Below are 57,671 nucleotides of genomic sequence, written 5' to 3'. Positions count from 1 at the left end.
AGCGCAACATTGAGTTCCTCAAAGAATAAAAATCACAACTAATAATTGCCAAAAACACACCATTTGATAATTTGGATGGAAAAAATGCTATATTGATGGTACTTTTTTTAAGGAATTGATATTTGTTCAAAACCAGATAGCGAAACTAACCGAAAGCCGATCATGATCAAGATAACAAAACCCAAACTGAGTTTTTGGCAGATTTTCAATATGAATGTTGGGTTCCTTGGGATTCAATATAGCTTTGGGCTCCAGCAGAGTGCCGTGAACTCTATTTTTCTTTGGCTTGGTGCAAAAGAAGAGATGCTGCCCATACTGAACATAGCAGGCCCTGTAACCGGATTGGTGGTCCAGCCAATCGTTGGGGCGATTTCGGACAAAACGTGGTCATTTAAATGGGGTCGTAGAAAACCTTTCTTTTTGATAGGGGCGATCATGGCAAGCATTTGTCTCTTTGCCTTTCCCCAAAGCCCTTCGCTTTGGTTTGCTGCGGGATTATTTTGGATTCTGGATGTGGGCAACAATATGGCCATGGAACCCTATCGTGCCTTTGTTGGGGATAAACTTCCAGATGAGCAGTTGAGTTTGGGCTATCAGATGCAAAGTCTCTTCGTAGGAGCTGGAATTTTGTTGGCGACTGGGGCGATTGTCTTTTTTCAGAAATTTTTTGGTGCTGAAGAGCCAGAAGTGATAGGCGTAATTCCCAAATGGGTGTTTTATCCTTTTCTCATAGGTTCCATTTTATCCATAGCGACCATTCTGTGGTCGGTATTGAAAACTCCCGAGATTCCTCCGAGCGAGGAAGAAATAAAAAACATTAATGAATTTAACAAAGGCAAACCCTCTGCATTTGTCCAGATAGTCGGGGTGGTGTTCATCCTTTTCTCCCTTCCCTTGTTATTGGGCTTTTTGATAGGGAAACAATACCCAGCCTTGTTCGAAGATATTAATCTATGGGTGGTCATCGTACTATTGATCTGTGCCGTTTGGTTCTCTTACCTCTTTCGTTTGATTAGAAAGAACACGGACAATGCTTCCATCAAAAAGTTTGCAGATGTTTTGTCTCCTTTTCTGGAGGTGGGCAATGCTGTAAAGGACATGCCTAAATTCATGTGGAGAATAGCTGCTGTCTATCTTTTCCAGTGGTATGCCTTGTTTGTGTATTGGCAATTCATCACACCGCTGCTGCGAGTGACCATGGAAATGGATACTTCCGAAGCGACTGCCCAAGCGGCAACAATGAGTTTGACTTACAATATCGTGACCACGGTTGTTGCACTTCTTTTGGTGCCATTGACAGTGCGCTTTGGTGGTAAAAAAGTTTATGCATTAAGTTTGGTTGGTACGGCCATTGCCTTGTTTGCCATTCCACAGATTTCAGACCCTGTCCATGTGTTGTATCCCATGGTGTTGTTCGGTATAGGCTGGGCGGCCATGATGGGTATTCCGTACAGTATGGTCTCCAAAATAGTGCCCCAACAACGGCGCGGGGTATATATGGGGATTTTGAATATGATGATCGTGATCCCCATGTTCATACAGACCATTTCCTTTGGTCCGATCTTCAAAAACCTCTTGGGGGCCAATTCCGTGAACGCCATCCTATTTGCCGGGGCTTGTTTTGTTGTGGCTGCGATTTTGGCCATGCGGCTCAACCTGCCCAAAAGCAAGAAGGATACTGAACTGGATGTGGAAATCCCGGAGATTTAGAAAGAGTATTAAAACCTTTATTGCGGTTTAAGGTTTGATTTTATATCAAAATTGGTGTTTATGGTATTACCTAAAAACCATGGAATGCCCTACCTTTACCCATTCATTAGCTACCATATGAGTAAGGAAAAGCAAAGAAGGGAAGCGTTACTTTATCACGCAAAACCGCAACCGGGAAAGATAAAGATAGTACCGACCAAACCGTATTCTACACAAAGAGATTTGGCATTGGCCTACTCCCCCGGAGTGGCGGAACCTTGTTTGGAAATCGCAAAGAACAAGGACGATGTCTATAAATACACCGCCAAGGGAAATATTGTTGCCGTCATATCCAATGGAACAGCCGTTCTTGGATTGGGCAATATTGGCCCTGAGGCCTCAAAGCCCGTAATGGAAGGAAAAAGCCTTCTGTTCAAGATATTTGCCGATATCGACGGCATTGATGTGGAACTGGATACCACCGATGTGGACAAGTTCATAGAGACCGTAAAGATTATTGCACCCACTTTTGGGGGCATCAACTTGGAAGATATCAAGGCTCCCGAAGCCTTCGAGATTGAAAGACGCTTGAAGGAAGAGCTGGACATTCCGGTCATGCACGATGACCAGCACGGTACGGCCATCATCTCGGCAGCTGCCTTGATCAATGCCTTGGAGCTTGCCAATAAAAAAATAGAGGAGGTAAAGATCGTGGTCAGTGGCGCGGGCGCTGCGGCCGTTTCCTGTACCCGTCTGTACAAAGCCTTTGGTGCAAGTGCGGAGAACATCGTGATGTTGGACAGCAAAGGAGTCATCCGAAGCGATAGGGAAAATCTTTCCTCGGAAAAGGCGGAGTTTGCCACAGATCGGAAAATTGATACCCTTGAAGAGGCAATGGTGGATTCCGATGTGTTCATTGGACTTTCCATAGCCAATATCGTCTCGCCAAAGATGCTCAAGTCCATGGCGAAGGACCCCATTGTTTTTGCAATGGCCAATCCAGACCCTGAAATTGAATATAACCTTGCCTGCAAGACCCGAAAGGACATCATTATGGCAACAGGTCGTTCCGACCATCCCAACCAGGTGAACAATGTGCTGGGATTCCCCTTTATTTTTAGGGGAGCGTTGGATGTTCGGGCCACCAAGATCAATGAAGAAATGAAAATGGCCGCCGTTAGGGCCTTAGCCGATCTGACACGGGAATCCGTGCCGGAGCAGGTCAATATTGCTTACGATACCACACGATTGGCATTTGGAAGGGATTACATCATCCCAAAACCTTTTGATCCCCGATTGATCACCAAGATTCCTCCTGCAGTGGCAAGGGCCGCCATGGAAAGTGGTGTGGCCAAGCACCCTATCCAGGATTGGGACGGATATGAGGAAGAACTTTACCAAAGGTCGGGCAACGACAACAAAGTGGTCCGCTTGATGCACAATAGGGCCAAGCAAAACCCCAAGCGCATCGTTTTTGCCGAAGCGGAGTTGCTGGATGTGTTGAAAGCGGCACAGATCGTACATGATGAAGGCATTGCGACCCCTATACTTCTAGGACATAGGGAAACCATTGAAAACCTTAAGAAAGAACTCGATTTTGATGCCAAGGTGCCGATCATTGACCCAAGGGCTGATGAGAACAAGGAATTGAGGACCAAATATGCGTTGAAGCTCTGGGAATCCAGAAAACGCAAAGGGGAAACCAAATACAGTGCCCGGGTGAACATGGGCAAACGCAACTATTTTGGCGCGATGATGCTCCAAGAAGGCGATGCCGATGGGATGATTTCTGGATATTCAAGATCTTACCCAAGAGTGCTCCGTCCGGTATTCGAGGTGCTGGGTAGGGCCAAGGGCGTGAAGAACGCCTCCACGGTCAACATCATGATCACGGAACGGGGGCCTCTATTCTTGGCGGACACGTCCATCAATATCAATCCTAGTGCGGAAGATCTGGCCGAAATTGCACGAATGACCGCCAACGTGGCAAAAACCTTTGGTTTCAACCCTGTGATGGCCATGCTTTCCTATGCAAACTTTGGGTCGTCCAGCCACCCACATGCGCAAAAAGTGAAGGAGGCGGTGCGGATTTTGCACGAAACAGACCCCGAACTGGTTGTGGATGGGGAGATCCAGACCGACTTTGCCCTGAGCCAAGAACTGTGCAACAATAATTTCCCATTTTCAAAAATATCGGGCAAAAAGGTGAACACACTAATTTTCCCAAATTTGGAATCGGCCAACATTACCTATAAATTGCTCAAGGGCCTGAACGAAGCGGATTCCATTGGCCCCATTATGCTGGGACTGCCAAGGGCGGCCCACATCCTGCAATTGGGTGCCAGTGTGGATGAAATGGTGAACATGGCCGCCGTTGCGGTCATTGATGCCCAAGAACGTGAAAAAAGGAAAAAGGCTAGAATGGAATCGGAATAAGGTTCCAAATCGATAGCCGAAGAATCCAGAAAGACTATGATCGACCATTTAAGAGGAAGACTGGTAGAGAAGAATCCCACCTATGTGGTAGTGGAATGCCATGGCGTGGGCTATTTTTTGAACATTTCACTGCACACTTTTTCGTTGTTGAAAGACGAAGAGAACATCCATATATATACCCATTTATTGGTCAAGGAAGATTCCCATACCCTTTTTGGTTTTGTGGAAAGATCGGAGCGTGAGATTTTCCGCTTGTTGATCTCGGTCTCAGGGGTTGGTTCCAGCACGGCAAGGACCATGTTGTCCTCCCTTTCCCCGGCCGATGTGAGGGATGCCATTGCCAGTGGTGACGTAGCTTCCATACAGGCTATCAAGGGGATTGGGGCGAAAACGGCCCAGCGCGTGATCCTTGACCTCAAGGACAAGATTTTGAAAGTCTTGGATATGGGTGAAGTTTCAACAGAATCAAACAATACAAATAAAGAAGAAGCGTTATCAGCATTAGAGGTTCTTGGTTTCGCCAGAAGGCAATCTGAAAAGGTGGTCGAGAAGGTGCTTTCCCAAGACGCTTCGCTAAGCGTTGAGAACATTATTAAACAGGCGCTGAAAAATTTGTAACTAGTTTGAAAAAAGGGGCAAAACCAATACTTAAACCAACAAGCTTTAAGTACTTCTTCTTTGTGGTTTGTTTCCTGTCCTTGACCACAATTTTCGGACAGGATACCAACGAACAGGCTCAGGATTCCTTGCAGATGGGAGTCGAGCTTGGCCGCCTCATTTTGGAAAATCCGGACAGCATCATTGCCAAATATACTTACGATCCCAAGACCGATCGGTACATCTACACCGAAAGTGTCGGGGAATTCAATATCAACTATCCTATCATCCTTACCCCAGAGCAATATTATGATCTGGTGCGAAAGGAACAGATGAGGTCCTACTTCAAACAAAAAATAGACGCCTTTACAGGAAGGAAAGAAGGCAGTGAGGAAGCCCGAAAAAACCTCTTGCCCAATTTTTATGTGAACAGCAATTTCTTTGAGTCCATCTTTGGGGGAAATACCATTGAAGTGGTCCCGCAAGGTTCCGTGGCGATGGATCTAGGGGTGCTGTGGCAGAAAAATGACAATCCGGCCCTTTCACCCAGAAACCGCACCAACCTTTCATTCGACTTTGACCAGCGCATCAGTCTGAGCTTGTTGGGAAAAGTAGGGGAGCGACTCCAAGTGACCGCCAATTACGATACCGAGGCCACGTTTGATTTCCAGAACCTCGTCAAACTGGACTATACGCCTACCGAAGATGACATTCTTCGTAAAATTGAAATAGGTAACGTCAACATGCCCTTGAACAGCTCCCTTATCACAGGGGCGCAGAGCCTGTTCGGGGTGAAGACCCAATTGCAGTTTGGAAAGACCACGGTGACCGCCGTTTTTTCCGAACAACGATCACAGAACAACACCGTCGTGGCCCAAGGCGGGGGAACAGTGAATGAGTTCTCCCTGACCGCTTTGGACTATGATGAGGACCGACACTTTTTCCTGGCCCATTATTTTAGGGACAATTACGACCGTGCCCTTCAGAACTATCCGTTCATACAAAGCCAAGTGCAGATTACCCGTTTGGAGGTCTGGGTGACCAACCGGAACCAACAGACGCAAAATGTGAGGAACGTGGTGGCCATCCAAGATTTGGGAGAATCCGAATTGGGGAGAAATGGACGCGAAAAAACCAGGATAGGGATTGCCAATGGAGCCCCGGCTGGTTTCTTCAATACCATGGGGATGGATGTCTTGCCACAGAACGGGGCCAACGATTATGACCCAAGGCTCATTGGAAATGGTGGCGCATTGACCCAGTCCATTCGTGATATTGCCACGGTGGAAGCGGGATTCAACGTTCCTGGCTATCAGGTGAACCAAGGTTTTGACTATGCGATTTTGGAGAATGCCCGAAAACTGGAACAAGGTAGGGACTATCAGTTCAACACCCAATTGGGATATATCTCTTTGAGCCAGAGTTTGAGCAACGACGAAGTACTAGGGGTCGCTTTCCAATATACCATAAACGGACAGGTATTCCAGGTTGGGGAATTTGCCAACGGAGGGGTCGATGCCACAACGGTATCCGGAGGGGTCAATCCCATTATCGAGAACAATACCTTGATCTTGAAATTGCTCAAGAGCAACATCACCAATGTGGAAGATCCCATTTGGGACCTGATGATGAAAAACATTTACTCCACGGGGGCCTATCAGTTGAGTGAGGAGGATTTCAAACTGAACATCCTGTACTCCGATCCAACCCCGAGGAACTACATCACTCCAGTGGACCCGAACGCAGGTTGGCCTGCTGGACTGGAGGACCAAATATTACTGAGGGTATTCAACTTGGACCGATTGAACGTCTATAACGATGTACAGCCCGGAGGCGATGGTTTTTTTGATTATTATGAAGGAATAACTGTGGATTCCCAGTCCGGTCGGATCATTTTTACCAAGGTAGAGCCTTTTGGGGAATTCCTGTTCAACCAATTGGGCGGGGGGGTCTATGATGTCAATAACGATCAGGGATACAATGCCAACCAAAGGCGTTATGTGTTCAGGAACATGTATGCCAAGACCAAGGCCGCTTCGCTTCAGGATGCGGAAAAGAACCGTTTCCAACTGAAGGGAAGGTACAAGTCCCAAGGGAACAATGGTATTCCGATCGGTGCTTTCAACGTGCCTAGGGGTTCTGTGCGTGTCACTGCCGGGGGGCGTCAGCTTCAGGAAGGCATAGACTACACCGTGAACTATCAGGCAGGAACCGTACAGATCTTGGACCCCAGTTTGGCGGCATCCGATACCCCTATCAATATTTCGGTGGAGAACAATGCCGTTTTTGGCCAACAGACCCGAAGGTTTGCAGGGGTGAATGTGGAACACAAGTTCAATGAAAACTTTGTTTTGGGAGGTACCATGCTCAATTTGAACGAGCGACCCCTTACCCAAAAATCCAACTACGGGGTGGAGCCCGTCAACAATACCATTTTTGGATTGAACGGAAACTTCAGTACGGAGTTGCCATTTTTGACCCGATTGGCGAACAAGTTGCCGAATATCGATACCGATGTGCCTTCCAATATGTCCTTGCGTGGAGAAGTGGCCTTTTTAAAGCCCAATTCGCCCAAAAATGCCGATTTCAGGGGGGAGACCACCACCTATCTCGATGATTTTGAGGGCGCGCAGGCCTTGATAGATATCCGTTCTTCCTTGGGATGGACCTTGGCAAGCCCACCGGTTGAATTTTTACAGGACCGTACCGGAATAGATGTGGGGCATGAGCGGGCCAAAATGGCTTGGTACACCATCGACCCTATTTTCTACACCAATCAAAGACCATCCGGAATGTCCGATAATGATATTTCCCTGAACTCGACCCGAAGGGTGTTCATTGACGAGGTGTTTACCGAGACGGACATTGCACAAGGGCAGACACAGGTACAGAGCACGTTGGACATCGTGTACTATCCCAATCAAAAAGGACCCTACAATGCCAACCCAAGTTTTGAGACCGAGACCGCGGCCAGCAAATGGGCGGGTATCATGCGTCCGCTGAGCAGTACCAACTTTGAACAGTCCAATGTGGAGTTTGTGCAGTTTTGGGTGCTCGATCCTTATGTGGATGGCGAGACGACCAACACCAACGCTGGGGAATTGGTGCTCAATCTGGGGAACATTTCGGAAGATATATTAAGGGACGGTCGCAAGCAGTATGAGAATGGATTGCCGGCAAGTACCAACAATGAGATCCCTCGCGAAACCCCTTGGGGACAAGTGCCCTCCACGCAGTCCTTGGTGTATGCCTTTGATGCGGATGAGACGAACAGGACCCTTCAGGATGTGGGGCTGGATGGTCTGAACGATGCTGCCGAAGCCGCCATTTATAATGGCCCTGCCGAGGATCCCGCTTTGGACAACTACCAATATTATTTGAACCGTGAAGGTGGCGTGTTGGAACGTTACCTGGATTTTAACAATACACAGGGCAACTCGCCCGTGGCCGTGACCAACACCAATAGGGGGTCCACTACCTTGCCTGATGTGGAGGACATTGACAGGGACCTTACCATGAACACGGTGAACAGTTATTACGAATACAGGATTCCGATAGGCCCCAATGTCACTATTGATGATAAATATGTGACGGATATTAGGGAGGGAATGACGCCTACGCTTCCCAATGGCACCCAATTGAACAGAAGATGGATCCAGTATAAGATTCCATTGAGTGATTTTACCGATGCCGTGGGAGGTATCGCCGATTTTAGGTCCATCAGTTTTATGCGGATGTATCTTACCGGTTTTTCGGATGATGTGGTATTGCGATTTGCGACCTTGGATTTGGTGCGTGGCGATTGGAGGACCTACACCAATTCCTTGCAGCCCGATGTGGACAACGATCCTACGGATGACGCCACAGTGACCGACGTGAACACGGTGAACATTGAAGAAAATTATGGAAGGCAACCCATTCCTTACGTATTGCCTCCTGGAGTGATCAGGGAACAATTGAACAACAACAACACCATCATTCGTCAGAACGAACAATCGTTGTCGTTCGTGGTGGAAAACCTGGAGTCAGAGGATTCACGGGGGGTGTTCAAGAACGTGAACATCGATGTGCGCCAATACCAACGCATCAAGATGTTCATGCACGCCGAAAAAATAATGAACGGGGACTATTCTGATAGCGATACGCCCTTGGTCGGGTTCCTTCGGATAGGGACCGATTTCTCGGAAAACTTCTATCAAATAGAACTTCCGCTCCAATTTACCCCATTTGGTTCCACATCTGCAGATGAGATTTGGCCTTCGGTGAACGAACTGGACATTGCACTGAGCGATCTGAATAAAGTGAAGTCCAGGGGAATTGCCGAACAGACCTTGAACGATGTCAATTATTATGAGATTGTGGACGGTGAGGCCGTTCCTGTGGAAGAATTCGCACCCAGGGCACTGGGTGTGGTGCGTATCGGGATACGGGGTAACCCCTCATTGGGAAGCATCCGGGGAATGATGGTCGGTATCAAGAACATCGATGACGTTCCCGCACGGGGCGAAGTCTGGTTCAACGAACTTCGGTTGGCCGGGCTTGACAATAATGGAGGTTGGGCCGCCATAGTGGCCATGGATGCCAACATGGCCGATTTTGCCAATGTTTCTGCTACGGGGAGCAAGAGTACTTCTGGATTTGGTTCCATTGATCAAATGCCGAACGAGCGTTCCAGGGAAGATGCCATTTCCTATGATGTGGTCACCAATGTGAATGTGGGACAACTGCTTCCCAAAAAATGGAACATACAGTTGCCATTCAATTATGGGATTTCGGAAACCTTGATCACACCTGAGTTCGATCCCGTGTACGACGATTTGAAACTGGACGACCGCATTGCTGCAGCGACTACGGCTGAAGAAGCGGAGACCATCAAAAAGCAAGCGGAGGACTATACCAAACGGACCAGCATAAACCTCATTGGGGTTAGAAAAAACAGAGGGGAAGAAGCTGAGGAAAATTTCTTCGATATCGAGAACTTTACCTTTAATTATTCCTACAACGAGACCAGTCACAGGGATTTTGAAGTGGCCGATCTTCAAGATCAGAATGTGACCACCGGATTTGTGTACAACCATAACTTTAAGCCGGCTCCAGTTGCGCCTTTTGCCAAGAAAGACTCCCTTTTCATGAGCAAGTACTGGCAGTGGTTGAAGGATTTGAACTTAAATGTGCTGCCCACCAGTCTATCCGTGAACGCCAACTACAACAGGGCATTCAACCAACAGCGGTTCAGGGATGTGTTGGAGCCTGGGGTGGAGGCGTTGGAACTTCCGCTTTTGCAGCAGCGAAACTATATGTTCAACTGGCAGTATGCCCTCAATTATAGCATCACCAAATCCCTTCGGTTGAACCTGACGGCTTCCAATAACAATATTGTCCGCAATTATTTCAATGTGGATGAAGATCCTGATTCGGGCATTGACCAAACACTCGGCCTTTGGGATGGTTTCTTTGATATTGGAGAGCCCAATAGGCATGCCCAGCAAATGCAATTGAACTACGAGCTGCCCTTCAGTAAGTTTCCGTTCCTGAATTTCATCAACGCACAATATACCTACACCAGCAATTTTGATTGGCAACGTGGTGGGGATGCTTTGATTGAAGTGGCAGGGGAGAACATCAACATTGTACAGAACGCCAGCACCCACAACCTGACGGCCAATTTGAGTATGCAGCGATTCTATGACTTTTTGGGGTTGAAGAAAAAAGGCGGCAAGGTACTGGCGAACCAACCTCCCGTACGAAGGGACAAAGCGGGCAATCCTGTGAGTGGCACCGATGAAAATGCACCGAAAAAGACAAGTAAAGGATTCAATACTTTGGTGGACATCGTGACGATGGTCAAGCGTGTCAATGTGAACTATAGTGAGAACAGGGGAACAGTGCTTCCAGGCTATACCCAGTCCGTTGGGTTCATAGGTACCACGCGCCCAACCTTTGGATTTGTGTTCGGAAGCCAGTCCGATGTGCGCTACGAAGCAGCCCGAAACGGGTGGCTGACCACCTATCCGGAGTACAACTCACAATATATAAGGAGTGCCAACAAACAGTTGAACCTTACCGCTACCGCGCAACCGACGCAGGACCTGACCATCGATTTGACGGCGGACAGGCAGTTTACGAGCAATTCACAGGAAAATTACAGTCCTGAGCGATGGATCAATTTTGAAGATGGCTTGGTCAACGAAATGGGGAATTTCAGCATCTCCACAGTGATGATCGGGACCATTTTCAACAAGAGCGACCAGTTCGATTCGGAGACTTTTGAACAGTTCAAACAGAACAGGATCACCATCGCCAACAGATTGGTGGCCGACCGTGGTGGAAATCCAGGTACACTTGATGAGGATGGGTTTCCTGAACTTTACGGAAAGACCCAGCAGGAGGTATTGCTCCCTGCTTTCTTTGCAGCATACACAGGGCAGGACGTGAACCGGGTGAACCTGGATGCTTTTAGGGAAATCCCGATCCCGAACTGGAACATCAAGTACACCGGTTTGATGAAAAACCGTTGGTTCAAGAAGAAATTCAAACGGTTCTCTTTGAGCCATGGTTACCGTGCGGCCTATAGCATCAACCAGTTCCAGACGAATCTGGAAAAGCGGAACACCACAACCAATCCAGAGACCAACGATGTGCTACCAGAGACCTTGATCAACAACGTGGTGCTTACCGATCAGTTCAATCCGTTGATGCGCATGGATTTTGAAATGCAGAATTCCTTCAGCTTTTTGGCGGAGATCAGAACGGATAGGACACTTTCCCTGAGCTTTGATAACAACCTGCTCACGGAGATCAATGGAAAGGAATACACCCTTGGATTGGGCTATCGGTTCAAGGATGTAAAATTTGTCACTAACATTGGTGGGGAAAAGACCCGTTTGAAAGGCGATCTTAACCTCAAGGCCGACCTTTCGTTGCGGGACAACATTACCATTATCCGCAACTTGGACATCGACAACAACCAGATCACTTCCGGGCAAAAGCTGATGTCCGTCAAGTTCACGGCAGATTATGCCTTGAGCAAGAGTTTGAACGCCCTTTTCTTCTACGACCATTCCTTCTCGGAATTTGCGGTTTCCACGGCATTTCCGCAGACCACCATCAATGCGGGCTTTACCCTTCGTTACAATTTTGGTAACTAAGGAAAGGGTTGGGAATTTCTTGAATTTTGTTCGCCGGTTTGTTTGAAAAGCCGTTCGCAATCCGTTACATTTGCCCATCGACAAATTCAAACACTGCTATAATGAACATACCGTCAGAATTGAAGTACACCAAGGACCATGAATGGGTCAAGATAGATGGGGACATTGCCACTGTGGGCATTACCGATTTTGCCCAGGGCGAATTGGGGGATATTGTATATGTGGAAGTGGAAACCTTGGATGAAACATTGGACAAGGAAGAAGTTTTCGGTACCGTTGAGGCCGTAAAGACCGTTTCCGACCTTTTCTTGCCCTTGAGCGGTGAGATTATCGAGTTCAATGAAATTTTGGAGGACGAGCCCGAAAAAGTGAACACCGATCCTTATGGCGAAGGCTGGATGATCAAGATCAAGATCAGCGATCCTTCCGAGGTTGATGATCTGATGAGCGACGAAGACTACAAGGCATTGATAGGTGCTTAGGCATTACAGATACACCGTATTGTTCATAAGCTGGGTATTGTTCATCACAATGCTCAGCTTATTTTCTTTCTCGGATATGGATTTGGATGAAGGCAATCTGAAGATTCCGTATGCGGACAAGATGGTGCATTTTACCTTTTATTTGGTCTTTTCCATCCTTGGTTGTCTACTGGTCCGGGAGCGCACCAAAGGGCTTTGGTCCTTGGGGAAGACAATATGGGTGATCGTGGTCTTGGCCATATCCTATGGCATAGTTATTGAGGTTTTACAGTATACGCTCACAACGGACCGCATGGCCGAATTTGGTGACGTTATCGCGAATAGCCTAGGGGCATTTGCAGGAATCGGACTTGTTCGGTGGCTTTTTTCCAAGGAAAAGCCGTTAAAATGGAAATTTTAATTGTTTATTTAACCAATTAATAATTAAATTAGCAAACACTAAATTTAGAAAGATGGAACCAAAAAAGAATCCAAAAGCTGACGTAGGAAGAAACAGCTCGCTCTATTTTGTGATAGGGTTGGCCGCTGTCTTGGCGTTGGTTTATGGAGCCATGGAGTGGAAGAAATACGACAAGGCTAACGACTATGACATTTCGATGAACGTTGAAGATCAGTTGGACGAAGAAGTGCCAATGACCGAACAGATCAAGACGCCACCGCCACCACCGCCGCCAGCGGCTCCGGAGGTCATCGAAGTTGTGGAAGATGAGGAAGAGGTTGAAGAAACCGTGATCGAGTCCACAGAGACCAGTCAGGAAGAAGAAGTTATAGAGATTGAAGAAGTTGAGGTAGAAGAGGTAGAAGAAGATATCAGTGTTCCATTTGCCGTTATCGAGGACGTGCCTGTTTTTCCAGGTTGTGAAAATGCAGCCAACAAAAAGGACTGTTTCCAAGAAAAAATGCAGGACCACATCCGTAAAAACTTCCGTTATCCTGAAATCGCCCAAGAAATGGGAGTTCAAGGTAGGGTGAGCGTAATCTTCGTGATCCAAAAAGATGGAAGCATCGGGGACATCAGAATGCGTGGACCGGATAAGAACTTGGAGGCGGAAGCCATGAGGATCATCCAAAGGTTGCCTAAAATGACCCCCGGAAAACAAAGAGGAAGAGCGGTAAAGGTGCCGTTCAGTATTCCGATTACATTTAAGTTACAATAATAAGTATACGATTCCTGTCGAGGCAGGAATGGAAAAAGCCCTGATGGAAATGTCAGGGCTTTTTTTATGCAATCCTGTTTTAGTTTCTGGCCAACTATCATAAAACCTTCCCTTTGGTTGGAAAAGATGCATGTCGGCGTTATCTTTGCCAGCCAATTGAGTTCGTGGATGAAATCTGCAGTAGGATCCGTAAAAAGTACATCATTTTCCTTGGTCTTTTCCGATTTTAAGGAAATCACCAAGGCCAAACTGGCCATCAGTGTTGTCTTTTCGTCCATTGCAGGTTATTTTTTGGGCGCTTATGAGGTAAGCGTTACCTCCCTATTGTTGTTGACTTTTGGCGGATATTGCATGGTCGGTGCCTCCAATGCCTACAACCAAATCATTGAAAAGGACCTTGATGCTTTGATGAAACGGACCAAGAACCGTCCTATTCCATCAGGTCGCATGTCGCCCAAAACAGCACTTGTCATTGCGATTACGTTGACGCTGTTGGGTGTTTTGGCGCTTTTTGCACTCAGCCCTAAAACTGCCATGTTCGGGGCCATTTCCATCTTTTTGTATACCAGTGTCTACACCCCTTTAAAGACCAAGACACCCCTTTCAGTATTTGTCGGCGCATTTCCAGGGGCCATTCCATTTATGCTGGGATGGGTAGCGGCCACGGACGATTTTGGAATTGAGCCGGGAACACTCTTTATGATCCAATTTTTTTGGCAGTTTCCCCATTTTTGGGCGTTGGGCTGGATGTTGGACGAAGATTATAAGCAAGCAGGCTTCAAAATGCTGCCCACCGGAAACAGGGATACCGGAACGGCCATGCAGATCATATTGTACACCATTTGGATGATCGTGATCTCCATTGTCCCTGTATTTGGATTCACGGGGCGGTTGCAATTGTCGGTGACGGCAGCAGTGATCGTGTTTTTGGCCGGTCTGGTCATGTTGCTTTTTGCCTTCAAGCTTTATGAGAAGAGGGACAATGCATCGGCACGAAAGCTCATGTTGGCCAGTGTCACCTACATATCGTTGATTCAGGTGGTGTATGTAATGGATAAATTTATCAGTTAAGAAATGGATTTGACCCAAGGAACGGCAGAAGAAAAGAACAGAAGGGCAAAAAAAATGATGCTCTGGTTCGGTATTGTAAGTTTGATCATGGGCTTTGCCGGATGGACCAGTGCCTACATTGTGAGCAGCAAGCGGGAAGATTGGATCAGTGATCTGGAACTGCCCCAAGCTTTTTTCATCAGTACGGCCATCATTATTTTGAGCAGCATTACCTATTTCGTGGCCAAAAAGTCAGTGGGAAGAAACGACCAAAAGTTGGGCACCATCTTTTTGTTGGTCACTTTGGTCCTTGGTATTTCGTTCATTGTGCTCCAGTTCAAGGGCTTTTCCCAGATGCTGGAAAACGGATATTATTTTACGGGTCCTACAAGCAATATAAAGATGTCCTATGTGTTTCTCATAGCGGCAGTGCACATAGTCCACCTTGTGGCAGGGCTTATTTCCCTTTTGGTGGTTTTGGTGCAGCAACTCAGGGCAAAGTACATGCCCGGGGACATGTTGGGAATGGAGCTCGGTGCCACATTTTGGCATTTTTTGGATTTCCTTTGGGTGTATTTGATCCTCTTCATGTATTTCGTGAAATAAATCTTGGACAAAGCAGTTTTCGTTCAAGTTTATCTTTTCAAATATGTCAAAAGGTGTAAATTTGTGAAAGTTTTAATAAAACGACCTTTTATATGGATGCAACGGTGACTACCGGTACAGAAGAAAGCGTTTGGGGAGGTGGAAACAAACCACTCGGCGCTAGCTATGGAAAAATGATGATGTGGTTTTTCATTGTCTCTGATGCCTTGACCTTCTCGGGCTTTTTGGTATCATATGGCTTTTCAAGGTTCAAGTTCATAGACGTTTGGCCGATTGCCGATGAGGTGTTCACCCACGTGCCCTTTTTCCATGGAAATTACCCCATGTACTACGTTGCCTTTATGACCTTCATCCTGATCATGTCTTCCGTGACCATGGTACTTGCTGTGGATGCAGGACACAAGATGAAGCAGAGCAAGGTCGTGATCTATATGTTCCTGACCATCATCGGTGGTGCCATATTCGTAGGGTCACAGGCATGGGAATGGGCCACTTTTATCAAAGGGGATTACGGAGCAGTAGAGACCAAGGGAGGAAGGATCCTTCAATTTGTGGATGCAGAGACCGGTGAGAGGGCCGCTTTGGCCGATTTTGCCAAGACTTTGCCCGAAGAGCGCGTGAAGCACGTGAGCAGCGAAGGAATCTGGTTCCAAGGGGAAGGCTACAAAACCTCCTATTCGTTGAACGAAGTGGTGGAAGGTTTCAAGGCCACCCCAAATATCCTTATCCGTACAGAGTACGTGAACGAAGAAGGGGAAAAGACAGTATTGGACCGAAAAGGATCTTTGGAAAAGATCATGGAGGCCACACAAGTGGTGGAAGGAGCAAACTTGGTCCACAACGAATACGGACACCGACTTTTTGCTGATTTCTTTTTCTTCATTACAGGGTTCCACGGGTTCCACGTATTCTCTGGAGTGGTGATCAACATTATCATCTTCTTCAATGTCATCTTGGGTACCTATGAGCGCAGGGGACATTATGAAATGGTGGAAAAAGTAGGTCTGTACTGGCACTTTGTGGATTTGGTATGGGTATTCGTATTCACATTCTTTTACTTGGTATAAAAAATTGACGATATAAATGGCACACGATCATAAACTTGAGATTTTCAGAGGACTTGTAAAATTCAAATCGAACACCCAGAAGATTTGGGGAGTATTGGTTTTTCTAACCATCATCACCGCAATCGAGGTGGCCTTTGGTATCATTAAACCCAGGGCACTTACCCATAGCCATTTTTTGGGGATGAAGCTTCTGAACTGGATCTTCATTGTCCTTACCTTGGTGAAGGCCTATTATATTGCATGGGATTTCATGCACTTGCGCGATGAGAAAAGCTCCTTGCGCAGGGCCATTGTCTGGACCCCTATTTTCTTGATATGCTACTTGATATTCATACTGCTCTTCGAAGCGGATTATGTGTACAATGTCTACAAGGATGGATTCATAACCTGGGATTTCTAAGAAAGTATTAACAGCTATAAAAGACGGTTTTCCAACCGTCTTTTTTTATTTTTGCAAAGTTGAAAAGGCTATGAAAAAAACATTTGTCTTAGTGGTGCTGTTTGTGTTTCCATTGGTGGCCTATCTGTTCTTTGCATCAGGGGTCAACAACTTTGGAAAACTGCCCGTGCTGACGGAAAACATCCCTGATGTGCCCGCAACGGGGCAAGAGGTCAGCTTGGACGGCAAGATCACCATTTTAGGGTTTATGGGGGCCAAAGTGGACGAAATGAAAGGAAATGCCTTCAACCTGAACCAAAAGATCTATAAAAGGTTTGGGGAGTTCACCGATTTTCAAGTGGTGATGATGGTTCCCAAAGGGAATGAAGCAGAGGCCAATGCGCTCAAAGAAGAGCTGGGAGAGTTATCCAACGTGGACAAATGGCACTTTGTCTTTGGAGAAGAGGAACAGATAAAGTCCTTTTTTGGGCAACTGAAAACAAACACCAATCTCGATGCGAACCTTTCCACACCCTATGTGTTCATCATTGACAAGGACCGCAACCTTAGGGGGAGGGAAGATGATGAGGACGAGGGCCTGAAATATGGTTTTGATACCTCTTCCGTGGCTGAATTGAACAACAAAATGGAAGATGATGTCAAGATCATCTTGGCAGAATATAGACTCGCTTTAAAAAAGAACAATGCCGACAGGAGCAAATAACAAGAAAAAGTACACCTACGTTTGGGTCTCGGCGATCATTCTCGTTTTCGGCACATTTGCCGTTTATGAAATCACCAAAAGGGTAAAGGGAGGCACTATTGTGGAAAACGACCGCATGAGTGTTGCAACACGCCAACAAAAGGTAGGATTTGTCGTGAACGATGGGAAAAAACGCAAAGTCCCCGAATTCTCCTTTCTGGATCAGGACAGTGTGCTGGTCACCAATAAGGATTATCTGGGAAAAGTCTATGTGGTGGAGTTTTTCTTTACTACCTGCCCCACCATTTGCCCCATCATGACCACAAATCTGGTGGAGTTGCAAAAAACCTTCAGGGAAGATGCAGATTTTGGAGTGGCATCCTTTACCATCAACCCAAGGTACGATACCCCATCGGTGCTTAAAAAGTATGCCGAAAAGTATGGCATAGTGGACAAGGATTGGCATTTGCTCACCGGGGATCAGGAAAAGATATATACATTGGCACAAGAAGGGTTCTATATAATGGCCAATGAAGTAGAGGACGCACCGGGCGGTTTTGAGCATTCGGGAATGTTCGCTTTGGTGGACAAAAATGGGTATATTCGTTCACGTGAGGATGAGTTTGGCAACCCCTTGATCTACTATAGGGGCACCATTACTGAAAAAGAAGGGGTGAATGCTGAGGGAGAGCCCCAGCAGATCACCATGCTAAAAGAGGACATTAAAAAATTATTGGCGGAATGACGGAGGAAGTTTCTATTCGGGAAAAAAGGTTCAACAGATGGATCACCATTACATCCATAGCCATTCCCTTAGTGGTGGCATTGTTGTTTGGATACAAAATACCCAATGCGAAACCGTTGGGTTTCCTTCCGCCCATTTATGCGACCATAAACGGGCTGACGGCCATTATGTTGGTCATTGCAGTGATTGCCATTAAAAATGGAAGGCGTTCGCTCCATCAAAAATTGATGACGACCTGTATTGTCTTTTCGGCACTGTTCTTGGTCATGTACGTGGCCTATCACATGACCTCCGATACCACCATGTATGGGGGTGAAGGAGCCATAAAGTACATATACTACTTTATTTTGATGACCCATATTGTGCTTTCCATTGCTGTGATTCCCTTGGTGCTCATCACATATTCAAAAGTTTATCTGGACGATTTTGAGAGCCATAGACTTTGGGCCAAATATACATTTCCCATATGGTTGTATGTGGCCGTTACCGGTGTCATCGTCTATGTTATGATTTCTCCCTATTATTCCTATTGATTTCCGGTATGAAGGCAAAATATCTCCTCTTACTGTTGTTCCTTTTGGCGTTTACGTCCTTGGCGGATGCCCAGTGTGCCATGTGCCGCGCTGTGGTTGAGAGCGAGGCCGATGGAAAGACCGCGGAAGGGATCAACAACGGGATTGTTTATCTTATGGCCTTTCCCTATCTGTTGGTGGCCGGCCTGTTCTATTTTATCTATAGAAAGATGAGGGGCTGATCCCCCTACCTGCATTTTTTTTGTCACAACTGTAACATTTGGTGTTTTTGATCATCTTATAAGAGTACAACTGTACTTCATCAATCAAAAACACTGACCTATGTTTGACTTGGAAAGGTGGCAAGAGATATTTGACACCATACGAAAGAACAAACTGCGCACCTTTTTAACGGGGCTTTCCGTGGCCTCTGGAATTTTCATTCTGGTCATTCTTCTGGGTTTTGGACAAGGTATGCGCAATGGTATCGAACAGGAGTTCAAGCAGGACGCATCCACAAGTGTCTGGGTATGGCCCGGGGTCACCTCCAAGGAATACAAGGGACTCAATCCGGGAAGGCGCATTCAGTTTGTCAATGAGAATTTTGACAAGGCCAGTGCCATGTTCAACAATACCATAGAACGTGGCTCTTCCCGAATCTTTGTGCGCGGGGTGACTGTGAATTATGGCAAAGAGGCCCTGATCTATGGGGTGCAGGGCATTGCCTCGGTTTTTCAGTTCATAGAGAACGCTTCCATGATGGAAGGCCGTTTCATCAATTATCAAGATGAAATCTCTGCCGGCAAGGTGGCCGTCATTGGCAACAAGATCAAAAAGGACGTCTTCAATAAAGTGGATACGCCCATTGGCGAGTTTGTGGAGATATCCGGTATTCCTTTTAAAGTCATAGGGGTCTACAAAGAAATGGAAGACCGCGAAGAGGAGCGGATCTACATTCCCATCACCACGGCCCAAAAGGCCTTCAATGGCGGCAATAGGATCAACAATATGTCCTTTACGCTACCACCGGTGGAAAACTTTGACGAAGCGGTGGCCCAGGCTATAAATTTCAAGGACGACATGCGGAAATACCTACAGCAGACCCATACCGTTGCCCCGGACGATACAGGGGCGATGGAGGTGTGGAGCGCCATGGAGGAGGCCAAGCGCTACTATGGGCTCACTAACAACATCAAACTGTTCTTCTGGTTCGTCGGTATCTGTACCATCATTGCGGGTGTAGTGGGTGTGAGCAACATCATGATGATCGTGGTGAAGGAACGGACCCGGGAAATCGGCATACGAAAGGCACTGGGGGCAAAACCTTGGTCCATCATTGCGATGATCTTGCACGAGTCCATTTTTGTGACCGCCATTTCAGGGTTCGCAGGATTGATCTTCAGTATGTCCCTGCTCGAACTGGTGGGGCCCAATATCGAGGTGGATTATGTCCTCAACCCATCCGTGAACTTCAATGTGGCCTTCTCCACGGTCTTGGTCCTCATATTGGCAGGAACCTTGGCCGGTTTTGTGCCGGCATGGAGAGCGGCCAAGGTACAGGTGATCGAATCCTTGCGAGATGAATAGGAAATCCAACAAAAACAAACGATATGTTCAACAAGGATAGATGGCGGGAAATCCTGGAAGTGCTCACCAGTAATGTGTGGCGCACCATCTTCACGGCTTTTGGGGTGTGTTGGGGGATTTTTATACTGATTGTGCTCCTTGCAGCAGGAAAGGGACTTGAAAATGGCATAAAGCAAGACTTTGGGGATACGGCCACGAACACCATGTTCATGTGGACAAGGGCCACTACCAAGGCCTACGAAGGGCTGCCACAAGGAAGAGGTTTCAATTTTAAGATAAGCGATGTACAGGCCATCAGGGACAATGTCCCCAATCTCAGGTTTATTTCCCCAAGGAACCAGTTGGGGGGATTTGGAGGGAACAACAACGTGGTCAAGGGAATCAGGACCGGGGCATTCAATGTGTATGGGGATTATCCGGAAATCATCAACCAAGATCCCATGGCGGTGACCTCTGGAAGGTTCATCAATTACAATGACATTGATGAAAAAAGAAAAGTGGCCGTAATCGGGCTGGGGGTCAAGAACGACCTCTATGAAAAGGACGAGGAAGTGTTGGGGAGCTACATCAAGATTCAAGGGGTGAACTTTATGGTGATCGGCACCTATAAAAAGAACAACAGTGGCGGGGGAGAGGAAGGACAGAAGGAGATTTTTGTCCCTTTCACCTCGTTCTCCCAGGCTTTTAATCAAGGAGAGAATGTGGGCTGGATGGCCATCACTGCAAACGATGGCAGCTCCATTACACAGCTCAAGGACAAGATTGTCGACGAAATGAAAAAACGGCACAAGGTCCATCCCGAAGACAACCGGGCCATAGGTTATTTTGACCTGTATGAACAGTACAACCGGGTGGAAAGCCTGTTCGGGGCATTGAAGGCGGTCGCCTATATTGTGGGGATCATGGTATTGCTCTCGGGCATTATCGGGGTGAGCAACATCATGCTCATCGTGGTGAAGGAACGGACCAAGGAAATTGGCATCCGAAGGGCTTTGGGCGAACAGCCATGGTCCATCAAAAAACAGATACTTATGGAATCCATTTTCCTTACCATCATTTCTGGGATGGTAGGTATCATTTTTGGGTCATTGGTCATTTATGGGATCAATTCCCTGTTGGACAGTGTGGGGCCAGTGGATATGTTCATGAGCCCGAGCGTGAGTGTCGGTGTGGTCACCGGGGCACTGGTCATTTTGATGGTGTCCGGCCTGTTGGCAGGTTTTATCCCGGCCCAAAGCGCCATTAGGGTACGCCCCATTGAGGCATTACGAACAGAATAACAGTAAAATCAATCAAATAAATCATACAATACAATGAAAAAGTCGGTAACCATTGCCATCTTGTTGCTCATCGTAATCGTGTTCGGTGGCTCCATGTACTATCTCTACCAGAAGAACGCAGAAGATCCGGTGGTCTATCAAACAGAGACGCCCTCCACCCAGACCATAGTTAAAAAAGCCGTGGCCACGGGCAGCATCCTTCCTTTGGAAGAAGTTTTGATCAAACCGAACATCTCGGGGGTCATTGAAGAGATTTTTGTGGAAGGCGGGGATTTTGTGAAGTCGGGCGATCTCTTGGCCAAGATCAAAGTGGTGCCCAACCTGTCCGCACTGAACGATGCAAGGAACGCCATTGACGAGGCGAAGATCAATCTGGAAGACCAAAAACGAAACTACGAACGCCAATCCACGCTATTTGGCAAAGGGGTCATATCCCGTGCCGATATGGACCGTGCACAGGTAACCTATGATCAGGCCAAACAGGCCTATGGCGCAGCGAACAAGCGATACGATATCGTTAAGACCGGGACTACGAGTGGTCTCAGTAGTGCGGCCAATACCATGATCCGTGCCACGGTGAGCGGGATGGTCCTAGAGGTGCCCGTGGAAGTGGGGAACCAGGTCATCGAGAGCAATAATTTCAACGAAGGGACCACCATTGCCGCCATTGCCGATGTGGACAAAATGATCTTTGAGGGCAAAGTGGATGAGTCGGAAGTTGGGAAAATCAAAGAAGACCTGCCTTTGGAAATTACCGTTGGGGCCATCGAGAACCGTGTTTTTGATGCGGTGCTGGACTATATCGCGCCCAAGGGGAAAGAAGAGAACGGGGCTATCCAGTTCGAGATCAAGGGTTCCTTAAAAAAAGGGGACACCACTTTCATAAGGGCGGGCCTGAGCGCCAATGCCTCCATCATCTTGGCGCGGGCCGATAGCGTTTTGGCCCTAAAAGAGGCCTTGGTGCAGTTTGATAACGATACCAAAAAGCCATTTGTGGAAGTGGAGACCGCTGCACAAAAATTTGAGCGCAGGGATGTGGAACTGGGCGTCAGCGATGGTATTTATGTAGAGGTGAAATCTGGGGTGGTGGCCGAGGATAAGGTCAAAATTTGGAACGCAATTGCCACAGAACAAACCAATTAAAAATCATTTAACAAAAAATTTCAATAATTCTTGTAACAAATTATCAACTTGCCTGTCTTACAGTCAGAGGTTACAAAAGATAGCTAACATCACCAATCATGATAGAAATCAAAGATCTTCATAAATCCTATCGAATGGGGAGCAACTCCCTTCATGTGCTGAAAGGGATAAATTTTAAAGTGGACGATGGCGAACTGGTTGCCATCATGGGGTCCTCAGGATCGGGAAAATCCACTTTACTCAATATTTTGGGGATGTTGGACGGAGCCGATTCCGGAGAATATACCTTGGACAATGTGCCCATCAAAAACCTGAGCGAGACCAAAGCGGCACAATACCGAAACAAGTTTTTGGGCTTCATCTTCCAATCGTTCAATTTGATCAACTACAAAAGTGCGGTCGAAAATGTGGCCCTTCCCTTGTACTATCAAAAAGTTCCCAGAAAGGAGCGTCAGGAGAAGGCCATGAAATATTTGGACAGAGTGGGCCTGAAACCTTGGGCCACACATTTGCCCAGTGAGCTTTCTGGAGGACAAAAACAAAGGGTGGCCATAGCCAGGGCCATGGCAGCGGAACCCAAAGTGCTTTTGGCGGATGAGCCAACCGGAGCCTTGGATAGTAAAACGTCATACGAGGTCATGGACCTCATCCAAAAGATCAACGATGAGGGCAACACTATTTTGGTGGTGACCCACGAGGAGGACATTGCACATATGTGCAAACGTATTGTACACCTGAAGGATGGTGTGATCGTTGAGGACAAAAAAATTGAACAAGTAAGGGCAGAGCAGTATGTTTGATCGCGATATTTGGCAGGAAATATTCAACACGCTCAAGACCAATAAGCTAAGGACCTTTTTGACAGGGTTTTCCGTGGGGTGGGCCATATTTATTTTGGTAATGCTCTTGGCTTCGGTAAACGGCATGGAGAACGGTTTTGTGGGGCAGTTCAATGACGATGCCACCAATTCCATCTTTGTCCGGCCCGGTACCACTTCCAAGGCCTATGCAGGTTTTGAGGCCAACCGAAGGATCCAGCTCAAAAATGATGACCTAGAGTACATCAAACAAAGTTTTCCTGATGATATTGAGTACATCAGTGCCAGGTACAATGCCAATGCAACTGCAAGATATAAAAGTGAGACCGGTTCCTACTTTGTTCAGGCGACCCACCCGGACCATCAGGCCATAGAAAAGACCTTGGTGATTGCGGGACGATATGTTAACGAAGCCGATGTGGTCAACAAGGCCAAGGTGGCCGTGATCGGTAGAAAAGTAGCGGAAGATCTCTTCAAGAAAGAAGACCCTCTGGGGAAATTTGTAGAATTCAACGGTTTGCCGTTTCGGGTGATTGGGATTTTTACTGATGATGGTGATGACAATGCCGAGCGAAGGATCTATGCTCCCATAAGTACCTATCAGCGGATTTATGGCAATACAAATGATATCAACATGATTGCCCTGACCTACAATCCGACCTATGACCTTACCAAGGCATTGGAATTTTCCAGAAGGTTGGAGGACCTGATGAAGAGAAGGCATAAAATAGATCCAGAAGACCAAGCCGGACTCTATGTCTGGAACTATGCCGAGGCTTTTGAGAACATCAGCAGTTTTACGGCCGTGCTCAAAGGTATTGGTATCGGTGTGGGCTTTTTGATCCTCATATCGGGAATTGTGGGCATTGGGAACATTATGGTGTTCACGATCAAGGAACGGACCAAGGAGATCGGCGTCCGAAAGGCACTTGGTGCCAGACCTCGCCAAATCATCAATCTGGTCTTGCTGGAATCGGTGTTCATTACCTCACTTTCCGGTTTTGTGGGACTGTTTTTTGCATGGATAATCTTAGCGGCACTTGGTCCTATGTTCCAGACGCCTGCCTTTAGTAATCCATCTGTAAGTGCCTCCACGGTAATTACGGCCACCATTATATTGATAATTGCCGGGGTATTGGCCGGACTATTGCCAGCCATGAAGGCCGCCAACGTTAAGCCCATTGTTGCACTAAGTGATAAATAGTTATGTGGTTATTTGATAGGGATTTGTGGATAGAAATTTTTCATACGCTGGGCAAGAACATGTTCAGGACCTTTTTGACCATGCTTGGGGTTATCTTCGCCATGATCATTTTGGTGCTCTTATTGGGTTCGGCCAATGGGATGAGCAATGGATTTGACAAGGTTTTTTCAGGCACCGCGTCCAACAGCCTTTTTGTTTGGGGGCAACAGACATCGGAGCCCTACAAAGGATTTGAAAGGGGGAGGAGGATCCGTTATAAAATTGAGGATGCCGATATATTAAAAAGACAGATTCCTGAAATCGAGGTATTGGCGCCAAGGATCGAACTTGCGGGCCACAGTGATATAGTGACCGTGTACCGTAATGGAAGGACAAGCGGTTCCGCAGTCTATGGGGACTATCCGGAAATAGACGATATCACCAAGAAGAAATTGGTGGAGGGCAGGTTCCTGAACCAGACCGATATCGATCACTCCAAAAAAGTATGTGTCATCGGAGAGGAGACCTATAAACTCCTTTTTGAAAAAGGGGAAAAGGCCATTGGTCAGGACATCCGAATCAATGGGGTCTATTTTTCCGTAGTGGGTATGTACAAGCCCAACAACAACATCAACATCGATGGGGAAAATGCCGTTTTCATCCCCTTTACCACCTTTCAGAAAGCATTTAATTCTGGAGATCGTATGGGGTGGATGGCCATAGCGGTGGAACCCAATACCCAAGTGGCCGTTGTCGAAAGGCAGATCAAGGACATCCTAAAAGCCAAATACGATATCCATCCAAATGATGAACGAGCCATAGGCAGTTTTGACATGTCGGAGATATTCAACAATATCAGTGCCTTCACCACAGTACTGCAAGGATTTTCCTTTTTCGTGGGCATCTTTACGCTCTTGGCGGGGGTGATTGCCATCAGTAACATCCTTTTGATCACCGTAAAGGAAAGGACGCAGGAAATAGGGGTAAGAAGGGCATTGGGGGCCACACCCAAAATAGTGAAACGCCAAATCGTACTGGAAGCCATCGTATTGACGGCATTTGCAGGTTTGGTAGGATTTGCGGTGTCCGTCGGGATATTGTCCATCATGAACTCCATGTGGGGCAGTGGGGAAGATTTTCCCTTCGTGAACCCCATGATCAGTATTCCCCAGTTCATCATATCATTTTTACTGATGGTGGGCCTTAGTGTGCTCATCGGGCTCTTGCCAGCCAACAGGGCCGTAAAGATCAGACCCATAGAAGCATTGAGAGAAGAATAGAACAATCAACACAAATAAATAACGAAATCAAATAAGCAATAATGAACAAGTATGTAAAGTACGCATTGATCGGAGCGGTGGTCGTAGGAATAATGGCCGCCATTGTCTACTTTCTAAAACAGAACAGTACACCTGTGGAACTCTATAAGACGGAGACTGCCGAACGTAAGGACATTATCAACAAGGTGATTGTTACGGGAAAGGTGATCCCAGAGGATGAGATCAACATAAAGCCCCAAATATCAGGGATCATAGACAAGATTCTTTTGGAAGAAGGGGTGCAGGTAAAGGCAGGAGATCTTATTGCGGTCATCAAGGTGGTGCCCAACGAACAGTCGTTGAACCAAGCGGCCGGAAGGGTGCGCACCGCGGAACTGTCTTTGAACAACACCAAGATAGAGTATGACAGGAACAAGTCCCTTTTTGACAAAGGGGTAATCTCCAGTCAAGATTTCAACACCTTGAAGTTGAGCTATGACCAAGCCGTTCAGGAACTGAAAAATGCCCAGGCCGATTACCAGATCATCCGAAAAGGATCTGCAGGGGGCTCTGTGAGTGCCAACACGAACATCACTGCTACTGTATCCGGGACTATTCTTGAAATCCCTGTAAAAGAAGGAGATCAGGTGATCCAAAGTAACAACTTCAACGAAGGTACCACCATCGCCACCATTGCGGACATGAGCAGAATGATCTTTGAAGGGGAAGTGGACGAGGCCGAAGTGGGCAAATTGAGCGTGGGAATGCCCTTGGAAATCAGTTTGGGAGCTTTGGAATCACAAAAGTTTGATGCCAAGTTGAAGTTCATCGCGCCAAAAGGTGTAGAGGAAGAAGGAGCTGTGCAGTTCAAGATAGAAGGTGATCTTTCCATTCCGGATAGCACGGCCTATGTGCGTGCCGGATACAGTGCCAATGCCTCTATCGTCCTCGAAGAGAAAAAAGATGTGCTCTCCATCAAAGAAGCCCTTTTGCAATTCGATAAGGATACCGAAAAACCCTATGTGGAAGTGCAGGTCGCCGAGAACAAATTTGAGCGTAAGGAGCTTGAGTTGGGGGTCAGTGACGGAATCGATGTGGAAGTTGTGTCTGGTATTGACGAAGATGCCAAGATCAAGGTATGGAACAAGTTGGAGAAGAAATCTGACGACGTCAATTGATGACCATCCATCAAAATAGTGAACAAACGAAAATCAAAAAACGAATGAAAAGAATCATAACGACACTACTGTTGTTCACCGTTCTTATGTCCAGTGCGCAAGTGCGCAGATGGACCCTTCAGGAATGTGTGGAGTATGCAGTGGAGCACAATTTGACCATAGAACAGTTCGAACTTGACCTGGAAAATTCAAAGATCGACAAGTCCGATGCCTTGGGGAATTTCCTTCCTACTTTGAGTGGATTGGCATCAGCATCGAGCAATACCGGTTTTTCCATCAACCCTACGAACAACTTGCCCACGAACAGCACAGCTTTCAACGTGAATGCAAGTTTGACGTCCAACGTTACATTGTTCGATGGTCTTCGGAATGTGTACCAAATGAACCGTGCCAAGATGAACGCCATTGCCAACCAGTACCGTCTGGACAATCTAAAGGACGATATCCGGTTGAACGTGGCCAATGCCTATCTGCAAGTACTCTCTGGAAAAGAGCAGTTGAAGACCTTCAGGGCACAATATGCCGTGACCGAGCAGGATATGAAGCGTACCAAGGAATTGGTGGAGTCCGGGGTGTTGCCAAGGGGTGACCTGTTGGAGATCGAGGCCACGGCCGCCAATCAGCAACAACAGATCGTCAATGGGGAGGCCACGGTCTTGATTGCCCGTGTGAACCTTGCACAATTGTTGCAGATCACCGATTATGTGAATTTTGATATAGCGGAGCAAGAGTTTGATATTCCACCTTCGGATATCCTACAAAATTCTGCAAAGGTCATTTTTGACAAGGCATTGACGTTCAGGAACGACATCAAGTTCTCCGAATCCAATGTGGAATTGGCCAAAGAGGACCTCAAAATTGCCAAAGGGGCCTACTTGCCCACCCTTGGGGCCTTTTTTCAATATGGGACAAGGTATTCCGATGTGACCCAGATCCCAGATGGGAACGGAGGGGTCTATACCCCAAATTTCACCGATCAGTTGTGGATCTTTGACGGTATCAGCTATGGAGCCCAATTGAACATTCCTATTTTTAATGGATGGACCACGAAGAACAATGTAAAACGTTCCACGATCAGCTTGGAAAAGGCAAAATTGCAATTGGAGCAGGACAAGTTGGCCCTTGAAAACACTATCCAACAAGCTTATGTGGATGTCAGCACTTTTGAAAAGGCCTACGAAGCGGCACTAAAGACCTTGGAAGCACGTACTTTGGCCCTGGATTACGCCAAGGAGCGTTATGACAATGGGTTGATGAACGCTTTCGATTTCGGTCAGGCGCAGGCCAGGGTGGACAACGCGCAGGCCGATGTGATCCGTACCAAGTACGATTACATCTTCAGACTGAAAATTTTGGAGTTCTATTTTGGTATGCCCATTACCCTAAACTAGTATCTTTGTGGCCGCTATGGCCATCATACTCAATTTAGAAACAGCTACCACCAATTGCTCCGTGAGCATTTCCAAAGGGAATGAGATTATTTCCCTGAAAGAGAACAATGCGGTGGACTATTCCCATTCGGAACAATTACACGTATATATCAAAGAAGCCTTGGAAGAGGCTTCTTTGTCATTTTCAGACCTTGATGCCGTGGCCATCAGCAAAGGTCCAGGGTCTTATACCGGCCTTCGGATCGGGGTGTCGTCCGCCAAGGGCCTTTGTTTCTCTTTGGGACTGCCCCTGATTTCCGTACCCACTCTGCAGAGCATGGCCTTTCAGGTGAAACTGCAAAAAGGGGAATTGGCGATACCGGTGCTCGATGCAAGACGGATGGAGGTCTATTCCTGTGTGTACGGTGAGAATTATGAAGAAGTTAGGGAGACGCGAGCAGAAATCATTACTGAAAGCTCATTTGCGGATTTTGTGTCGGACAGAAAAGTGTTCGTTATGGGCAGTGGAGCCCAAAAGTGCAAAGAGGTATTACAACACCCCAACTTTTATTTTGATGGGGAAATAGTCCCATCCGCAAAGCAGATGGGACCTATAGCTTACCAAAAATATCAGGCGGGACAGTTTGAGGATGTGGCCTATTTTGAGCCATACTACCTAAAGGACTTTGTCCTGCAGACCAAGAAAAAATCCTAATCTACCTTTACCTTGTGCATGACCCTTTGTGGGAAAGGGATTTCTATTCCAGCAGCATCAAATTGCAACTTGGCCTGTTCGATCACATAAAAATGCGCCGCCCAGAACACATCGTTGTTCGCCCAAAAGCGTAGGGTAAGGTTCACCGAGCTATCGGCCAGTTCGCCCACATACACTTCAGGGGCGGGTTCCGTGTTGATGCTGGGATTGTCCGCACAGATTTTGAGCAATATTTCTTTGGCTTCCTTGATGTTGGACCCATATCCAATACCAATGTCTATCTTGTCCCTTCGGGTATCTTCCATGTTAAAGTTCACGATGTTCCCGTTGGACAATTGGCCATTCGGGATGATGGCGATCTGGTTGCCAAAAGTGCTCAGTTTGGTATTGAAAATGGAAATTTCCCTTACGGTCCCATCAATGCCTTGGGCGGATATGAAGTCCCCCACCTTGAATGGTTTGAAGATCAAAATGAGCACACCCCCGGCAAAGTTGCCCAATGATCCCTGAAGGGCCAGGCCAATGGCCAAACCAGCGGCGCCCACTAAGGCTACCAAGGATGAGGTCTTGACGCCCAATTGGGTCACCACTAGCACAAACAGGAGGAATTTCAAAGTGATGCTGATAAAACTTTGTAGAAAGGATTCTAAGGTTTGATCATATTCTTTCTTGTCAAAAAAGCGTTTTACAAGCTTGTTGATGAACCTGATGACCCAAAGACCGACAAAAAAAATGATAATGGCCATGACAATGTTGGGAATCATGCTCAGGGCCCATTCAATGGCTTTGTCTGCGTACTCTTGGTAATTTTCCAATTCTTTCATAATGGTTTTTTGTTTTTGAAATGCTAAATGAATGATTATAAAATTAAAGCGTGAACACGAGGTGTTCAACGGATTTTACGTATTTCTTGCCAGACTTCGTCAGGCGTGGCAACGGGAAGCTTGCAGGCACCTTCGATGCACACATAGGCCAAGGTCTTGTTCGTTACAAATCTGTTTTTCAATAGGTCGATGTGGCCCTCTTCTTCACAACCTGCCATGAAACTGTTCGGGACATATCTTTTTCCGATGTCGAGCCCCATTGCCTGATAATCCTTGCCCACTATGGCAATCTCATAAAAATCCAAGTGGTGGAAAAGCACCAGATGGAGCCAATTGGAAAATCCGTGTGCACTCCGTGAAAAATCCTTCTGCACATTTTTGAGCATCTGTTTGGCCAAATCCCCATAACCTTCACTTGGAAAGATCTTCTGCATTTTGAACAGATTATGGGCCATGATGGAGTTGGAGGAGGAAATTACATTATCATTGGTCTCGATACTTCTTCGGATGAGCGATCGGTCCATGTCCGAAGTATAAAAGAACATTCCTGAGTCCCCATCAAAAAAATGGAGGCGGGCGTGTTCCAATAGATTTTTGCCCAAATTGAGCCATTTTTCATCAAAAGTGACCTCATACAGGGCAAAAAAAGCCTCGATCATGATGGCATAATCCTCCAAAAAGGCGTTGATGGTGCTCTTTCCGTTCTTGTGGTTCCGGTACAGGGAAAAATCTTCCTTGATCATCTCCCGTTCCAAAAACTGGGCATTTTTGAGCGCCAGCTCCAAATAGTCCTTGTTGCCAAGATACCTGAAGGCATCCACAAGGCCCTTCAGCATCAACCCATTCCATGAGGTGAGGATCTTGTCGTCCAATCGGGGCCTGGAACGTTTGGCCCTTTCTTTTTTCAAAAGGGAGAGGGCGTCCTTTATCCGCTTTTTCAGGTCGGAAATGGAAATCCCATGCTTTTTGGCAATTTCTTCATCGGACTTGTCCCGGATCAGCACATAGTTTTCTTCTTCCCAAAGGCCATAGGAATTGATGTTGAAATAGTCCTGAAAAAGGTCAAGATCGGTTCCCAAAAACTCGGTGAGTTCCTCTTTTGTCCACACATAAAAGGCACCTTCTTTCAGTTCCCTATTTTTATCCAAGCTATCCGCATCCAAGGAAGAGTAAAAACCACCGTTGTTGTCCATGAGTTCCTCGGTCACAAAGGTGATTGTTCCTTCGACCACTTCTTTGTAGGTTTCATTCTTGGCGGCTGCGTAGGCCTTGGCATAGAGACTTGTCAACTGTCCGTTGTCGTAGAGCATTTTTTCAAAATGGGGCACGTGCCATTTGATGTCCACAGCATATCGTGAAAACCCACCGCCCACATGGTCATAGACTCCACCATAGGCCATTCGGGTAAGGGTCGTGTCCACAAACTCGAGCAGCTCGGATTTGTTGGTGGCCGTGCCGTAGTGCAATAAAAAGTCCCAGTGGTTGGGCATCATGAATTTGGGTGCGCGCTTGTGTCCGCCCAAGAAAGTGTCAAAATGGTTGGACCAATTTTGGATGGCACCCTCCAATTGTTCCAAAGAGAACAGTTCCGTGTCCTTTGATGGCTCCACCAAGTTGATGGCGTGCAGCCCATTGGCAAGGTCGGCCGCATACTGTGTGACCCTGGCCTTGTCCGTGCGGTAGAGTTCGTTCAGTTGTTGCAGAACGTTGGTCCAACCGTCCTTGGGAAGATAGGTGCCCCCCCAGAAGGGTCTGCCATCGGGGAGGGCAACGATATTAAGGGGCCAGCCTCCTTGTCCCGAGATCATTTGGATGGCATCCATGTAGATTTGGTCCACATCGGGCCGTTCCTCGCGGTCAATTTTGATATTGATGAAATTTCCGTTCATCACTTTGGCCACATCTTCGTTTTCGAAGCACTCTTTTTCCATCACATGGCACCAGTGGCAGGCAGCATACCCTATGCTGATGACGAGAAGCTTGTCCTCCCTTTGTGCACGTTCCAGGACCTCTGGCCCCCATGCCTCCCAGTTCACGGGATTGTGGGCATGCTGCAAAAGATAAGGGCTGGTCTCGTGGATGAGGGCATTGGTGTGTTTGTGGGCCACGCTGCTTGTTTTGAGATTTAAAATTTCTGTGTTTAGGTAAATGGTTTTTGGACATAAAAAAAGCGTCCTAGTTTTAGGACGCATTCATTTTGTCGGGACTAGGTCATTTCACTTCAAAAGTGATCTTGACGTTGACCCTGTAATCATCGATCTTGCCATCCTTTACGGTGGCACTTTGCTCGTTCACATATACCGAACGGATGTTCTTTACGGATTTTGAGGCCTGCTCCAATGCGTTTTTTGTTGCTTCTTCCCAACTCACGCTAGAGTTTGCCAATACTTCGATAACTTTTAAAACTGCCATGGTCAATGTTTTTTAATTTCCTTCAAGTTACCAAATTTTGACCACAATAGGGCAAGGAAATCCCTTAAAATTAGCCATTCAGGGCCACTACTTCCCGCACTTTGTCGCCCATCATGTTCTTGAGCATGGTCTCGATGCCGTTCTTCAGCGTAAAGGTGGATGAGGGGCAGCCACTGCAAGCCCCTTGGAGGATGACACTCACGGTGCCGCTGGCCTCCTCGTAGGATTGGAACATGATATTGCCACCATCACTGGCCACTGCGGGTTTCACATATTCTTCCAAAATGTCGATGATCTGTTGGGAAGTATCATCGTATTGGGATTGCGTTTGGTTTTCGGTGGCCGTTTCCTTGGTCTTTTGGATAGCCTCTGCGGACACCACCTCTTTTCCATCCCCCAAAAAGTCCCGGATGAACTCGCGCAACTGCATGTTGATCTCCTCCCAATCGGCCACCTCATATTTCGTCACCGAAACATAGTTTTCATCAAAGAACACTTCCTTGACGAACGGAAAATGGAATAGGGCCTTGGCCAATGGGGAATCTTTGGCCTCATCGATGTTCTTGAACTCAAAGACCGTGGGTACAATGCGCTTGTTGCATACAAACTTCATCACGGACGGGTTTGGCGTTACTTCGGCATAGACCGAAACGGGTTGTTTCTTTTGGTCCTGTTCCTCATGCACAATGGGTTCCCCGGCATTCAGGTATTCCACCAATTGCTGGGCCACATCGTCCTTCACATCTTGCCAATCCACGATATCAAATCGTTCCAAGGCTATAAAATTGCTGGCGATATAGACCGTTTTGATGAACGGCAGGTAGAAAAGCTGTTGGGCCAACGGTGAGTTCTTGGCCTCGTCAATGTTTTTATATTCGTAGTTGCCCTTGACCAAAAAATGATTGGCCTCCAATTTGATGATCTTTGGATTGTTTGTGGCAACAATGGTGATGTTGTATTCTTTCATGGCAAATATTTCCTGCAAAAATACCAATAGTTGGGATGCGCTGCAAGAATATATAATAATGTATCTTATCGTCCGTTATCTAAATGTTTGATTCTATATAAATCACACCTATAGCCCCTATCGTCAGATGAGACGCAGCCTAACCTCGATTATCATAGCCCTTCTTTTTGGCAGTATGGCCAAGGCCCAAGAAGGAATCCCGGTATATTTTGATTACCTGGCGGATAACTATTATCTGGTATATCCGTCCATGGCAGGGATTGGTGAGGGCACCAAAATACGTCTTACCGCAAGAAAACAATGGTTCAATGTGGATGAGGCGCCCAGTCTTCAAACCTTCAATATCAATTCTAGGGTAGGGGAACGCAGCGGTATTGGCGCCATCCTTTTCAATGATTCCAACGGATACCATTCCCAAACAGGGTTCAAGGGAACCTACGCCCATCATTTGCAGATGGGTGGCGATTTCAGGACCCTGAACCAATTGTCCTTTGGATTGAGTGCAGGGGTGATCTTGAGCAGTCTGGACGAGACCGAATTCCGCTCCATCATCCCCGATCCAGCAGTGACAGGGGTGAAGAACACGGTAAGTTATTTCAATGTGGACCTGGGAGCGTCTTATAATTTCTTGGAGTTTTATGCGCATGCCGCCATTTTGAACCTTTTGGGCAGTGGTCGCGACCTGTATAGTGCAGTAGAAATAGATAACATTAGGAGGTACCTGCTCTCCGCTGGATATGTGTTTGGACGGAGCACAAGGGTGGAACCTTCCATTTTGTTCCAGATGACCGATTATACCAAGGAAAAAACAGTAGATCTCAACGCAAAAGTGTACAAGGATGTAAGCTTTGGTACGGTTTGGGCAGGATTGTCCTACCGTAGAAGTTTCGATGGTGCACAGTTCCAGTCCAATGGAACTTTTGGGGAGCAACGGTTACAGTTGTTCACGCCCATCATCGGCGTTAATGTGAACCGTTTTCTGTTTTCCTATAACTATTCCTACCAATCCGGGGATATCCGTTTTGACAATGGCGGGTTCCACCAGATCACCTTGGGATACGATTTTGGACAGAGCGATCAGGGCAAGCGTTACGATTGTTACTGCCCCGCGGCCAACAATTAGTAGTGTCCCGACCAAATGCCAGTTCGAGTTGTCATCCTGAGCGCAGTCGAAGGAACAGTCGAGAACTGCACGTGGCATCTCGACTGCTCTCGATGTGACAAGTGTCGGGAATTTTGTTCCTAATCCCACTTCATATTTTTATGGGAAGCCTGTGCCTTGATGGCCGATAGCATGGCATTTTCCAGTTCCCCTTTTTCCTGTTTCTGGCTTTGGGCGATGTAAGCCTCACGCTTTGCGTTCAACTCCTGGATTTCCTTTTGGATTTTTTCACGCTCCGCTTTTTTGTCGTCAACATAGGCCTTGATCTCACTTTTGGACTTTCCTTGGAGTTCTTTCGGCAGGTCCTGTTCCTTTAGGCGGGTAAGCACGGCCTCATCGTCCTCAACGGCATCCACGAGGTCCCACTGTGTGTTTTTGTACAAGCGTGAACTCTTGCTCACGGCCCGTTTTACCACCACCACCTCTTCCAGTTCGGCCGCATTGCTGTCCTGTGCGCTCTGCAGGGCCTTTTTCTCATACCCCATAGAACCATAAGAAACATAGGTGTTGTTCAACTTTGAATTCAGTTTGATGATGACATCGTCATAGGGTGTATTGATGTGCACGATCTGTTGGTTGTGGTCAATGGCCATATATTCCCCTCCGGTCAAAGAGGCGCCGCTTTTCCAATCGGTATTGATGCCCTGCTGAAAATTGCCACAGAAGATGGTGTTCACGATCACATCCTTTTCCTTGGCATTGGCCGCTGCGTCCCTATAATTCAATTTGCCTTGGGTGAAGGGTTCGTTCCCTGCGATAAAGATCATTTTAAGATCATCCGCGTTCTTGCCCCAATCCAATTGTTTCAGTGAAGTTTGGATGACCTCTCCGCAGTATTCCTCACCGCCGTTGGTGGTCAGGGAGAAGAGTTTTTCTGAAATTTCATCCAGATCGTCCGAAAACCCCAAAACCTGACGGATGTACCCCTCCCGCGAAGAAAGATTGTCGTTTCCATATTCATAAAGCGCAATTTGGAGCATGGGTCGGGTGTCGTTGCCACATTTGGCGTGGGTAAACTCGTTCACAATGTCCCACAACTGGGCTTTTGCCTGATTGATAAGTCCGTCCATACTGTTACTGGTATCCAGCAACAGGGCGATCTTTACAAAATGCTTGCTTGGTTTTTCCACAATGGATTGGGTCACCAACACCGTATTTTCTTTTTTCTGGGCTTTAAGGTTGCAACCATAACTGGCGCCGGTGGCCATAAGTGCGAATGCTGTGCCCAATACTTTATTCAAATGTTTCATGATGCAATGTTTTTAAATGATGGCCTAAAAGTAGGAGCATCTTTTTGCACTAAAAACCGAGAATGAGGCAAGTGGCATCCGGAATGAGCCAACGGACCGAATGGCTTTGTAAAGGGGTAAAATCGAGGTGTATTTGGACCCTTTTCCCTGAAAATGCATTTTTTAATACGCTTGGGATGAACTAAGTTTACTTCAATTATGAGCAAAAGGTTATACATATTCATCCTCTTATTGATGATCGGCCTGACCGCTATGTCCCAAGTAGGGCAGCCCAGTGGTGAGGTGGAGATCAAGGGCTCTGTGAAGGGCAAGGAAAACTATACCCCCATTTCTGGGGTAGAGGTGTCCACGGACAGGGGGAGATATACCAGGACCAATAGTCTGGGGGAGTTCAGGATCAGGGCTTCCATTGGGGACCTGCTCATTTTTGAAAGCCCGGAGATCGAAACCGTGCGGCACAGGATCACTTCCGGTGAAGATGTGGATGTTTTGGTGGAAGGCTATGGAAGGGCAAGCTCCAAAAAGAAGGAAAGTGCATCTGCCAGATCACGGAGTGTGGCGCTGGACCATCAACGACTGCTGGACTCTGCGAACTTCTACAAAAAAAACAGTCTGGAAAAAAGTATCGATTTTGTGGCCCAATCCATGGAGCCGTTGGGAACATCGGGCAACAAACGGGAACTCGCCCAATCGCTGAGGACTTTGGGTGAAATCTACCTGTACCACAAGCAATACGATCTGGCCATCGACAATTTTAAGGATGCCCTATCGGCCACGGAATCCAACCGGACCAAATTGGTATTGGGGCAGGCCTATACCTTGAATGGGGAACATGATCTGGCCATTAGGACCCTCACCTCCTTGATCGATGAAAAAAATATGGTGCCCTACCAACGTGTGGAACTCTTCGAGGCCCTTGGGGATGCCAGTAAGGGTCTGGGAAAAATAAAAGAGGCCCAGGGATATTACAACCAAGGTTTGATGATTGCCGAAAAGAACCAGATTTCCCCAAAGATCATCGACCTGAATTCCAAAATGGCAGATGCCTTTGCCAGTGAGGATAGAGAGGTGGAGGCCGAAGGATTTTATCGAAACTCGTTGGACCTGTCCAAAAAAGTCGCACCTGAACGTTTGATCCAGGAAAGTGAACGGGTGGCGGATTATTACAATCAAAAGAGCCGGTACAATGACGAGATCCAGCAGCGGAAGAAAAGCCTGAACGAACTCAAACAACTTTCTCCCCCAAGCGTACCTCGGGAAAGCAAGGGCGTATCCGGCACCGACACCATTACCTCTCAAAAGATCAACTACAAAATAGCCAGTGCCTACATTGCCCAGGACAAGTTGGACGAGGCCATTCCCTACCTTGAAAAAAGTATTGTGGAAGCCGACAAGGACGATGACCTGGTCATCCAGAAAGATGCCACCCGCAAACTTTCGGAAGTGTACCGCAACAAGGGAGATTTCACCAAGGCTTTGGAATCCTATCAAGATTATGTGGCCGTGGTGGACAGCCTATACGTGCGAAAGGAGCAGGAAATTTCTAGGGCAGCTCGGTTCAATCGCGATATTGCCAATACACAGAACCGTATTTCGAGTTTGGAGCAGGAACGGGAACTTTCACAGAGCAAGTACAGCTTGGCCGTGACCGAACAACAATTGTACGAGGAGACCAGTAAACGCCAGAAATGGATCATCTATTCCCTTGGTTTTGGGGTATTGCTGATGGCCTTCACTGCCTTTTTGTACTACAGGAGCAACCGTCAGCAGAAATTGGCCAACAACTTGCTGGCACTCAAATCGCTCCGTACCCAAATGAACCCGCACTTTATTTTCAATGCGCTCAACTCGGTGAACAACTTCATCGCCAAGAGCGACGAGCGCAGTGCCAACCGATTTTTGAGCGAATTCTCCGTGCTGATGCGCAGTGTGCTGGAAAACTCGGAAGAAGACTTCATACCCCTTGCCAAGGAGCTGGACCTTCTGGAACTGTACGTGAAACTGGAACACTCCCGCTTTGCGGACAAGTTCGATTATGAGATCAATGTGGACCAAAAAATCGACATCGATGCCTATCAGATTCCGCCCATGTTGCTCCAACCCTATATCGAAAACGCCATTTGGCATGGACTGCGCTATAGGGAAACGAAAGGCTTTTTGAAGATAGAGGTAGGTCAGGTCACGGAAAATATGTTGGAGATCGTGATCGTGGACAATGGCATCGGCCGCACGCAGTCCGCAGCATTGAAGACCAACAACCAGCGCAAACAAAAATCGAAAGGGATGGGCAACATCAAAAAGCGCATCCAGATCCTGAACGATATGTACAAAAACCGCGTGGACGTGTCCATAACGGACCTCAATGCGGACAGAACCGGGACCAAAGTGTCCCTTAAACTCAAAAAACAATGATGGAACTGCGAGCGATCATCGTGGAGGACGAGGCCAACAGCCGCGAGATCCTTCGGAGCTATTTGGGCAAATATTGCGAAGGGGTGCAACTTTTGGGCGAGGCGGCCAATATAGAGCAAGGGCTGGCCCTTATCCAAAAGCATACGCCGGATATCGTTTTTTTGGATGTGGAAATGCCCTTTGGCAACGCCTTCGACCTGTTGGACCAACTTCCCGAACGCAGTTTTGAGACCATTTTTGTGACCGCTTACAACCAATATGCCATGGACGCGCTGAACCACCATGCGGCCTATTATTTGATGAAGCCCATCAATATCGACGAGCTGGTCAAGGCCGTGGAGTACGTCAGGGCCATCAAGGAAAAGGAAAGCGCGTTGGAAGGGCAGGTGCTGAAGACGAAGCCCATCAAGGCAGAAGGAAAGATCACCCTTCCCCAACAGGATGGGTTCCAGATCTTGGATGTGGGCGATATTTTTTTCTGCAAAGCAGACGATAACTATACCGAAATCTATCTGGAAAAGAAGAAAATAGTGGTGAGCAAGACCTTGAAATATTTTGAGGATGCCTTGCAGCCCTATCCCTTTGCCCGCATCCATAAATCCTATCTGGTGAACGTGGCCGAAGTGGTGAAATACAAAAAAGGAAAGGGCGGTAGCGTGATCCTCTCCAACGGCAAGGAACTCTCCGTGTCCGCTTCCAAAAAAGCCGAACTATTGTCGTATTTTCAATAAGTGCAGGCCAAAAAGAAGAAATCCAGTCGCTATCACATCGAGCGCAGTCGAGATGTCTTCGCAGTGATGTAATTTTATAAAATCAAACAAAATAATTATGATCATCAAATCCGTTAGAGGCATATCCCCGGTCATTGGAAACGATTGTTTTATTGCAGAAAACGCCACCATCGTGGGCGAGGTCACCATGGGCGATCAATGTAGCGTTTGGTTCAATGCCGTGCTGCGTGGCGATGTGCATTTCATCAAAATGGGCAACAAGGTGAACGTGCAGGATGGGGCCGTGATCCACTGTACCTATCAAAAATCGCCAACCACTATAGGGAACAATGTCTCCATAGGCCACAATGCCATCGTGCACGGATGTACCATAAAGGACAATGTGCTCGTGGGCATGGGCAGTATCATCATGGACGACTGTGTGGTGGAGAGCAATTCCATCATAGCCGCAGGGGCCGTGGTCACCAAGGGCACCCATGTGGAGGCCAACAGTATCTATGCCGGTATGCCGGCCAAGAAGATCAAGGACATCAGCCCCGAGCTCAGTTCGGGGGAAATAGACCGCATCGCCAACAACTATATAAAATATGCCAGTTGGTTCAAGGAAGATTGACCGGGTCTGCAATCCGATACCGAACCATCCAATAATCCGACCATCTAACGATCCAATCCTCCAAATTATCCCTATTTTTGTCCCACTCAAAAAAACTCGAACACGATGAACGCATATATTTTCCCCGGACAAGGCGCACAGTTTACAGGTATGGGCCTGGACCTTTACGAAAACCACACCCTGGCACAGGAACTGTTTGAAAAGGCCAATGATATCCTTGGTTTTTCCATCACCGATATCATGTTCGAGGGCACGGCCGAAGACCTGAAGCAGACCAAAGTGACCCAACCGGCCATTTTTCTGCACTCCGTGATCTTGGGCAAGGTGCTTGGGGAAAATTTTAGACCGGATATGGTGGCCGGACATTCCTTGGGCGAGTTTTCCGCTTTGGTGGCCAACGGCACCCTCAATTTTGAGGACGGATTGAAACTGGTCTCCCAACGGGCCTTGGCCATGCAGAAGGCCTGTGAGATCAAACCCAGTACCATGGCGGCCGTTTTGGGGTTGGATGATGCGATAGTGGAAGACACATGTGCCGGAGTGGAAGGGATCGTGGTTCCCGCCAATTACAACTGTCCCGGACAGTTGGTCATTTCCGGAGAGGTGGATGCCGTGAACATCGCCTGCGAAAAACTGAAGGAAGCTGGAGCAAAAAGGGCCCTTTTGTTGCCCGTTGGTGGAGCGTTCCATTCCCCGTTGATGGAACCGGCCCGCGAAGAACTTGCTGCGGCCATTGAGGCCACCCAGTTCAACGTGCCCAGCTGCCCTATTTACCAAAACGTGACCACCACGGCCGTTTCCAATGCCGATGCCATCAAGAAGAACCTGATCCTGCAACTCACAGCCCCCGTAAAATGGACCCAGAGCGTACAGCAAATGGTGAAGGACGGCGCAACTTCCTTTGTGGAAGTGGGGCCGGGCAAGGTGCTCCAGGGCTTGGTGAAAAAGATAAGTCCAGAGGCCGAAACCAGCTCCGCGGTGGTTTAATGGACCGGGCGGACAGTTCATCCGATTAAATAGAGATTTAAACAGATTGCTTGGGGCATTCCTTGCCTTTTTTGTAATATTGACTCCTCCCAAATTACCTACACTTGCTTGGCCAATTGAACGAACCCCAAACGGATTGAATAGGCCATGTTGTCTTTGTTGAAAAAAACCGCTTCTGTATGTTTGACCCTTCTCGGTCAACGAAAATTCCTGTTCTTTTTAGGAGTACTTTGTAGTATGGGCATTGGGTATGGGCAAGAAAACTTCACAATAGTTGAGGAAGGTGGAGTGACTACCACTTCCGAAACTGGTACCACGGACACCTTCACGGTTGTTTTGGATGTCCAGCCTCTAACTGATGTGATACTTGACATAGTGTCTGAAGATACTGGTGAGGGGACTGTTGACTTATTACAATTAAACTTTACCAATGCCAATTGGAATACTCCACAGACGGTTACCGTTACAGGTATTGATGATGTAATTGTAGATGGTCCACAGACTTACAATATTACAGTCAGTGTAAATGCGGGAAGTGATCCATTGTACTTGGGTGTTTTACCCCAACAGATTTCTGTAGAAAATGCGGATGACGAAATTCCCGGTTTTACCATAACTGAATCAGATGGTTCAACGGAGACCTCTGAAGATGGCACTACCGATTCTTTTTCTATTGTTCTAGACAATGAGCCCTTGACCGATGTCATTTTGGATATAGTTTCTGGTAATATTGGTGAAGGTACAGTAGATCAGGCTCAGCTAGTATTCACACCAGGGAATTTTAATATTGCCCAGACTATTACGGTGACAGGTGTTGATGATGTCTTGGTGGATGGTCCGCAGACTTACAATATTACTGTAAGTGTAAATGCGGGTAGCAACCCATTGTTCACCGGTGTTGCTTCGCAGCTAGTTTCGGTAGAGAATGCCGATGACGAAATTCCCGGTTTTAGCATAACTGAATCAGATGGTTCAACGGAGACCTCTGAAGATGCCACTACCGATTCTTTTTCTATTGTTCTAGACAATGAGCCCTTGACCGATGTCATTTTGGATATAGTTTCTGGTGATATTGGTGAAGGTACAGTAGATTTGACTCAGCTAACATTCACTCCAGGGAATTTCAATATTGCACAGACAGTCACCGTTACAGGTGTTGATGATGTCTTGGTGGATGGTCCGCAGACTTATAATATTACGGTCAGTGTGAATGCTGGTGGCGACCCATTGTTCACCGGTGTTGCTTCGCAGCTAGTTTCGGTGGAGAATGCGGATAATGATATCCCCGTGGCAACCATTACTGCATCGGACGATACGGCTACCGAAGTTGGGGAGACCTTAGGGTCTTTTCAGGTAGCTTTGAGTGCAGTAAACAATACTGGAGCTGACATTATTGTCGCTTATAGTGTTGGGGTGGAATCTACGGCTGCGACCCCTGATGACGATTACGTTGCACTTGCGGGCAATGTTGCTATTCCAAATGGCCAAACCAGTGCGACAATACTTGTTTCCCCCAATGATGATGGTTTGACAGAATTGGATGAAACGGTTATGGTAACCTTGGAAGCAGGGTCAGGATATACAGTAGGTACACCCAGCACAGCAACGGTCACCATCATTAGCGAAGACGATGTGCAACCTTCTGGTTACGTGGTTAATATTGAAAGTGATCCCATCAATTTGGCCAACCAGAATTCAGTAAGCTTTTCGTTTACTGGAGCTCCCACTTTTTTAACTTCTTTTGATTATAGATTTACCAGTGATGGGGATGGAAACGTAGCATCGGTTGCAGGCGGTGGCGCGGTACTCCTTTCGAATAGAACGTTGAATAACATTGATTTGAGTAGTTTGCCAGATGGTATCATCACCCTTACCATGACAGTTACCAATATTTTGGGAACTGAGGGGCCCGAAACCACGGACACAGCCTTAAAGCTAACCACAATTCCTTCTGGGTATACGGCAGAAATAGACCAAGACCCCATTGACCAGACCAATGAGGACACGGTCAGTTTTACGTTTGCCAACGCTGAGCTCAATGCGACCTATAATTACACCATTAGTAGTGATGGCGGCGGAGTTCCTGTATCGGGTACAGGGCTAATAAACTCTGTTAATCAGCAAGTTGTGGGAGTCAATCTAAGTGGCTTGGGCAATGGCACCATCACCCTTTCCGTTTCCCTTTCCAATACCAACGGAGCTGGAAGTGCCGCCACGGACACGGTGACCAAAAACACCTGTTTTTCGGGAACCATGGCACCAACGCTGGACAATTCCGTGCCCATGGCCATTTGCAACAGTTTTAACCAGGATTTGGACGACTATGTCTCCAATACACCGCCAATAGGGTCCGTACTGCAATGGAGTACCAATCCGAACACCACCGTAACGGGAGATTATCTGGGTTCCAGCACCGTCAGTGCGACAGGGACCTACTACGGCTTTTTCTATGATGCCATCAACGACTGCGCCAGTAACGTACTGCAGATCACCATTACGGACTGTTCCAACGTGTGTCCCACGGCACCGTCCGCCCCACCTTTGGATGCTTCCGAACCTACCGTGTTCTGCGATGTCATCAATGTGGACCTAGACAATTATTTGACCAGTACGGTAGCACCGGCCGGGACCGTTTTGACCTGGAGTGTGGACCCCGATCCCTTGGAAACGGATGCCCACCTGATCAGCAGTAATGTTGTAGATCCCGGTTCCTATTACGGTTTTTTCTATGATGAATCCAATGGTTGCGCAAGCCCCATTCTGCAGATCACTCTGGTGCGGAATTACACCCCGGTGATCGAAGAAACCGTGGGGGATGCTGTTTGCGGAACCGATACCGCTACCTTAAGTGCCACGGCGACCGTGGAAGACGACAGTACCATCACCTATAATTGGTTCGCGGCCCCAACGGGAGGCACATCCTTGGGAACGGGCAACAGTTTTGTGACCCCACCCATCGCGGAGACCACTTCCTTTTATGTGTCCGCTTCGGCCAATGGTTGTGTTTCGGAAAGAGTGGAAGTAGTGGCGACCGTCAACGATTCGCTTTCGGCGGGCACACCGACCGATACCGTAGCATGCAATGTGCAGGGAAATGGAGGTCCAAATGTTTTGGACCTGGACACCACTTTGACAGGGGCAGATCCAGGAACTTGGGCCATAATCACCGATCCATCCAGTGGAGCATTGGTCATTACAGCTGAAAATAATGTTGATTTTGCCGGATTGCCTGTAGGAAACTATGTTTTTGAATACACCACCAGCGGTGCCGAGGCTCCTTGTACCAATGAATCGGTACAGGTAACGGTATCGGTAAGCGACTGTATGGTCGATACCGACGGTGATGGTTTGATGGACAGTGAAGAAATAGCTTTGGGCACCGATCCCAATGACCCGGATACGGATGGTGATGGCCTTACCGATGGGGAAGAAGTCCTTGTTGTGGACGACCCGACTACAACTGCTGTTCCTGAAAATGCTACAGATCCTTTGGATGCCTGCGATCCATTCTTGACACCGGATTGTAACCCCGAGGATATTGACCTGGCCATTACCAAAGAAGTGAACAGGGATGAAGTGCTTTTGAATCAGAACGTGACATTTACCATCACAGTGGAGAACACCACTATGGACAGGGTGCTGGATATTGTGGTCAGTGATGTGTTGGGCAGTGGCTTTACCCATGTGTCAGACGCACCTTCCAAAGGGACTTATGATGAAATTACAGGGGAGTGGACTATTGATGAATTGGCACCGGAAGAAATCGTTGTTCTAGAAATTATTGTGACGGTTACAACTACGGGAACCTTGCAGAACACGGCGACGCTGGTCTCTTCTTTCCCCAATGATGGTGTGGCTTCAAACAACACGGCAACGGTATCGGTTCAGGTAAACCGAAGCGATTGTGAGGATCCAGGGACCATTTGCAACATATTTTCACCCAATGGCGATGGTGTGAACGATCTTTTGACCCTGGTCGACCACACAGCATACCCAAACAATACCTTTGAAGTGTTCGACCGGTACGGGAACAGCGTTTTCCAAATGAAGGGGTATGACAGCTCATGGGACGGAACAGGGAAGAATGGAGATCTGCCCAAGGGCACCTATTTCTACATATTGGATTTAGGCGATGGTTCTGAAGTGGTCAAAGGGTGGATTCAAATTGTAAGGAAAAACTAAGATGCCAAAAAAGATAGGTTTACGAACATATGGGATGCTACTTGGGATGCTTTTGGGAGTTGGTCTGGTCCACGCCCAAAAAGAGCCCCAATACACCCAGTACATGTACAACATTGGCAGTTTCAATCCGGCCTACGTGGGCACGGTGGAAAGCCCGGAGGTCATAGGTCTGTACAGGGCGCAATGGGTAGATGTTCCCGGGGCCCCGACCACCATCCGAGCCGGTGCCAATATCCCGTTTAAAAATGAAAGGACGGGACTGGGCATCAACATCGTGAACGATGAACTGGGACCCTCCCGACAGACCTATTTGGATGTGGCCTATTCCTATCAGATCCAATTGTCGGACGAGACCAGACTTTCTTTTGGTCTGAATGCGGGAGGCTCCATGCTGGACATCGATTATTCCAGAGGAACGTTCGAGGACCCATCCGACCCTTCCATTTTGGGGGAGAATTACAACAGTTTTTACCCCACTATCGGGGCCGGACTTTTCATGTATCACAAAGAAGATTGGTATTTAGGGGTGTCCGTGCCCAACTTTTTGACCAATGGACTCTATAATGATGAAGTGGCCACCATTGTGGAGGACAATATGCAGTTCAACGCCATTGGGGGCTACGTGTTCCAATTGGGGGACAGGACCAAGTTCAAGCCCGCCTTTTTGGTGAATTACCTCGAAGGGTCGCCGGTGACGGTGAACCTTTCGGCCAATTTTCAGTTTATCGATGCGCTGACCATTGGGGCCTCGTACCGTATTGATAATGCGGTGAGCGGTCTTGCCGGTTTCCAGATTTCTAATGCCATGTTCATTGGCTATTCCTACGATTACGCCACCAACGGACTTGGGGAATATAGTGGGGGATCCCATGAGGCCATATTGAAGTTTTATATAGGCAGGGGAGGATTTGGTTCGGGCAATAAGGGCAACAAATCGAGGGACAAGAACAACAACACTAATAAGAACAAAGGCAAACAGATAGACTCCCCAAGATTCTTTTGATATGATGAAGGCAAAGAAAATACAAGCGGTAGTATGGATTTCCCTTATGGGAATGGCCCTATGTTTTGCCCAAGGGAAAAAATCCAAGGGAGATGTTTTCTTTTTTCAATACGAATACCAAAAGGCCGTGGCTGCCTATGAGGCCGATCTGGCGCAGGGAAGCTTGACGGACCTACAATTCTTGAACCTGGCCGATGCCTATTTCAAGACCAACAATTTCAAAAAGGCATCCGAAGCCTATCTGGAACTCTTCAAAAAAGATACCTTATTGGATGGCCATCGGTACAACCGAATGTTGCAGAGCCTTTCCAAGACCGCCGACCCAGAGCGAAAGCAGGCCTTTCTGACCACAATGGCAGCAAAGTTTCCGAAGGAGCTCATGGAAAATAGGGAATTCAACGAGCAAATGCTGGCGAAGACTTCGGACGATACGGAACTGGACTATAAAATTTTCAACCTAAGTGTGAACAGTCCCCAGACCGATTTTGCGCCTACGTTTTATAAGGACAAACTGCTGTTCTCCAGTGGCCGTATCGAAGGAAAGGGATTAAGGTATGCACCTGGCAATGAGGGGTATTTCAATATTTATGAATCTACCGTGCAGTTGGATGGACAGTCCGGTGCAGCGCAACCCTTCAAAGGTGTCGCAACGTCCAGTTACCATAAGGCAACGCCTTATTATGCCCAAAAGCTCAACAGTGTGTTCTATGTGCTTTCCAATACCCAAAATGGGGAATTGTCCTTCGATCCCAACGGAAAAAATGCCCTTGCCATTGGGAAACAGACCATGGACGACCAGTTCCAGTTGTTGCTGAAAGATTTGAGCACGTCCTTCTATTATCCCTTCTACGATGAGACAAGTGGTAAGCTCTATTTTGCCGCTGATTTTGAGGATGGGTATGGAGGTACCGATATTTATTATGTGCACACCAACAGTGGGCAAGTGATGTCCGCTCCCATCAATTTGGGCCCTCGGATCAATTCTCCGGGCAATGAAGTGGCCCCTTTTATTTTTGAGAACAGCTTTTACTTCGCTTCCGATGTGTTCTACGGCCTTGGCGGTATGGACATCTATAAATCGAACATCGGGGAAGGGGGCGAATTGGGCATTCCCATCAACTTGGGCAAGGAGATCAACACGGAATATGATGATTTTGGTCTTGTGATGAGGAACGAAGGTGAAGGCCTGTTGGGCTATTTTACGTCCAACCGTCCGGGAGGAAAGGGCAAGGACGATCTCTATGGATTCAAAGTGGATGAAAAGCCAGGAATGAAAACCTTGGTATTCAAAGGGAAGGTCATCAAACCCTACAATGAAAGTGGCGTGTCCAAAGCGGCCATTCGGTTGTTGGATAGCGAGGGTGCCAAGCTCGCGGAGACCTATTCGGATGAGGAGGGCAACTATCGATTGGAGGTTCCGTGGGAAGATGTAGTGGTCCTGGAAGCGGTAAAAGAGCGTTATTCCAAGTATAGAAGGCAGTTTTCAGGGGAAGAACTGAACGGGTTGGAAAACAAATCCTATAATGTGGGAATGTCCCTCTATGATGATTTGGTCGGAGAAAAAGAAGGGCAGGCCGTCGTTAAGATGGACAAGTTCTTTTTTGGCAATGCAGCCACCCAACTGACCCCTGAAATTGAGGCAGAACTGGACCATGTGGTGGCCTTCATCAAGGCATTCCCAACGGCACAGCTCAGAATAGAGACCTATACCGACAGTAGGGGAGGGAGCAGTACCAACTTTAGACTTACGCAAGACCGTTCCGATGCTATCAAAAAATACTTGGTGAAAAAGGGAGTGCCTTCCACCAGCATCCTGTATTCCATTGGGTATGGAGAAGACAAGATTTTGAACAACTGTACCAATGGGGTCTTCTGCATAGAGGCGTTGCACAAGCAGAACCAACGTACCCTGATTGTCGTGCTCAACGACAATGTGCTTTTCGATTAGGGATCAGACCAGTAACATCCAGCAATAATATAGCGCAAAGAGCGAAAGAAAGACCATCCCGCAATAGGTAAGGATGCGCAGTCCGGTGCCGGGCCTATGTTCCAAAGGAACATCTTTGCCCATTACGGTCTTTAGGTTCATCCACCCCAAGAGCGGGGCCAGGACGAAGGAAACAAAGGTGGCCAACCCTACCAGATCCGCCATATTGGCACTGAACAGCATGATGACCATCCAGTTCACCAGCATCATCAGGATCACGGTATAGGCAAAGGCATTCGTGTTCTTGAAAACAGGTTTTTCCGGGAACAGTTTTTGCATCACATCCACACTCACCCTCGAAATGGCATCATGGGCCGTCATGCAGGTACTGAACATGGTGGCAAAGGCGGCCACGGCGATGAAGAAATAGGCCCAATTGCCAATATGTACCGTAAAAAGGTTCACCAATTGGCCCGCAAAAGCCACCGCGTTTCCACTGAGTTCTGTTCCTGTTCCATATAGGGTCATCCAACCGATGATCATAAAGAAGACGGCGAGGACGGCGGTCAATATATATCCCACGTTGAATTCCTGAAGGGCAATCTTCAAGGTCGGTTTCTCCTTCATGGTCTTTAGGTTTTCCATGCCCCAAAGGCTTACCCAGCCAGAGGCTTCTACCGCGGTGGGCATCCATCCCACCAGACCGATAAGGAACAGAATCCCGGCCTCATTGAAAATTTCGGGGCGCTGGAATCCTTCGGACATGGTTATGGGCCCTTTTTGCAGTGCCAATACGGTGGTGATCAAAAGGGCAATGAAAAGAATGGTGATCACGGCTTTCAATGAGGTTTCCAAAAAGCGATACTTTCCCACGATCAGCAATAGACTGATGAACAGGAACAGGTACAGTGAAACGGTCCCAGGTCCAATCGATATCTGGAACAGGTTGATGAAAAGACCGGCGGTGACCACATACAGGGCGGCAAGGATGGTAAAGGTGGAGATCAAGGTCACAAAGGCATAGATCCATAGATAGGTCTTGCCCATGTTCAGATACCCCTCTACCAAGCTTTTTTCCGTGACCGTGGTGTAGCGTATGCCAAATTCAAAAAAGGGATACTTGAGCAGATTGGCCAGTAGTATGGGGATGACCATGATCCATCCATATTGTGCGCCGGCTTTGGTGGAGAGTACCAAATGGGACGTTCCAATGGCCATACTGGCGAATAGCAGACCTGGGCCAAGGGCTTTCAACAATGCTCTCATCCTGTTTGTTTGTTGGTTAATTTTTACCGCAGGAAGATATGTTTTTTTGTTGAAATTTTATAGGTTTTCATAGTGATGCACAACCCATTATGGATTTCGGAGGCTTCTTGGACCAAAACGCCAAATGGGTTGTGCATCAATAGTTTATTTGTCCAACAATGCTTCTTGGAACAAGTTGAAAATACGGGTGTACTCGTCCGTCCAACTGCTGGATTCCACGAAACCATGGCGCTCCACGGGATAAACGGCCATTTCCCAATTTTCCTTACCCAGTTCGATGAGCTTTTGGGACAAGCGCACCATATCCTGAAAATGGACATTGTCGTCCACCATGCCGTGCAATATGAGAAGTTGTCCTTGGAGGCCATCCGCAAAATAGATGGGGGAACTTTTCTTATAGGCCAGGCTGTCCGTGGCAGGTGTGTTCAAGATACGGGCCGTGTAGCCGTGGTTGTATGCGGCCCAGTCGCCCACAGAGCGTATGGCACCACCGGCACTGAAGGTTTCGGGCGCGTTGAACATGCCCATCAAGGTGATGAACCCTCCGTAGGACCCTCCATAAATACCGACCTTGTCCGTATCGATACCATATTTTTCCATCAACATTTTGGCTCCATCCACTTGGTCCGACAAGTCTTTTCCTCCCATGTGACGGTAGATTCCGGTACGCCAATCCCTACCATATCCGGCACTTCCCCTATAATCGATGTCCAATACGGTATACCCATTGTCCACCAAAAGATTGTGGAACATGTACTCCCTAAAATAGGAACTCCACCACTTGTGGGCATTCTGGAGGTAACCGGCACCATGTACAAAAATCACGGCAGCCTTGTTCTGTACGGATGGATCGGGCTGGTACAAGCGGGCATGGACTTTTGCACCGTCCGAAGCTTCAAAGGTGATCACTTCCGGGTCCTTCCAATCATAGGCATCAAAGGCCTTGGTATTGGAACGGGTAAGCTGTACCGCTTTTGTGGGTTGCTTGGCAAGAATGGGGTTTTCTTGGATGAAAAGTTCCGTGGGTTTGTTGGAATAGGAATAGAGAATGGCCATGTTTTTTTCATCGGGGGACAGCGTGACTTCGTTCCCGCCCACTTCTTGGGTCAATTGCTCCATTTTACCACCTTTAAGAGGCATGGTGTAGAATTGGCGGTCACCGGGATGGTTTTTGTTCGCCGTGAAATACCATCTGGACTCATCCTTGGAAATAAAAGGGTCATAGATTTCAAATTCACCGAAAGTCAACGCCTTTGCTTTTTTGGAAATGATGTCCATGGTGTACAAATGGGCATATCCTGTTTTTTCTGACATGAACCAGAACTCTTTGCCATTGGGCATCCAACCTAGGGAGCCACCTCCCCATCCACTGATGCCGGGCCCTGCTATCCAGGCCTCGTCATGCTGACGGTCCAATTGCTCTACGGTTCCTTTTTCGGGGTCAAGTAGCACGATCCAACGGTCCTTGTAATCGTTGGCTTGGATGTCCAACAAGGCCTTGGAGCCGTCTGTGCTCCAAGCAGGTCCACTGATGGAACCCAAGCGGTTATCATTTTTATAAGGTTTGTCCGGATAATCCTTGGTGTATTCGGGCACATAATCCAGCCCTTCCAAATTGTCCAGGACCACAGGGTAACTCTTGCGTTGCGCAATATTGTACACGAACATTTCAAATGTGGTAGGCTCGTCACCGACCTTGGAACGGGTGTTCTGGTCTTCGGTATAACCAGATTCCGTAACAAAGTGCGGAACAATAGTGCCTTTGGTTTTGGGCCTGTCCATCAGAACATAGGTAATGTAACGACCTGATGGGTCTATTTGCTGTCCAATGACCGTTTTTCCATTGGTCACCAATTCCAAGGGCTCCAATGATTTTAATTTTTCTTCCAATTTTTCCCCGGCATCCTTTTTGGCCTTTCGCTCACGGAGCACATCAAAAAGTTCCAATTGGTCCTGATAGAGCCATTCGTCCTTGGAATCCCTTTTGGTTTCACTTTTCTTGGAGCTAACGAAATTGGTCAATTGCTCCGTGGTGCCGGAGGCGATATCCCATACGTATAGGTCATCCCCTTTGATATAGGCTATTTGGGTGTCGTTGTTGGTAAAGTGGGGGTCTCCTTCGCGGTCTTTGGTCTTGGTGATGGGAGTGGACCTATAGGTGGCAATGTCCAACAGGAAAATATCACTGTTCTTGGTATAGACGCCCTTGGTTTTGGAATCATTGTAGGTGATTCGGGAAGAGGGCAGGGTGGCGGCGGTCATAAAATCCACTTTTTGGATTTTTTTTGATGCGATGGAATAGGCATAGAGGGAATCGCTCATGGCCCCGTCTGGGTTCCAGTCAAAATAGAGGGTTTTCCCGTCAGTGGACCAATGAGTGTTTGAAGGTCTATGACCTACAAAATCGTCCCCTTGCATAATGTCTTTGATGGTCAAGGAAGAGTTGTTGCCTTTTTGGGCGAACAATCCGCAGGATGCGAACAGTAAAAAAACAATGGAGGGTAGATATTTTCCCATATCTGATCGAAGTTTTTAGGTTGTCAATGTATTCCTTCAAATATCGGGTATTTTAATGGGTTTTGTTCAATATTATGTTGTCAAAAGAAGGCCTGTGGGTAAAATGAAAAGTAAAAAGGGCGCACAACTGTGCGCCCTTTTTGTTGGGGGTCTATAACGGTTAGGGTTGTATGAGTTCCAATAAGTTGATGTCCACGGTCCCAGAAACATTGAGGTCATTGCCAGAGTCATTGTTTGCGGCGGCCACGGAAAAGGAGTAGGAAAAAGTAAGGTGGTTGCCGGCGTTGGGGTCAAAAACCATATCAATGAAGACCATTTCGGAAACCCCAGGACCACCAGATATGTATGTGTCATCGAGCATAAAATACTTATAGTCATCGCCCACTACTCCATAATTGTTGATGATGATGGTTGCCGATTGTACATTTTGAGTCTCCTGTCCTAGATTGAGTACAGTAAGTTCCCAATCAATATAATTAATGTTATAATTATTGTCGGGGGAACTATAGAAACGTCGGAAGTTGAAGAAATACTCGGTGTTGTCCCCATTTGGTGTGATGATGACAATGTTGTAGTCATCAAAGTCATCGGCATCAATAGGGGTAAATTTGAAAGTGGCAACATCCTCAAAGGGAATACCATCCGGCCTTGTTCCGCTCAGGGTTGATATAACCTCTCCATATTTGGTCATTTCATCAAAACCTACACCATTCATTCCGTCCACGCCATTGGTCCCATTAGTTCCATTTGTTCCGTTGGTTCCATTAGTTCCATCGGTCCCATCATTTCCATTGGTTCCATTGGTTCCATTGGTTCCATCCGCGCCATCTTTTCCGTTCGCACCATCTTTTCCGTCCTCGCCGTTAATACCATTAGTTCCATCTATCCCATCCTTTCCATCTTCGCCGGAACAAGAAACCAAGGAGATGCTTAGACTGAGCAATACCAAATAAAATACTTTTAAGAGTTTCATCATTTTGAGTTTTTAGGGTTTGTAAATCTTAAAAGGTTGAATGTTGTAATATTGTGCTTATGGTTGTATAAGTTCCAAAAGGTTGATGTCCACCATTCCAGAAACATTGAGTTCATTGCCGGAGTCATTGTTCGCAGCTGCTACGGTAAAGGCATAGGAAAAGGTAAGATGGTTGCCAGTATTTGGGTCAAATGAAAGGTTGGTAAAGACCATTTCTGAAATTCCAGCACCTCCAGATTCATAGCTATCATTTATCATAAAATATTTGTAGTCATCGCCGATCACACCATGTTTGAGGGCAATTACTACATCCTCTACACTTTCTGTTTCTTGGCCCAAGTTGTTTATCGTAAGCTCCCAATCCATATAATTGATGGTATAGGTGCCCTCGGGTGAACTGAGGAATCGGCGAAAGTTGAAGAAATATTGGGTGTCATTCCCAATTTGCGTGATGGTAATAATGTTATAAATAGGAAAATCTTCCGGATCTATGGGGCTGTACCGATAAATCGCAGAGTCTTCAAAAGGGATGTTGTCCGGTCTGGTTCCGCTAAGCTCCAGTGTAAGGAAGCCATATTCGGCCAATGGCTCCAGTCCGACCCCATTCAGGCCATTGGTGCCGTCTTGGCCCCGTTCGCCATCTTGCCCATCAGCTCCATCCTGTCCATCGGCCCCGTTCAGGCCGTCTTGACCATCAGCGCCATCAATCCCATCCACCCCATCTTTTCCGTCTTCAATGGAACATGAGGTCATGGTCACCCCTAGGGCAAGTACGGCAATGCCAAAAAGTTTGATTAGTTTCATACCTAATAGTTTTGAGTTCAATGAACTAAAGGTAGCTGTACAAGGCATTGAAAGGCAGCGTAATTGACGGATGCCCTGTTTGAGTTGACGGATGATGGGTTTGGGTTCACCGATGTGCTTTTTTCTTTTTTCAAGGGTCGAAGAATCAATCGGATAGGTGTTGTGAAATGATTGATTTTTCGGACAAAATCGAGCCGTGAAAACAAATGTTGAAGTATCTTTGTCCTGTGAAAAAAGGGTATAAGGTATTGGGGATGCTGCTTTTGGCATCGATCTATATTTTTGGGATCGGTGTTTCCAGTAGGACCGTTTCTGCTCCGGATGCTGGACATTCCGGGCAGGGCACCTATTTTTCTGTGGCCAAGACCACCTTGTTCTGCGATGTTCCCCAGCCTGAAACTTCTTTTGACAAGGTCAATGACTATCCCGCTCCAAGTCCCAATATTTTCTTTACGGGCAATGCCAGTGTGCAACGGCCCCATGAAATTCTGTTCGGGGCGACCGGGCGACAGTATCTCCGCTTTTCGGCCAATTTTCTGATACGGCACCGAAAGGCTGATCTCATTTTCCCTTTCCATTATTTTTGGTAATGCTTTTCTGAACATTCTGGTTTAAACTGGATCTATTCAGGTCCACGGCTTTTGCATGGGCAAGGCCAATATCATTTTACAAAGCATTCAAAATCAAAAAAAATGGAAATAGATTTTGGGACCCTTTTGATAGGTTCCATAACCGTGGCCATATGTGCCATCCCTTTTGTGTTGACCATTGGTAGCAGAAAAAAGAGGGAAAAACAGATGATGAAATCACTTCAAACCTTAGCTGCACAACACAATTGTCAGATTGGACAACGTGAGTTCTGTGGAAATTATGTCCTGGGGATGGACAAGGCCGATCGGTTTGTGTTCTTTTACCAAGCCATCAAGGAACAAACGAAGGAACAGACCGTGGACCTTATGGAAGTTGCAGCCTGTAAACCCATGAACATCGGAAGAAAGATTGCCGGTGAACGGGTGGTGGAACGTTTGGGACTGGAATTTGTCCCGATGGATAAAGACATTTCGGAGATCCATTTGGAACTGTACAACAACGACCATAGTTTTCAATTGCGCGGAGAGCTACAATCCATGGAAAAGTGGTCAAGGTTGATCAACGATCGGTTGAAACAGTTACAGCCAGCGGAATAGCAGTCAATGAAGCCGGGATGAAAGTCCCGGCTTTTCTATGCTTGCATCAAGCTGTTTTCCTTTTTCGAATTCGATGGTAGGGAACAAAAAGGATGTTATAGGTCTTGGCATAGACATAGGTGAACTGGGCCCCAAAGAAAAGAATGAGGCAGGAATAGGAGACCCACAGCAAGATGAGCACAATAGTACCCGCGGCACCATAGGTGGAATCGGGTTTGACCATTCCAAAATAGAGCCCCAACAAAAATTTACCGATCACAAACATCACTGCGGTGATGAACGCCCCGAACCAAACGGCCCTCCATTTTATTCGGGCATCCGGCAAAAACTTGAACATCAGTGCGAACATGACCGTGATGATGGCAATGGAAGAAACAATGTCCACGGCATAGGCCAGATAGATCACAGCATCGGTGATGATACTCCTCAGGTAATCGTTCAGGGCAGATATGGCCGCGGTGACCATAAAACTGATCAACAACAAAAAACCGATCACCAAGATGAAGGCAAAGCTCCGGGCCCTTTCCGAGGCCAGTTTCCAAAAGCTAAAGTTGGTGGGGCGGTCTATCCGCCATATTTCGTTCAATGATATTTTGAGTTGGTACAGCACCCCAGTGGCACCAAAGAGCAAGGTTGCGATGCCGATCACGGTGGAGATCAAACTTTGGTCCTTGTTTTGGGTGTCCTGCACAATTTTTTCGATGGTCTCAGCAGCATTGCTTCCCAAGGCAATCGTAAATTCGTCGGTCAACCTGCCCTGCACAATGTCCACGCCCCAAATGGCCCCCACCAAATTGATGATGATCACCAAAAGGGCAGGCAGGGACAGCACGGCATAATAGGCCACAACGGCACTCAGTCGCCATGGCTGCACCTTTCCCCAAGCCTTGTAGGTGTCCAAGATGAGGTAGGGGAAATCCCTGTACCTGAATTGTTCTGAATATGTGTGGGGCTTTCCCAAAATAGGATGCTTTGATTATCGACACGTTGTCCCACCCGCTACAGTGGGTATAGCAATACTACTTTTTTTTCAAAAATAGGACTGACGCAAATCGAATCAATGTTGACGGAATTGCATTGGGGAATTCCATGTGTCTGGGATCAAGAACCTTCTTTGTTCACCCGGAAGGTGATTTTTCTATTGGTGATCATCGAAGCGACCCGTACATCCAAGGTGATGGCATCCGAAATGGCGGAAGGGTCACATACATAGGCGTCGTTGAACAGGACTGCCCGATACTTGTAGCCCTCCATTTCCATGTCCACATCGCTGATGGTCAAAGTGGCGGTGTCCGTCCCGGAATAGGTGGCGGAATCGGAAAGGTCCGAAAAGGTGAGGCCGTTATCCGTGCTCAATTGCCATTGGAAACTGGTCGTGTCGTCCACGGTTATGGCGATGTTTCCTGAATGTCCATCAAAGATGACCGCATTGGAAGGAGTCGCCAGAATTCCTGGAGTATCCCCTGCCTCCCGGTAATCCGGGGTGCCATTGCTGTCCCCATCACGGGGAACGGTATAACCACCTTGGCCGGTGACCACGCCCCAAGCATCAATGGAAACTGGGGATGTCCCTAAAAAGCCATCGTTGTCGCCGTCCGTGAAACCGGCTTCCACAACATCATTACAGCCATCGGCGTCGCTATCCGTGGAAACATAGTCCAAAATATTGTCGTTGTTGGAATCCAGGATCTCATAATTGATGGTCCCGTTGTCATATTGCGAGGGGGCCTGCACAGCGTTGGGAATACCGTCGGTGCCGACCGCTCCGGGAATCCTTCCTGCCACAAGCGTTTGGCCATGGCCTGCTTCCACGGCATCCAGAATACCATCATTGTCGCTGTCCAGGTCAATACTGTTGGCGAGTCCATCCCCGTCGGTATCAAGCGGGGTACAAGTGGTGATAAAACTATTGTCGTTCACCACAAAGAAGATAGGATCCGCATTGGCGGAGATCTCCAGCCTGAATATGACCGCCCTGGCCCTTTCGGCAGGGGTTAGGCCAAATTCTGACAGTTCCACACCGGCCAGCCTGATATTCTTTTTGGAGTTGCTCGCGTTGGGCGAGTCGTTCACATTATACTGGTCCACTATGGAATTTCCCACAATGGGCGTGGTGTTCCAATTGATTTCCACACCATTTCCCAAATAGTTGCCATCCTCGTCCAAGAGGTGTAGCCTGTTGTAGTTGGAACCGCTTCCCAACTGCGCTCCTTGGGTCAATAGGATATCCACTTGTCCATCCCCATAGGCAGGGGTGTTGGTGCCACCAAGCCTAAAATACCAGGCATTGCCAATATTGGCGATTGCATAGGACATGTCCAGTCCGCGTTCCCCTTCATACAGGTAGGGGTTGAACGGAATCCCGCCCGTGGTGAGCAAGGGGCCCACCGCACTGCTGGTATTGCCGTCAATTGCCCTTCCCTCCAAGCGGATGCCCGATTTGATCTTGGTCACCGGCCTCAATGCGGTCCATGAGGTTTCTTCCACACTGATATCGCCCGTGCCGTTGCCATCGGTGTCCATAAGGTCGAACAGGCCATTGCTGTCGCTGTCGATCATGGCAGTGGAATTCACGCCGGTGGCATAGGTCTTGCTCCCTACCGTAAAGGCCAAAAGCGTGGAAACATTGTCATAGGCCTGTGGGTTGATGCTTCCTGCGGACGAGGACCAAAAACCATTGTAATTGGTATAGATGGAAGTTACATAATTTGTGGTGGCAACCGTGGCGGGAGGCGTCCCGAAGGCGGTATTGATTTCGCATCCATCCTCAAAAAGATCGGGAATGCCGTCATTGTCATCATCCTCGTCGATATCGTCGGAAATCCCATCACCATCGGTGTCCCCATAAGGTAAAGGGGCACTGTCCATAGGGAGGGACAGCTCCTTTTTTGGTGCCATGGCCGCGTTCAGGAAAAAGAACAGGGATATGGGGACGATAATCCACAATTTCAGGCGTGAAAAGAACCTTTTGGTTGGGTCGATGTTCAAATAGGACATGCGTTGAAGCTGTTCGAGGTTTTAATATCCCAACGAACTTAGGCCATCAAGCCCAAACAGGGCAACTATTGTTGTTAATGGCCAATTATATAGGGTGTAAGGGGGGTATGCTGTTGTTCGAGAGGGTAGGGAATGGAAAGAGAGGGCTTTTGGTCAATGAGTCCAGATGAGCTACCAGTGGGAGTCGTATAAGATGCTGTATGAAAATCAGAGAATGGAATACGAAAAAATACCGCTTTGTAATTATATAAATTTTGTAGGGAAATTGTCCTGAAGTGCAAAAAACGGGCATAGTATACCACCTTCGGCGGATTAAACTGAGCCACCCGCGGCGGACCAAAGTGAGCATAGTG

46 protein-coding genes (1 of these 46 running past the window's edge) are annotated in these 57,671 nt (G+C 47.4%); 35 read left to right on the top strand and 11 right to left on the bottom strand.

Annotated features, from left to right (window positions below; translation table 11 throughout):
• The 25 genes from queG to tsaB form a co-directional block, all read left to right on the top strand.
• Positions 1–29: the 3' end of a tRNA epoxyqueuosine(34) reductase QueG gene (queG, locus tag DB398_RS13125; protein WP_108424910.1), read on the top strand. The gene continues 895 nt to the left of window position 1, outside the view; only the last 29 of its 924 coding nucleotides appear in the window; its start codon lies off the left edge, out of view; its stop codon occupies positions 27–29.
• Positions 30–162: 133 nt separating this feature from the next.
• On the top strand, positions 163–1,710 hold the full coding sequence (locus DB398_RS13120) for an MFS transporter (RefSeq protein WP_108424909.1): 1,548 nt from the start codon (positions 163–165) through the stop codon (positions 1,708–1,710).
• Positions 1,711–1,827: 117 nt separating this feature from the next.
• On the top strand, positions 1,828–4,125 hold the full coding sequence (locus tag DB398_RS13115) for an NADP-dependent malic enzyme (protein ID WP_108425061.1): 2,298 nt from the start codon (positions 1,828–1,830) through the stop codon (positions 4,123–4,125).
• Between the two features lie 36 nt (positions 4,126–4,161).
• Positions 4,162–4,743, top strand: a complete 582-nt coding sequence (gene ruvA, locus DB398_RS13110; RefSeq protein WP_108424908.1) for a Holliday junction branch migration protein RuvA — start codon at positions 4,162–4,164, stop codon at positions 4,741–4,743.
• Between the two features lie 5 nt (positions 4,744–4,748).
• Positions 4,749–11,870 (top strand): T9SS outer membrane translocon Sov/SprA, encoded by a 7,122-nt coding sequence (gene sov, locus DB398_RS13105; RefSeq protein ID WP_108424907.1) that lies wholly within the window; start codon positions 4,749–4,751, stop codon positions 11,868–11,870.
• 101 nt (positions 11,871–11,971) lie between these two features.
• The gene (gcvH, locus tag DB398_RS13100; RefSeq protein WP_108424906.1) at positions 11,972–12,352 is read left to right on the top strand and encodes a glycine cleavage system protein GcvH; all 381 of its coding nucleotides are present in this window, start codon (positions 11,972–11,974) and stop codon (positions 12,350–12,352) included.
• A gap of 49 nt (positions 12,353–12,401) precedes the next feature.
• On the top strand, positions 12,402–12,752 hold the full coding sequence (locus DB398_RS13095; protein WP_108424905.1) for a VanZ family protein: 351 nt from the start codon (positions 12,402–12,404) through the stop codon (positions 12,750–12,752).
• A gap of 52 nt (positions 12,753–12,804) precedes the next feature.
• Positions 12,805–13,509, top strand: coding sequence for an energy transducer TonB (locus DB398_RS13090; protein WP_108424904.1), 705 nt, complete (start codon positions 12,805–12,807; stop codon positions 13,507–13,509).
• Positions 13,510–13,677: 168 nt separating this feature from the next.
• A complete protein-coding gene (cyoE, locus tag DB398_RS13085) occupies positions 13,678–14,580 on the top strand; it encodes a heme o synthase (RefSeq protein ID WP_108425060.1) in 903 nt (300 codons plus the stop codon).
• A 3-nt stretch (positions 14,581–14,583) separates the two neighbouring features.
• Positions 14,584–15,165 (top strand): cytochrome c oxidase subunit 3, encoded by a 582-nt coding sequence (locus DB398_RS13080; RefSeq protein WP_108424903.1) that lies wholly within the window; start codon positions 14,584–14,586, stop codon positions 15,163–15,165.
• 92 nt (positions 15,166–15,257) lie between these two features.
• Positions 15,258–16,232, top strand: a complete 975-nt coding sequence (locus DB398_RS13075) for a cytochrome c oxidase subunit 3 (protein WP_108424902.1) — start codon at positions 15,258–15,260, stop codon at positions 16,230–16,232.
• A gap of 16 nt (positions 16,233–16,248) precedes the next feature.
• The gene (locus DB398_RS13070; RefSeq protein WP_108424901.1) at positions 16,249–16,632 is read left to right on the top strand and encodes a cytochrome C oxidase subunit IV family protein; all 384 of its coding nucleotides are present in this window, start codon (positions 16,249–16,251) and stop codon (positions 16,630–16,632) included.
• A gap of 70 nt (positions 16,633–16,702) precedes the next feature.
• Positions 16,703–17,335, top strand: a complete 633-nt coding sequence (locus DB398_RS13065) for a hypothetical protein (RefSeq protein ID WP_108424900.1) — start codon at positions 16,703–16,705, stop codon at positions 17,333–17,335.
• Positions 17,316–18,059, top strand: a complete 744-nt coding sequence (locus tag DB398_RS13060) for an SCO family protein (RefSeq protein WP_108424899.1) — start codon at positions 17,316–17,318, stop codon at positions 18,057–18,059. Before DB398_RS13065 ends, DB398_RS13060 begins: the two co-directional genes overlap by 20 nt.
• A complete protein-coding gene (locus DB398_RS13055; RefSeq protein WP_108424898.1) occupies positions 18,056–18,592 on the top strand; it encodes a DUF420 domain-containing protein in 537 nt (178 codons plus the stop codon). Before DB398_RS13060 ends, DB398_RS13055 begins: the two co-directional genes overlap by 4 nt.
• Positions 18,593–18,600: 8 nt before the next feature.
• Positions 18,601–18,813 (top strand): hypothetical protein, encoded by a 213-nt coding sequence (locus DB398_RS13050; protein WP_108424897.1) that lies wholly within the window; start codon positions 18,601–18,603, stop codon positions 18,811–18,813.
• 100 nt (positions 18,814–18,913) lie between these two features.
• Positions 18,914–20,158 (top strand): ABC transporter permease, encoded by a 1,245-nt coding sequence (locus DB398_RS13045; RefSeq protein ID WP_108424896.1) that lies wholly within the window; start codon positions 18,914–18,916, stop codon positions 20,156–20,158.
• A 23-nt stretch (positions 20,159–20,181) separates the two neighbouring features.
• A complete protein-coding gene (locus DB398_RS13040) occupies positions 20,182–21,438 on the top strand; it encodes an ABC transporter permease (RefSeq protein WP_108424895.1) in 1,257 nt (418 codons plus the stop codon).
• Between the two features lie 33 nt (positions 21,439–21,471).
• On the top strand, positions 21,472–22,581 hold the full coding sequence (locus DB398_RS13035) for an efflux RND transporter periplasmic adaptor subunit (RefSeq protein ID WP_108424894.1): 1,110 nt from the start codon (positions 21,472–21,474) through the stop codon (positions 22,579–22,581).
• A gap of 98 nt (positions 22,582–22,679) precedes the next feature.
• Positions 22,680–23,381: an ABC transporter ATP-binding protein gene (locus tag DB398_RS13030; protein WP_108424893.1), complete on the top strand. Its 702-nt coding sequence runs from the start codon at positions 22,680–22,682 to the stop codon at positions 23,379–23,381.
• Positions 23,374–24,603, top strand: a complete 1,230-nt coding sequence (locus DB398_RS13025) for an ABC transporter permease (protein ID WP_108424892.1) — start codon at positions 23,374–23,376, stop codon at positions 24,601–24,603. The genes DB398_RS13030 and DB398_RS13025 overlap by 8 nt, the downstream gene beginning before the upstream one ends.
• Before the next feature lie 2 nt (positions 24,604–24,605).
• Positions 24,606–25,862, top strand: a complete 1,257-nt coding sequence (locus DB398_RS13020; RefSeq protein ID WP_108424891.1) for an ABC transporter permease — start codon at positions 24,606–24,608, stop codon at positions 25,860–25,862.
• A gap of 41 nt (positions 25,863–25,903) precedes the next feature.
• Positions 25,904–27,019 carry an efflux RND transporter periplasmic adaptor subunit gene (locus tag DB398_RS13015; RefSeq protein ID WP_108424890.1) on the top strand — a complete coding sequence of 372 codons (1,116 nt, stop codon included), beginning with the start codon at positions 25,904–25,906 and terminating at the stop codon, positions 27,017–27,019.
• Between the two features lie 44 nt (positions 27,020–27,063).
• A complete protein-coding gene (locus DB398_RS13010; protein ID WP_108425059.1) occupies positions 27,064–28,410 on the top strand; it encodes a TolC family protein in 1,347 nt (448 codons plus the stop codon).
• A gap of 16 nt (positions 28,411–28,426) precedes the next feature.
• Positions 28,427–29,104 carry a tRNA (adenosine(37)-N6)-threonylcarbamoyltransferase complex dimerization subunit type 1 TsaB gene (tsaB, locus tag DB398_RS13005; RefSeq protein ID WP_108424889.1) on the top strand — a complete coding sequence of 226 codons (678 nt, stop codon included), beginning with the start codon at positions 28,427–28,429 and terminating at the stop codon, positions 29,102–29,104.
• Here tsaB and DB398_RS13000 read toward each other — a convergent pair.
• The 4 genes from DB398_RS13000 to DB398_RS12985 form a co-directional block, all read right to left on the bottom strand.
• Entirely contained in the window at positions 29,101–29,928 is an 828-nt protein-coding gene (locus tag DB398_RS13000; RefSeq protein WP_108424888.1) for a mechanosensitive ion channel family protein, read from the bottom strand. The two genes, tsaB and DB398_RS13000, sit on opposite strands and share 4 nt — an antisense overlap.
• Positions 29,929–29,993: 65 nt before the next feature.
• Positions 29,994–32,036, bottom strand: a complete 2,043-nt coding sequence (locus DB398_RS12995; RefSeq protein ID WP_234416276.1) for a thioredoxin domain-containing protein — start codon at positions 32,034–32,036, stop codon at positions 29,994–29,996.
• Between the two features lie 103 nt (positions 32,037–32,139).
• Positions 32,140–32,340, bottom strand: coding sequence for a dodecin family protein (locus DB398_RS12990; RefSeq protein WP_108424886.1), 201 nt, complete (start codon positions 32,338–32,340; stop codon positions 32,140–32,142).
• A 70-nt stretch (positions 32,341–32,410) separates the two neighbouring features.
• Positions 32,411–33,307, bottom strand: a complete 897-nt coding sequence (locus tag DB398_RS12985) for a NifU family protein (protein WP_108424885.1) — start codon at positions 33,305–33,307, stop codon at positions 32,411–32,413.
• Between the two features lie 127 nt (positions 33,308–33,434).
• Here DB398_RS12985 and DB398_RS12980 point away from each other — a divergent pair, with 127 nt between their 5' ends.
• Positions 33,435–34,430 (top strand): PorP/SprF family type IX secretion system membrane protein, encoded by a 996-nt coding sequence (locus DB398_RS12980; protein WP_108424884.1) that lies wholly within the window; start codon positions 33,435–33,437, stop codon positions 34,428–34,430.
• A gap of 119 nt (positions 34,431–34,549) precedes the next feature.
• Here DB398_RS12980 and DB398_RS12975 read toward each other — a convergent pair whose 3' ends face one another.
• A complete protein-coding gene (locus DB398_RS12975; RefSeq protein WP_108424883.1) occupies positions 34,550–35,719 on the bottom strand; it encodes a vWA domain-containing protein in 1,170 nt (389 codons plus the stop codon).
• A 198-nt stretch (positions 35,720–35,917) separates the two neighbouring features.
• On the opposite strand from DB398_RS12975, the gene DB398_RS12970 reads away from it, so the two are divergent.
• From DB398_RS12970 to DB398_RS12940, 7 genes are all read left to right on the top strand, one after another.
• On the top strand, positions 35,918–38,131 hold the full coding sequence (locus DB398_RS12970; protein WP_108424882.1) for a tetratricopeptide repeat-containing sensor histidine kinase: 2,214 nt from the start codon (positions 35,918–35,920) through the stop codon (positions 38,129–38,131).
• Positions 38,131–38,862, top strand: coding sequence for a LytR/AlgR family response regulator transcription factor (locus DB398_RS12965; protein ID WP_108425058.1), 732 nt, complete (start codon positions 38,131–38,133; stop codon positions 38,860–38,862). The genes DB398_RS12970 and DB398_RS12965 overlap by 1 nt, the downstream gene beginning before the upstream one ends.
• 97 nt (positions 38,863–38,959) lie before the next feature.
• Complete coding sequence (locus DB398_RS12960; protein ID WP_108424881.1) at positions 38,960–39,475, top strand: gamma carbonic anhydrase family protein; 516 nt, start codon at positions 38,960–38,962, stop codon at positions 39,473–39,475.
• A 105-nt stretch (positions 39,476–39,580) separates the two neighbouring features.
• Positions 39,581–40,462 carry an ACP S-malonyltransferase gene (gene fabD / locus DB398_RS12955; RefSeq protein WP_108424880.1) on the top strand — a complete coding sequence of 294 codons (882 nt, stop codon included), beginning with the start codon at positions 39,581–39,583 and terminating at the stop codon, positions 40,460–40,462.
• A 183-nt stretch (positions 40,463–40,645) separates the two neighbouring features.
• Positions 40,646–44,644, top strand: coding sequence for a T9SS type B sorting domain-containing protein (locus DB398_RS12950; RefSeq protein ID WP_159076434.1), 3,999 nt, complete (start codon positions 40,646–40,648; stop codon positions 44,642–44,644).
• A 1-nt stretch (position 44,645) separates the two neighbouring features.
• Positions 44,646–45,647, top strand: a complete 1,002-nt coding sequence (locus DB398_RS12945) for a PorP/SprF family type IX secretion system membrane protein (protein ID WP_108424878.1) — start codon at positions 44,646–44,648, stop codon at positions 45,645–45,647.
• A 1-nt stretch (position 45,648) separates the two neighbouring features.
• Positions 45,649–47,595, top strand: a complete 1,947-nt coding sequence (locus DB398_RS12940) for an OmpA family protein (RefSeq protein ID WP_108424877.1) — start codon at positions 45,649–45,651, stop codon at positions 47,593–47,595.
• Between the two features lie 3 nt (positions 47,596–47,598).
• On the opposite strand, the gene DB398_RS12935 is transcribed toward DB398_RS12940, so the two are convergent.
• From DB398_RS12935 to DB398_RS12920, 4 genes are all read right to left on the bottom strand, one after another.
• Positions 47,599–48,840 (bottom strand): NRAMP family divalent metal transporter, encoded by a 1,242-nt coding sequence (locus DB398_RS12935; RefSeq protein ID WP_108424876.1) that lies wholly within the window; start codon positions 48,838–48,840, stop codon positions 47,599–47,601.
• 144 nt (positions 48,841–48,984) lie between these two features.
• Entirely contained in the window at positions 48,985–51,357 is a 2,373-nt protein-coding gene (locus tag DB398_RS12930; RefSeq protein WP_108424875.1) for a prolyl oligopeptidase family serine peptidase, read from the bottom strand.
• A gap of 160 nt (positions 51,358–51,517) precedes the next feature.
• Positions 51,518–52,333 carry a hypothetical protein gene (locus DB398_RS12925; RefSeq protein ID WP_199913401.1) on the bottom strand — a complete coding sequence of 272 codons (816 nt, stop codon included), beginning with the start codon at positions 52,331–52,333 and terminating at the stop codon, positions 51,518–51,520.
• A gap of 54 nt (positions 52,334–52,387) precedes the next feature.
• Positions 52,388–53,134 (bottom strand): collagen-like protein, encoded by a 747-nt coding sequence (locus tag DB398_RS12920; protein ID WP_199913400.1) that lies wholly within the window; start codon positions 53,132–53,134, stop codon positions 52,388–52,390.
• Positions 53,135–53,340: 206 nt separating this feature from the next.
• On the opposite strand from DB398_RS12920, the gene DB398_RS12915 reads away from it, so the two are divergent.
• Together DB398_RS12915 and DB398_RS12910 are read left to right on the top strand one after the other, a co-directional pair.
• Positions 53,341–53,724 carry a hypothetical protein gene (locus DB398_RS12915; RefSeq protein WP_199913399.1) on the top strand — a complete coding sequence of 128 codons (384 nt, stop codon included), beginning with the start codon at positions 53,341–53,343 and terminating at the stop codon, positions 53,722–53,724.
• Between the two features lie 102 nt (positions 53,725–53,826).
• Positions 53,827–54,321: a hypothetical protein gene (locus tag DB398_RS12910; RefSeq protein ID WP_108424871.1), complete on the top strand. Its 495-nt coding sequence runs from the start codon at positions 53,827–53,829 to the stop codon at positions 54,319–54,321.
• Positions 54,322–54,367: 46 nt separating this feature from the next.
• Here DB398_RS12910 and DB398_RS12905 read toward each other — a convergent pair whose 3' ends face one another.
• Both DB398_RS12905 and DB398_RS12900 read right to left on the bottom strand, forming a co-directional pair.
• The gene (locus DB398_RS12905; protein ID WP_108424870.1) at positions 54,368–55,282 is read right to left on the bottom strand and encodes a YihY/virulence factor BrkB family protein; all 915 of its coding nucleotides are present in this window, start codon (positions 55,280–55,282) and stop codon (positions 54,368–54,370) included.
• Between the two features lie 140 nt (positions 55,283–55,422).
• Positions 55,423–57,318: an autotransporter outer membrane beta-barrel domain-containing protein gene (locus DB398_RS12900; protein ID WP_108424869.1), complete on the bottom strand. Its 1,896-nt coding sequence runs from the start codon at positions 57,316–57,318 to the stop codon at positions 55,423–55,425.
• Positions 57,319–57,671 lie beyond the last annotated feature (353 nt).

This window comes from Flagellimonas amoyensis, from assembly GCF_003058265.1.
Classification (GTDB): Bacteria; Bacteroidota; Bacteroidia; order Flavobacteriales; family Flavobacteriaceae; genus Flagellimonas; species Flagellimonas amoyensis.
Note: the sequence above shows the minus strand (reverse complement) of the source record. Positions and strands in the feature narration are given on the sequence as shown.

Bases quoted from the DNA above. Each gene is read 5' to 3' on its own strand.
- DB398_RS13120 (WP_108424909.1), top strand. From the start codon at position 163: ATGATCAAGATAACAAAACCCAAACTGAGTTTTTGGCAGATTTTCAAT.
- DB398_RS13115 (WP_108425061.1), top strand. From the start codon at position 1,828: ATGAGTAAGGAAAAGCAAAGAAGGGAAGCGTTACTTTATCACGCAAAA.
- ruvA (WP_108424908.1), top strand. From the start codon at position 4,162: ATGATCGACCATTTAAGAGGAAGACTGGTAGAGAAGAATCCCACCTAT.
- gcvH (WP_108424906.1), top strand. From the start codon at position 11,972: ATGAACATACCGTCAGAATTGAAGTACACCAAGGACCATGAATGGGTC.
- DB398_RS13095 (WP_108424905.1), top strand. From the start codon at position 12,402: ATGCTCAGCTTATTTTCTTTCTCGGATATGGATTTGGATGAAGGCAAT.
- DB398_RS13090 (WP_108424904.1), top strand. From the start codon at position 12,805: ATGGAACCAAAAAAGAATCCAAAAGCTGACGTAGGAAGAAACAGCTCG.
- cyoE (WP_108425060.1), top strand. From the start codon at position 13,678: ATGAAATCTGCAGTAGGATCCGTAAAAAGTACATCATTTTCCTTGGTC.
- DB398_RS13080 (WP_108424903.1), top strand. From the start codon at position 14,584: ATGGATTTGACCCAAGGAACGGCAGAAGAAAAGAACAGAAGGGCAAAA.
- DB398_RS13075 (WP_108424902.1), top strand. From the start codon at position 15,258: ATGGATGCAACGGTGACTACCGGTACAGAAGAAAGCGTTTGGGGAGGT.
- DB398_RS13070 (WP_108424901.1), top strand. From the start codon at position 16,249: ATGGCACACGATCATAAACTTGAGATTTTCAGAGGACTTGTAAAATTC.
- DB398_RS13065 (WP_108424900.1), top strand. From the start codon at position 16,703: ATGAAAAAAACATTTGTCTTAGTGGTGCTGTTTGTGTTTCCATTGGTG.
- DB398_RS13060 (WP_108424899.1), top strand. From the start codon at position 17,316: ATGCCGACAGGAGCAAATAACAAGAAAAAGTACACCTACGTTTGGGTC.
- DB398_RS13055 (WP_108424898.1), top strand. From the start codon at position 18,056: ATGACGGAGGAAGTTTCTATTCGGGAAAAAAGGTTCAACAGATGGATC.
- DB398_RS13050 (WP_108424897.1), top strand. From the start codon at position 18,601: ATGAAGGCAAAATATCTCCTCTTACTGTTGTTCCTTTTGGCGTTTACG.
- DB398_RS13045 (WP_108424896.1), top strand. From the start codon at position 18,914: ATGTTTGACTTGGAAAGGTGGCAAGAGATATTTGACACCATACGAAAG.
- DB398_RS13040 (WP_108424895.1), top strand. From the start codon at position 20,182: ATGTTCAACAAGGATAGATGGCGGGAAATCCTGGAAGTGCTCACCAGT.
- DB398_RS13035 (WP_108424894.1), top strand. From the start codon at position 21,472: ATGAAAAAGTCGGTAACCATTGCCATCTTGTTGCTCATCGTAATCGTG.
- DB398_RS13030 (WP_108424893.1), top strand. From the start codon at position 22,680: ATGATAGAAATCAAAGATCTTCATAAATCCTATCGAATGGGGAGCAAC.
- DB398_RS13025 (WP_108424892.1), top strand. From the start codon at position 23,374: ATGTTTGATCGCGATATTTGGCAGGAAATATTCAACACGCTCAAGACC.
- DB398_RS13020 (WP_108424891.1), top strand. From the start codon at position 24,606: ATGTGGTTATTTGATAGGGATTTGTGGATAGAAATTTTTCATACGCTG.
- DB398_RS13015 (WP_108424890.1), top strand. From the start codon at position 25,904: ATGAACAAGTATGTAAAGTACGCATTGATCGGAGCGGTGGTCGTAGGA.
- DB398_RS13010 (WP_108425059.1), top strand. From the start codon at position 27,064: ATGAAAAGAATCATAACGACACTACTGTTGTTCACCGTTCTTATGTCC.
- tsaB (WP_108424889.1), top strand. From the start codon at position 28,427: ATGGCCATCATACTCAATTTAGAAACAGCTACCACCAATTGCTCCGTG.
- DB398_RS13000 (WP_108424888.1), bottom strand. From the start codon at position 29,928: ATGAAAGAATTGGAAAATTACCAAGAGTACGCAGACAAAGCCATTGAA.
- DB398_RS12990 (WP_108424886.1), bottom strand. From the start codon at position 32,340: ATGGCAGTTTTAAAAGTTATCGAAGTATTGGCAAACTCTAGCGTGAGT.
- DB398_RS12985 (WP_108424885.1), bottom strand. From the start codon at position 33,307: ATGAAAGAATACAACATCACCATTGTTGCCACAAACAATCCAAAGATC.
- DB398_RS12980 (WP_108424884.1), top strand. From the start codon at position 33,435: ATGAGACGCAGCCTAACCTCGATTATCATAGCCCTTCTTTTTGGCAGT.
- DB398_RS12975 (WP_108424883.1), bottom strand. From the start codon at position 35,719: ATGAAACATTTGAATAAAGTATTGGGCACAGCATTCGCACTTATGGCC.
- DB398_RS12970 (WP_108424882.1), top strand. From the start codon at position 35,918: ATGAGCAAAAGGTTATACATATTCATCCTCTTATTGATGATCGGCCTG.
- DB398_RS12965 (WP_108425058.1), top strand. From the start codon at position 38,131: ATGGAACTGCGAGCGATCATCGTGGAGGACGAGGCCAACAGCCGCGAG.
- DB398_RS12960 (WP_108424881.1), top strand. From the start codon at position 38,960: ATGATCATCAAATCCGTTAGAGGCATATCCCCGGTCATTGGAAACGAT.
- fabD (WP_108424880.1), top strand. From the start codon at position 39,581: ATGAACGCATATATTTTCCCCGGACAAGGCGCACAGTTTACAGGTATG.
- DB398_RS12945 (WP_108424878.1), top strand. From the start codon at position 44,646: ATGCCAAAAAAGATAGGTTTACGAACATATGGGATGCTACTTGGGATG.
- DB398_RS12940 (WP_108424877.1), top strand. From the start codon at position 45,649: ATGATGAAGGCAAAGAAAATACAAGCGGTAGTATGGATTTCCCTTATG.
- DB398_RS12935 (WP_108424876.1), bottom strand. From the start codon at position 48,840: ATGAGAGCATTGTTGAAAGCCCTTGGCCCAGGTCTGCTATTCGCCAGT.
- DB398_RS12930 (WP_108424875.1), bottom strand. From the start codon at position 51,357: ATGGGAAAATATCTACCCTCCATTGTTTTTTTACTGTTCGCATCCTGC.
- DB398_RS12925 (WP_199913401.1), bottom strand. From the start codon at position 52,333: ATGATGAAACTCTTAAAAGTATTTTATTTGGTATTGCTCAGTCTAAGC.
- DB398_RS12920 (WP_199913400.1), bottom strand. From the start codon at position 53,134: ATGAAACTAATCAAACTTTTTGGCATTGCCGTACTTGCCCTAGGGGTG.
- DB398_RS12915 (WP_199913399.1), top strand. From the start codon at position 53,341: ATGTTGAAGTATCTTTGTCCTGTGAAAAAAGGGTATAAGGTATTGGGG.
- DB398_RS12910 (WP_108424871.1), top strand. From the start codon at position 53,827: ATGGAAATAGATTTTGGGACCCTTTTGATAGGTTCCATAACCGTGGCC.
- DB398_RS12900 (WP_108424869.1), bottom strand. From the start codon at position 57,318: ATGTCCTATTTGAACATCGACCCAACCAAAAGGTTCTTTTCACGCCTG.